This is a genomic window from Chitinophagales bacterium (assembly GCA_019638515.1).
Classification (GTDB): domain Bacteria; phylum Bacteroidota; class Bacteroidia; order Chitinophagales; family LD1; genus UBA7692.
Genome location: JAHBTS010000001.1, coordinates 115,343 through 173,013, shown reverse-complemented (window position 1 = coordinate 173,013; position 57,671 = coordinate 115,343). Strand labels below are relative to the sequence as shown.

56 protein-coding genes (2 of these 56 running past the window's edge) are annotated in these 57,671 nt (G+C 41.2%); 28 read left to right on the top strand and 28 right to left on the bottom strand.

Going from position 1 to position 57,671, the window contains the following annotated elements:
• The 3 genes from ruvB to KF872_00795 form a co-directional block, all read right to left on the bottom strand.
• Positions 1-522 carry the 5' portion of a Holliday junction branch migration DNA helicase RuvB gene (gene ruvB, locus KF872_00805; protein MBX2902062.1) on the bottom strand. 510 nt of this gene lie to the left of the window's left edge, so only the first 522 of its 1,032 coding nucleotides appear in the window; its start codon is at positions 520-522; the stop codon falls past the left edge of the window.
• Positions 523-551: 29 nt separating this feature from the next.
• The gene (clpX, locus tag KF872_00800; protein MBX2902061.1) at positions 552-1,790 is read right to left on the bottom strand and encodes an ATP-dependent Clp protease ATP-binding subunit ClpX; all 1,239 of its coding nucleotides are present in this window, start codon (positions 1,788-1,790) and stop codon (positions 552-554) included.
• 90 nt (positions 1,791-1,880) lie between these two features.
• On the bottom strand, positions 1,881-2,903 hold the full coding sequence (locus tag KF872_00795; GenBank protein MBX2902060.1) for a dehydrogenase: 1,023 nt from the start codon (positions 2,901-2,903) through the stop codon (positions 1,881-1,883).
• A gap of 220 nt (positions 2,904-3,123) precedes the next feature.
• Here KF872_00795 and KF872_00790 point away from each other — a divergent pair, with 220 nt between their 5' ends.
• Complete coding sequence (locus tag KF872_00790) at positions 3,124-4,950, top strand: 6-phosphogluconolactonase (GenBank protein MBX2902059.1); 1,827 nt, start codon at positions 3,124-3,126, stop codon at positions 4,948-4,950.
• A 5-nt stretch (positions 4,951-4,955) separates the two neighbouring features.
• On the opposite strand, the gene KF872_00785 is transcribed toward KF872_00790, so the two are convergent.
• Positions 4,956-6,035 carry an LptF/LptG family permease gene (locus KF872_00785; protein ID MBX2902058.1) on the bottom strand — a complete coding sequence of 360 codons (1,080 nt, stop codon included), beginning with the start codon at positions 6,033-6,035 and terminating at the stop codon, positions 4,956-4,958.
• 4 nt (positions 6,036-6,039) lie between these two features.
• Entirely contained in the window at positions 6,040-7,170 is a 1,131-nt protein-coding gene (gene tgt / locus KF872_00780; protein MBX2902057.1) for a tRNA guanosine(34) transglycosylase Tgt, read from the bottom strand.
• A 55-nt stretch (positions 7,171-7,225) separates the two neighbouring features.
• Here tgt and KF872_00775 point away from each other — a divergent pair, with 55 nt between their 5' ends.
• Together KF872_00775 and KF872_00770 are read left to right on the top strand one after the other, a co-directional pair.
• On the top strand, positions 7,226-8,323 hold the full coding sequence (locus KF872_00775) for a glycosyltransferase (GenBank protein ID MBX2902056.1): 1,098 nt from the start codon (positions 7,226-7,228) through the stop codon (positions 8,321-8,323).
• Positions 8,314-8,922, top strand: a complete 609-nt coding sequence (locus tag KF872_00770) for a sigma-70 family RNA polymerase sigma factor (protein MBX2902055.1) — start codon at positions 8,314-8,316, stop codon at positions 8,920-8,922. Before KF872_00775 ends, KF872_00770 begins: the two co-directional genes overlap by 10 nt.
• Positions 8,923-8,990: 68 nt before the next feature.
• On the opposite strand, the gene ppk1 is transcribed toward KF872_00770, so the two are convergent.
• Complete coding sequence (gene ppk1 / locus KF872_00765) at positions 8,991-11,048, bottom strand: polyphosphate kinase 1 (protein MBX2902054.1); 2,058 nt, start codon at positions 11,046-11,048, stop codon at positions 8,991-8,993.
• A 70-nt stretch (positions 11,049-11,118) separates the two neighbouring features.
• On the opposite strand from ppk1, the gene KF872_00760 reads away from it, so the two are divergent.
• Positions 11,119-12,195: a DUF2279 domain-containing protein gene (locus KF872_00760; protein ID MBX2902053.1), complete on the top strand. Its 1,077-nt coding sequence runs from the start codon at positions 11,119-11,121 to the stop codon at positions 12,193-12,195.
• Between the two features lie 11 nt (positions 12,196-12,206).
• Here KF872_00760 and KF872_00755 read toward each other — a convergent pair whose 3' ends face one another.
• Positions 12,207-14,504: a T9SS type A sorting domain-containing protein gene (locus tag KF872_00755; GenBank protein ID MBX2902052.1), complete on the bottom strand. Its 2,298-nt coding sequence runs from the start codon at positions 14,502-14,504 to the stop codon at positions 12,207-12,209.
• A gap of 87 nt (positions 14,505-14,591) precedes the next feature.
• Between KF872_00755 and hxpB the strand changes: the two genes are divergently transcribed.
• On the top strand, positions 14,592-15,299 hold the full coding sequence (hxpB, locus tag KF872_00750; GenBank protein ID MBX2902051.1) for a hexitol phosphatase HxpB: 708 nt from the start codon (positions 14,592-14,594) through the stop codon (positions 15,297-15,299).
• Positions 15,300-15,302: 3 nt separating this feature from the next.
• Here the strand turns inward: hxpB and KF872_00745 are convergent, their stop codons facing one another.
• Positions 15,303-15,653, bottom strand: coding sequence for an MmcQ/YjbR family DNA-binding protein (locus KF872_00745; protein ID MBX2902050.1), 351 nt, complete (start codon positions 15,651-15,653; stop codon positions 15,303-15,305).
• Positions 15,654-15,807: 154 nt separating this feature from the next.
• Between KF872_00745 and floA the strand changes: the two genes are divergently transcribed.
• Positions 15,808-16,776 (top strand): flotillin-like protein FloA, encoded by a 969-nt coding sequence (gene floA / locus KF872_00740; GenBank protein MBX2902049.1) that lies wholly within the window; start codon positions 15,808-15,810, stop codon positions 16,774-16,776.
• Positions 16,777-16,794: 18 nt separating this feature from the next.
• Here floA and KF872_00735 read toward each other — a convergent pair whose 3' ends face one another.
• The 3 genes from KF872_00735 to KF872_00725 are packed head-to-tail and all read right to left on the bottom strand — an operon-like array spanning position 16,795 to position 25,072.
• On the bottom strand, positions 16,795-17,721 hold the full coding sequence (locus KF872_00735) for a PorP/SprF family type IX secretion system membrane protein (protein MBX2902048.1): 927 nt from the start codon (positions 17,719-17,721) through the stop codon (positions 16,795-16,797).
• Positions 17,722-17,764: 43 nt separating this feature from the next.
• Complete coding sequence (locus KF872_00730) at positions 17,765-19,675, bottom strand: OmpA family protein (GenBank protein ID MBX2902047.1); 1,911 nt, start codon at positions 19,673-19,675, stop codon at positions 17,765-17,767.
• Positions 19,676-19,729: 54 nt separating this feature from the next.
• Entirely contained in the window at positions 19,730-25,072 is a 5,343-nt protein-coding gene (locus KF872_00725) for a PKD domain-containing protein (GenBank protein ID MBX2902046.1), read from the bottom strand.
• Between the two features lie 192 nt (positions 25,073-25,264).
• Between KF872_00725 and KF872_00720 the strand changes: the two genes are divergently transcribed.
• From KF872_00720 to rnpA, 4 genes are all read left to right on the top strand, one after another.
• The gene (locus KF872_00720) at positions 25,265-25,606 is read left to right on the top strand and encodes a DUF3127 domain-containing protein (protein ID MBX2902045.1); all 342 of its coding nucleotides are present in this window, start codon (positions 25,265-25,267) and stop codon (positions 25,604-25,606) included.
• Between the two features lie 10 nt (positions 25,607-25,616).
• A complete protein-coding gene (locus tag KF872_00715; protein MBX2902044.1) occupies positions 25,617-26,195 on the top strand; it encodes a YdcF family protein in 579 nt (192 codons plus the stop codon).
• A 127-nt stretch (positions 26,196-26,322) separates the two neighbouring features.
• A complete protein-coding gene (rpmH, locus tag KF872_00710; GenBank protein MBX2902043.1) occupies positions 26,323-26,478 on the top strand; it encodes a 50S ribosomal protein L34 in 156 nt (51 codons plus the stop codon).
• A 4-nt stretch (positions 26,479-26,482) separates the two neighbouring features.
• On the top strand, positions 26,483-26,881 hold the full coding sequence (gene rnpA / locus KF872_00705) for a ribonuclease P protein component (protein MBX2902042.1): 399 nt from the start codon (positions 26,483-26,485) through the stop codon (positions 26,879-26,881).
• Here rnpA and KF872_00700 read toward each other — a convergent pair whose 3' ends face one another.
• The gene (locus KF872_00700) at positions 26,882-27,580 is read right to left on the bottom strand and encodes a response regulator transcription factor (GenBank protein MBX2902041.1); all 699 of its coding nucleotides are present in this window, start codon (positions 27,578-27,580) and stop codon (positions 26,882-26,884) included.
• 80 nt (positions 27,581-27,660) lie between these two features.
• On the opposite strand from KF872_00700, the gene KF872_00695 reads away from it, so the two are divergent.
• The 7 genes from KF872_00695 (at position 27,661) to KF872_00665 (ending at position 36,216) form a co-directional block, all read left to right on the top strand.
• The gene (locus KF872_00695; protein MBX2902040.1) at positions 27,661-29,256 is read left to right on the top strand and encodes a peptide chain release factor 3; all 1,596 of its coding nucleotides are present in this window, start codon (positions 27,661-27,663) and stop codon (positions 29,254-29,256) included.
• 117 nt (positions 29,257-29,373) lie between these two features.
• The gene (locus tag KF872_00690) at positions 29,374-29,592 is read left to right on the top strand and encodes a hypothetical protein (protein ID MBX2902039.1); all 219 of its coding nucleotides are present in this window, start codon (positions 29,374-29,376) and stop codon (positions 29,590-29,592) included.
• 91 nt (positions 29,593-29,683) lie between these two features.
• Entirely contained in the window at positions 29,684-31,516 is a 1,833-nt protein-coding gene (locus KF872_00685) for a type VI secretion system baseplate subunit TssF (protein ID MBX2902038.1), read from the top strand.
• 31 nt (positions 31,517-31,547) lie between these two features.
• Positions 31,548-32,813, top strand: a complete 1,266-nt coding sequence (locus KF872_00680) for an MFS transporter (protein ID MBX2902037.1) — start codon at positions 31,548-31,550, stop codon at positions 32,811-32,813.
• Between the two features lie 101 nt (positions 32,814-32,914).
• The gene (locus KF872_00675) at positions 32,915-33,655 is read left to right on the top strand and encodes a 5'-nucleotidase C-terminal domain-containing protein (protein ID MBX2902036.1); all 741 of its coding nucleotides are present in this window, start codon (positions 32,915-32,917) and stop codon (positions 33,653-33,655) included.
• Between the two features lie 15 nt (positions 33,656-33,670).
• Complete coding sequence (locus KF872_00670) at positions 33,671-35,197, top strand: aldehyde dehydrogenase family protein (GenBank protein ID MBX2902035.1); 1,527 nt, start codon at positions 33,671-33,673, stop codon at positions 35,195-35,197.
• A 23-nt stretch (positions 35,198-35,220) separates the two neighbouring features.
• Positions 35,221-36,216 carry a S1/P1 Nuclease gene (locus tag KF872_00665; GenBank protein MBX2902034.1) on the top strand — a complete coding sequence of 332 codons (996 nt, stop codon included), beginning with the start codon at positions 35,221-35,223 and terminating at the stop codon, positions 36,214-36,216.
• Between the two features lie 12 nt (positions 36,217-36,228).
• Here KF872_00665 and KF872_00660 read toward each other — a convergent pair whose 3' ends face one another.
• Together KF872_00660 and lpxA are read right to left on the bottom strand one after the other, a co-directional pair.
• Positions 36,229-36,831 (bottom strand): ABC transporter ATP-binding protein, encoded by a 603-nt coding sequence (locus KF872_00660; GenBank protein MBX2902033.1) that lies wholly within the window; start codon positions 36,829-36,831, stop codon positions 36,229-36,231.
• Entirely contained in the window at positions 36,821-37,615 is a 795-nt protein-coding gene (gene lpxA, locus KF872_00655; protein MBX2902032.1) for an acyl-ACP--UDP-N-acetylglucosamine O-acyltransferase, read from the bottom strand. The genes KF872_00660 and lpxA overlap by 11 nt, the downstream gene beginning before the upstream one ends.
• A gap of 317 nt (positions 37,616-37,932) precedes the next feature.
• Here lpxA and KF872_00650 point away from each other — a divergent pair, with 317 nt between their 5' ends.
• Both KF872_00650 and KF872_00645 read left to right on the top strand, forming a co-directional pair.
• The gene (locus tag KF872_00650; GenBank protein MBX2902031.1) at positions 37,933-38,277 is read left to right on the top strand and encodes an STAS domain-containing protein; all 345 of its coding nucleotides are present in this window, start codon (positions 37,933-37,935) and stop codon (positions 38,275-38,277) included.
• 156 nt (positions 38,278-38,433) lie between these two features.
• Entirely contained in the window at positions 38,434-39,702 is a 1,269-nt protein-coding gene (locus KF872_00645; protein MBX2902030.1) for an adenylosuccinate synthase, read from the top strand.
• A 4-nt stretch (positions 39,703-39,706) separates the two neighbouring features.
• Here the strand turns inward: KF872_00645 and KF872_00640 are convergent, their stop codons facing one another.
• The 7 genes from KF872_00640 to KF872_00610 form a co-directional block, all read right to left on the bottom strand.
• Positions 39,707-40,468: a tetratricopeptide repeat protein gene (locus KF872_00640; GenBank protein ID MBX2902029.1), complete on the bottom strand. Its 762-nt coding sequence runs from the start codon at positions 40,466-40,468 to the stop codon at positions 39,707-39,709.
• 5 nt (positions 40,469-40,473) lie between these two features.
• Complete coding sequence (locus tag KF872_00635; GenBank protein MBX2902028.1) at positions 40,474-41,478, bottom strand: VWA domain-containing protein; 1,005 nt, start codon at positions 41,476-41,478, stop codon at positions 40,474-40,476.
• Between the two features lie 57 nt (positions 41,479-41,535).
• Positions 41,536-42,546 (bottom strand): VWA domain-containing protein, encoded by a 1,011-nt coding sequence (locus KF872_00630; GenBank protein ID MBX2902027.1) that lies wholly within the window; start codon positions 42,544-42,546, stop codon positions 41,536-41,538.
• Positions 42,543-43,535: a hypothetical protein gene (locus KF872_00625; GenBank protein ID MBX2902026.1), complete on the bottom strand. Its 993-nt coding sequence runs from the start codon at positions 43,533-43,535 to the stop codon at positions 42,543-42,545. The genes KF872_00630 and KF872_00625 overlap by 4 nt, the downstream gene beginning before the upstream one ends.
• Positions 43,532-44,341 carry a DUF58 domain-containing protein gene (locus KF872_00620; protein ID MBX2902025.1) on the bottom strand — a complete coding sequence of 270 codons (810 nt, stop codon included), beginning with the start codon at positions 44,339-44,341 and terminating at the stop codon, positions 43,532-43,534. Before KF872_00620 ends, KF872_00625 begins: the two co-directional genes overlap by 4 nt.
• Before the next feature lie 297 nt (positions 44,342-44,638).
• Positions 44,639-45,646 carry an AAA family ATPase gene (locus KF872_00615; protein ID MBX2902024.1) on the bottom strand — a complete coding sequence of 336 codons (1,008 nt, stop codon included), beginning with the start codon at positions 45,644-45,646 and terminating at the stop codon, positions 44,639-44,641.
• Between the two features lie 168 nt (positions 45,647-45,814).
• Positions 45,815-47,092: an ABC transporter permease gene (locus KF872_00610; GenBank protein MBX2902023.1), complete on the bottom strand. Its 1,278-nt coding sequence runs from the start codon at positions 47,090-47,092 to the stop codon at positions 45,815-45,817.
• Positions 47,093-47,238: 146 nt separating this feature from the next.
• Here KF872_00610 and lpdA point away from each other — a divergent pair, with 146 nt between their 5' ends.
• The 9 genes from lpdA to KF872_00565 all read left to right on the top strand — a co-directional run bounded on the left by lpdA (position 47,239) and on the right by KF872_00565 (position 52,586).
• Positions 47,239-48,639: a dihydrolipoyl dehydrogenase gene (gene lpdA / locus KF872_00605; protein ID MBX2902022.1), complete on the top strand. Its 1,401-nt coding sequence runs from the start codon at positions 47,239-47,241 to the stop codon at positions 48,637-48,639.
• A 3-nt stretch (positions 48,640-48,642) separates the two neighbouring features.
• Complete coding sequence (locus KF872_00600) at positions 48,643-49,278, top strand: outer membrane lipoprotein carrier protein LolA (protein ID MBX2902021.1); 636 nt, start codon at positions 48,643-48,645, stop codon at positions 49,276-49,278.
• A gap of 43 nt (positions 49,279-49,321) precedes the next feature.
• Positions 49,322-49,699, top strand: coding sequence for a 3-hydroxyacyl-ACP dehydratase (locus KF872_00595; protein MBX2902020.1), 378 nt, complete (start codon positions 49,322-49,324; stop codon positions 49,697-49,699).
• Positions 49,689-50,453 carry a glycosyltransferase family 2 protein gene (locus KF872_00590; GenBank protein MBX2902019.1) on the top strand — a complete coding sequence of 255 codons (765 nt, stop codon included), beginning with the start codon at positions 49,689-49,691 and terminating at the stop codon, positions 50,451-50,453. The genes KF872_00595 and KF872_00590 overlap by 11 nt, the downstream gene beginning before the upstream one ends.
• Positions 50,450-50,872 carry a DUF2062 domain-containing protein gene (locus KF872_00585; GenBank protein ID MBX2902018.1) on the top strand — a complete coding sequence of 141 codons (423 nt, stop codon included), beginning with the start codon at positions 50,450-50,452 and terminating at the stop codon, positions 50,870-50,872. The genes KF872_00590 and KF872_00585 overlap by 4 nt, the downstream gene beginning before the upstream one ends.
• A 38-nt stretch (positions 50,873-50,910) precedes the next feature.
• Positions 50,911-51,156, top strand: a complete 246-nt coding sequence (locus KF872_00580) for a type B 50S ribosomal protein L31 (protein ID MBX2902017.1) — start codon at positions 50,911-50,913, stop codon at positions 51,154-51,156.
• 146 nt (positions 51,157-51,302) lie between these two features.
• The gene (locus KF872_00575; protein ID MBX2902016.1) at positions 51,303-51,587 is read left to right on the top strand and encodes a hypothetical protein; all 285 of its coding nucleotides are present in this window, start codon (positions 51,303-51,305) and stop codon (positions 51,585-51,587) included.
• A 67-nt stretch (positions 51,588-51,654) separates the two neighbouring features.
• Positions 51,655-52,038, top strand: coding sequence for a response regulator (locus KF872_00570; GenBank protein MBX2902015.1), 384 nt, complete (start codon positions 51,655-51,657; stop codon positions 52,036-52,038).
• 23 nt (positions 52,039-52,061) lie between these two features.
• Positions 52,062-52,586 carry a methylated-DNA--[protein]-cysteine S-methyltransferase gene (locus KF872_00565; GenBank protein MBX2902014.1) on the top strand — a complete coding sequence of 175 codons (525 nt, stop codon included), beginning with the start codon at positions 52,062-52,064 and terminating at the stop codon, positions 52,584-52,586.
• 5 nt (positions 52,587-52,591) lie between these two features.
• Here the strand turns inward: KF872_00565 and KF872_00560 are convergent, their stop codons facing one another.
• From KF872_00560 to KF872_00530, 7 genes are all read right to left on the bottom strand, one after another.
• The gene (locus tag KF872_00560; GenBank protein MBX2902013.1) at positions 52,592-53,056 is read right to left on the bottom strand and encodes a transcriptional repressor; all 465 of its coding nucleotides are present in this window, start codon (positions 53,054-53,056) and stop codon (positions 52,592-52,594) included.
• A 4-nt stretch (positions 53,057-53,060) separates the two neighbouring features.
• Entirely contained in the window at positions 53,061-54,323 is a 1,263-nt protein-coding gene (gene lepB, locus KF872_00555) for a signal peptidase I (GenBank protein MBX2902012.1), read from the bottom strand.
• Positions 54,324-54,699: 376 nt separating this feature from the next.
• On the bottom strand, positions 54,700-55,260 hold the full coding sequence (gene atpH, locus KF872_00550) for an ATP synthase F1 subunit delta (GenBank protein ID MBX2902011.1): 561 nt from the start codon (positions 55,258-55,260) through the stop codon (positions 54,700-54,702).
• A gap of 60 nt (positions 55,261-55,320) precedes the next feature.
• Complete coding sequence (gene atpF / locus KF872_00545; GenBank protein MBX2902010.1) at positions 55,321-55,845, bottom strand: F0F1 ATP synthase subunit B; 525 nt, start codon at positions 55,843-55,845, stop codon at positions 55,321-55,323.
• Positions 55,846-55,941: 96 nt separating this feature from the next.
• Positions 55,942-56,172, bottom strand: a complete 231-nt coding sequence (gene atpE / locus KF872_00540) for an ATP synthase F0 subunit C (GenBank protein ID MBX2902009.1) — start codon at positions 56,170-56,172, stop codon at positions 55,942-55,944.
• A gap of 33 nt (positions 56,173-56,205) precedes the next feature.
• Positions 56,206-57,240 carry a F0F1 ATP synthase subunit A gene (gene atpB / locus KF872_00535; GenBank protein ID MBX2902008.1) on the bottom strand — a complete coding sequence of 345 codons (1,035 nt, stop codon included), beginning with the start codon at positions 57,238-57,240 and terminating at the stop codon, positions 56,206-56,208.
• Between the two features lie 210 nt (positions 57,241-57,450).
• Positions 57,451-57,671, bottom strand: partial view of a DUF2795 domain-containing protein gene (locus tag KF872_00530; GenBank protein ID MBX2902007.1) — the 3' portion only. The gene runs 1 nt beyond the window's last position; the window shows 221 of its 222 coding nt (coding positions 2-222); the start codon is cut by the window's right edge — 2 of its three bases fall inside, at positions 57,670-57,671; it ends in the stop codon at positions 57,451-57,453.

Here is a 57,671-nt window from a genome sequence, read left to right as displayed (position 1 = left end):
AAAGCGAGAACGCAAGGGAGCAGTAAGCAAACCGCTGCGGGTGGTAGCTCCTACCAGTGTAAAAGGATTGAGCGAAATTTGAACGGAGCGTGCACTCGGCCCCGAATCTATCATGATGTCTATTTTATAGTCTTCCATGGCGCTGTAGAGATATTCCTCTACTACAGTGCTTAGGCGGTGAATTTCATCTATAAACAATACATCGTTGGGCTCTAAGTTGGTGAGCAAACCTGCCAAGTCGCCCGGCTTTTCGAGTATGGGGCCGGAGGTTACTTTAATGTTTACGCCCATTTCGTTTGCCACAATGTGCGAAAGGGTTGTTTTTCCCAATCCCGGAGGGCCGTGCAACAGTACGTGATCTAAAGCTTCGCCACGCATTTTAGCGGCTCCTATAAATACAAACAGGTTTTCTATAATCTGTGGCTGCCCTGTAAATTCAGCAATTTGGCGCGGACGGAGTGCGCGCTCTATTTCCATATCGGAAGAAATATTGCTTCGGTTGGGATCGAGATTTGAATTCATTGCTGCCGTATTCGATACAAGATAAATAATTAAGCCACTTTAAGTTTGGTTGCGGGCTTGCGGTCGTATTGGTTTTCGGCATACTCGCGGGTAACCGAAAATTCTTTTACGCCTTTCTCCGATGGCAATTCAAACATGGCTTCGTTCATAATAGCTTCGCAAATACTGCGTAAACCGCGCGCTCCCAAATCGAGTTCTATGGCTTTATCTACAATAAAATCGAGTGCTCCTTGCTCAAACTTTAAAACAATACCTTCTGCTTTAAACAACTTTTTATACTGCTTGGTAATTGCATTTTTAGGCTCGGTAAGAATTGCCAATAAGGCTTCGCGGCTTAGAGGATTTAAGTAGGTAATTACCGGAAGGCGACCAATAAGTTCCGGAATTAAGCCAAACGAACGCATATCGGCAGCAGAGATGTGCTGCAAGAAATTATCTGTTTGCACCTTTTCTTTATCGGCATTCTTTTTAAAACCCACTTTAGAGCGGTTTAGGCGTGCCGCAATAAGTTTATCTATACCTTCAAATGCGCCTCCGCAAATAAACAAGATATTGGAGGTGTCTATTTTTACTAATTTTTGTTCCGGATGTTTTCTGCCTCCTTGTGGTGGCACTAATACTTCGGAGCCTTCCAATAGCTTTAACATGCCTTGCTGCACACCTTCGCCACTTACATCGCGCGTAATAGAAGGGTTATCGCCTTTGCGGGCAATTTTATCTATTTCATCAATATAAATAATGCCGCGCTCTGCCTGTGGCACATCGTAGTTGCAGGCTTGCAGCAGGCGCGAAATAATGCTCTCTACATCTTCGCCCACATATCCCGCTTCGGTAAAAACGGTAGCATCGGCTATGGCAAAAGGTACATTTAAAAACTTGGCTATAGTTTTAGCCATGAGTGTTTTACCCGTACCGGTGTGCCCTGCCAGTAAAATATTGGATTTTTCTATTTCAACATCATCGTTGGTTTTAGCTTGGTTGATGCGTTTATAGTGATTATATACAGCTACAGCAATTACTTTTTTTGCTTCTTCCTGCCCAATAATATATTGGTTTAAGTGATGAAAAATATCTTTGGGTTTAAAGGAAGTTAAAGCCGGTTGCTTGGCGGTTTGCTTGGCTTTGGGGAACAACTCTTCTTGCACAATTTGCTGTGCTTGTGCAATGCAACTTTCGCAGATATGGGCTTCTACGCCTGATACTAAAATTTGAACATCTTTCTTTTTGCGGGTGCAAAAGGAACAATATGGTTCGGCTTCTTTTTTCATTTAAAAAATTAATTGCTGCAAATATACTTTAGTTCTGTTGAAGCCCGAAAGCGAATGTTTGCTAAGATTTAATAACGAACGAGGTAGAACTTATATAGTCCAACTTGTTAAACCATGATTGGTGAAAGAATAGCGCATGGTTTTGCCGCCAAACTTTTGCAAGGCTTCAATAACTGCGTATCGGTTGTTGTACGGTGCATAAAAAAACATAAATCCACCACCTCCGGCTCCCGACACCTTGCCTCCGGTAGCTCCGGCTTGCATGGCGGTTTCGTAAATTTCATCTATAAGCGGATTAGAAATGCCGCTTGCCATTGCTTTTTTATGTTGCCAGCCATAGTGCAATATTTCGCCAATTCTATCTACTTCGCCAGTTAGCAATGCTTCTTTCATCATAAGGCTTTGTTCTTTAAGGCTGTGCATGGCCTCGATGCTTTTTTCGTTTTTCTGCTTTACGTTTTCGCGTTGCTTTTCTATGATTTCGCTCGAAAGGCGGCTGGTTTCCGTAAAGAACAGTATTAGATTATTTTCTAACTCATGCAGGTATTTCTCTTTAATGCGCAGTGGATTCACAATTACTTTATCGCTTGCATAAAACTCCATATAGTTTACACCGCCAAAAGTAGCAGCATATTGATCTTGCTTGCCGCCCGCCATTGCTAAATCTTCGCGCTCTATGCTATATGCTAGGTGTGCAATATCGTATTCGCCCAATGGTAATTTTAACCATTCTACAAATGCACCCAGCATAGCTACCACCAAAGTAGAAGACGAACCTAAGCCGCTGCCCGGAGGTGCATCTACATAAGTAGTGAGTTCAAATGAAAGCGGCTGCTTTGTAAAGTTACGCACAATACGATTATACACGCCTTTGGCTAAATCTAGTTTGCCGTTTAGTTCTAATTCGGTGATAGAATTAAGGGTATAAGACTCGTTTCTATCTATAGCATTTAAGCGAATTTTTCTATCGCTGGTAGGCTTAATGGTGGCGTATGCATACATGCCTATGGTGGCATTTAAAATAGCTCCACCATATAAATCAGAATAAGGGCTAACATCGGTTCCGCCTCCGGCTAAACCCAACCTGAGCGGTGCTTTACTTCTGTAAATCATAGTGCAAACGTGCAAAAAATTCGGCTCTTAATTTCTTTTAGTACCTTCTTTAATAAACATGCCGAAAGGCTTAAAAGTGTGTTTTTTCCATAAATTACTAACATTTTCACCCGCAGTGCTGCCGAACTTATTCTTTACAAACGCGTATTATACTTAGTTCACATTCAATAAAATGAACTAAAATTTTATTATCGCACAGCATTAGAGAAACAATTTGTTAATGACGAGTATTGAAATGGCCATTGAGCAGGAAATTGAAAAGCGTGAAGAAGCTCCTTTTGTTGCACCAGATACTAAGTATTTTAAAAGTCGCGAAGAGTTTGACAGAGCTTTAGGGAAAGACTTCATAAAACATGCCAACAAAGTATTAGAGCGGGGCGAAAAATTTATTGTGGGTTTATCGCACGGGCAATCTCCGGCAGGAGGTTATGAATATATTTTTAAAAACTATGCTGCGCTTGTAAAACCCGAAAACATTATTTACACCTTTGTAAATTCACCACTAAGCACCCAGGTCAACTTAACCGGAGTTACAGACGCTACCGCCTTTGTAAGAAAATTATACAAGGCAGGGTATATTAAACGCAACCAAATTCTTGGTTCTTCTATTTCGCGCCAATCGTTAGAAACATATATAGAAGAGTTCAACAAAACCATTACCGGATACCTGCAAAAAGAAAATAAAACAGGTTTAGATTATGTGTTTCTGGCATGCAGCCCCGAAGGCAGGGTCGCAGCTATTGAGCGCAATTCTAAGTCTTTCGATTCTTCAGAAATATCGGTATTGGTAAATTACAGAAAGGAGAAAGCCATGACTGCCACTCCTTACTTCTTGAAACTTTCGGCACGCATTGCCTTTTTAGCAACCAAAGCCGATAAACGCAGACCCTTAGCATGGCTCTATTCTGTTCATGGAAAACCCAACGAAAGCCCCAGTTTTTTACGATTTATTGATAAGGTTGAAAAGCGCATGAGTGTTTTTATTGACGATGAAGCACTTACTTGGCCACAAATTGAGGTGGTGCGCGAAACACCTTACGGCAACAGTATTATCCGCATAGATACCGCCACTCCATACAAGCCCAATGCCAAAGAAAAATTGCCTGTAATGGTAATGGTTCATGGATTTTTGGGACTTAACTCGTTTGACGGTTTACTGGCAAGCATTTCTACACAAAAATGTATTGCAGCCGCCATGCATTACGGCACTATTCCTCACGATTTGCCTCCGGCAGAATACTCGCACCATATTGCTAAAAACATAGATGCCGTAGTAGATTTTTTTGGCAGCAAAGGGCATCCGGTATATCTCTTTGACCATTCTATGGGCAACATTTACTTTTTAATGATAGACCGTGAACTTAAAGAGTATCCTGCCATAAAAAAATACCTGCGTGGCAGAATTGGCGCCAACCCATTTTTTGGTATAGAAGCCAAACACGCGCTGCTCGGATTTTTAGATACGGTAATTATGCCATCTATGTCGCCCAAGCAAAGCCTAACTGTGCGAACCATGCTACTGGCATTGCGCAGTGTTATTCCTTTCGATTCTAAAAAAGGCGTACGAAAAAGAGGCATTAACCTTACCGACTGGCTTATTAGCAAAGATTCCGAAATGCGCGAAAAAATCTGGGCCGCTTCTAAAGTGCGCATCATAGAATTGATGAGCGAAATGGATTCGCTGCCGCACTTAAACAGAATACCAATTGAACAAGCGCTGAATAGGCTTCCGGCAAAGGTGTTTGCTATCCAAACCCATTCTGCATTGGAGCAATCTATTGCTTTCGATAATCAAAAAGGCTTAATCAATTTCCCCAAATACAATATTCCGGTATTGATACTAAAAAGCGAACACGATGGCGTAGCAAAATTTGTTCCCGAAATTTACCAAGGAAGAAATATTCAAGTAGTGGATGTAACCAATGCACAAGAGCACGATTTATTTCGCGAGCATTTATTCTTTATGGTATATCCCGAACAAGCCACTCAAATTATCGAGAATTTCATTGCCAAAACCGAGGCCGAAAAAAGAGCAGAAGAAAACTAAAGACTCTATTTGGGCGCTTTCCTAAGCAAGTAAGCCGCTATTACAGCAAAAATGATATTAGGAATCCACACGCCAATAATTGGCGGCAAGGTTGAATTGGTTGAAAACGTAATGGAGAATTTCATAATAACTTCATAGAGTGCACTCAATCCAATTCCCAACACCAAATGCCAACCCATACCGCCACGCATTTTCCGCGATGCCACGCTTACACCAATTAGCGTTAATATATAAATACTAAAAGCCGAAGACGTTCTGCGATAGCGCTCTACTTCAAAAAATTCATCTCCGGTTAATCCCTGTTGGCGCAAATAGTGAATATAATCTACCAACTGCGAAGTGGTCATTTCTTCCTTTAAATTATCGGTAAATTTAAAGTCCTTAGGCTCAAACGAAAACACCGAATCGGCAGATGCTGCTTGGGTAATGGTTTCGGTACCATCTTTGTTTCTGGTGCGTGTGTAAAGATTGCTCAAACGCCACTTCTTCTTATCCTTTTGCCATTCAATTTTTGAACTCCTCAACTTAAAAACCAGCGAATCGTGCACAAACTTATCTATGGAAAATTTGTAGCCATTTGCCTCATCGGGATTATAGTTTTCAATATAAATAAAAGTGCCCGGAGCAATACACCTATGAAAATTGAAATGAATGGCAAAATTGCGTTTGTAGATATAAGTGCGCTCAAACTCTAAGCGTTTTTTATTGGCAATAGGCACCAACTCGTTGTTGCAATACCACAACCCAACAGCAAGAATGGTAGCGCCAACGAAGTAAGGAACCAACATGCGGTAGAAACTGGTTCCGCTATTTAAAATGGCAATAATTTCGGAGCGACTCGCCAACTGCGAGGTAAAAAATATTACTGCCACCAATGCAAAGAAAGGTGCCAGCAATGCCGTAATGTAAGGTATAAAACTGAAATAATATCCGGTAATAATCATCCAAAGTGTAGCATCGCTTTCTACCAAATTATCTACCTTTTCGCTAATATCTATTACTACAGTTATGCCAATAAGCAAACTGATAATAAAGAAGAAAGTTCCTAAGTATTTAAAGAGAATATAGCGATCTAAAATTTTCATGATACTACAATCGTTGCATGAATTTTACAGTCATTTCGTTTTTCCAAGCAGCAAAAGTGCCTTCTAAAATTTTACTGCGAGCCTCCTTCACCATTTTTAAATAGAAACTCAAATTATTTACCGAAGCTATCATGCCGCCAAGTATTTCGCCACTCTGAAATAAATGCCGCAAAAATGCTTTAGAAGTATTGCGCACTAATGGGCTGGTACTGTTTTCGTCTATACTCGAAAAATCGCTCTTCCATTTTTCGTTTTTAATATTGATGACTCCCTGCGAAGTAAACAACATGCCGTTTCGCGCATTTCTGGTAGGCATTACACAATCAAACATATCTACACCCAACGCTATACACTCCAATATATTGGCAGGTGTGCCAACCCCCATAAGATAGCGCGGTTTATCCGAAGGCAATATAGCACATACCTCTTCGGTCATGGCATACATTTCTTCTGCCGGCTCGCCCACGCTTAAACCGCCAATGGCGTTTCCCTTCATATTTTGCGAAGCAATAAACTCGGCAGAAATTTTCCGCAAATCGCTGTAAGTACTGCCTTGTACTATAGGAAAAAGCATTTGCTCATAACCGTAAAGCGGGCTTGTTTCCGAAAATCTTTTTACACAACGCTCCAACCATCGGTGCGTAAGTTCCATAGACTTTTTGGCATACCTATAATCGCACGGGTAAGGTGTGCATTCATCGAATGCCATTATAATATCGGCTCCTATTTTACGCTGAATATCCATTACACCTTCGGGCGTAAAAAGATGCTTTGAACCATCAATATGCGAGCGAAAAGTGGCACCTTCTTCTTTAATTTTTCGCATATCGGCAAGGGAATATACTTGATAACCTCCACTATCGGTAAGTATAGGTTTGGCCCAACCGTTAAAACGGTGTAAGCCGCCTGCCTGCTGCAACACATCGGTACCCGGGCGCAAATAGAGGTGATAGGTATTGCCTAAAATTATTTGTGCCTGCACTTCGCTTTCCAACTCTTTAAAGTGCACCGCCTTAACTCCGCCCAACGTACCCACAGGCATAAAAATGGGTGTTTCTATGGCTCCATGTGCCGTCTCTAAAACCCCGGCTCTGGCTTTGCTACCGGCATCTTTTGCATTTATGGTAAAACTCATTCGCAGGCGAAAATAGTTTTTACATTGTGTTGCTTTTTAAAAAGCAGCTAAAAAAATGAACGAAGCCGTTCTACATTATTGCTTACCGATACAAATAGTGTGCATAGCATTTCTTCTTTTCCATTATGTAAGAAGAAAATTACCTGCTACACCAACCATGCTACCACAGCAGAATCATGAACCCATTTCAATTATTATTTGCGCTCATAACGAAGCTAAAAACCTCGAAGAAAATCTGCCACGTATATTAGCCCAACAACATTTGGAGGCTACCGTAATTGTGGTAAACGATCGCAGTACCGACCATACCGCAGATGTACTTGCAACATTAGCAAGCACACATCCTCAGCTACATATTATTGAAGTAAGCGAAGCAGAAAAAAACATACCGGGCAAAAAATTACTATTGCTAAAAGCATTGCAAGCAGCCACTACCGAAAAAATAATAGTAACCGATGCCGACTGCTTTCCGGCAAGTACCCTGTGGGCTGCACACATGAGCACCTACCTCAATGGCAATACAAGGTTGGTGTTGGGTTTTTCGCCTTTTTACCAACAAAGAAGTTTACTCAATAAATTTATTCGCTTCGAAGCCACCCAAACCGCTTGGCTTTACTTTTCTGAAGCCGCACAAGGAAATGCGTATATGGGCGTTGGCAGAAATATGGCTTTCTACAAAAGCGATTTTTTGCAATGGTTCCAAAACACTACGCATGCCATTGCTGGTGGCGATGACGATTTGTTTGTAAATGCCACTGCTACTCAAAACAATGTGGCATTGTGCCTGCAACCCGATAGCTTTGTATTTACACATGCAGCTACATCGTGGCAAATATTTTTTAGGCAAAAAGCAAGGCATGTACAAGCTGCCTATTACTATAAAAAACAGGATCAACTACTGCTGTTTTTATTTGCGCTTGCACAATTTCTAACAATAGCCATTCCTATTTGCAGCATTTTGCACTTACCTTTGCTTATGCTAAGTATTCCTCTTTGGCTAACATTGCAAACTGCTTTGTCTTTCAAAGCCTACAAAAAGTTTGCTCAAACAGACTTAGTGAAGTGGATACCGCTCTTGCAACTAATTTTCATTTTCTATCTATTGATTGTTTTTTTATTATCGCTTCTTAAAGGGAAGAAAACTTGGAACTGAATTCAAAATTTTCACCGCGTGCCAAAGAAGACATGGAATTGGTAACGCTCGCACAGCAAGGCAACCAACAGGCATTTGGCAAGCTGATGGAGCGCTATCGCGAAAGCATATATTTCATGGTGTTAAAAATGGTACACAACCGCGATGATGCCGAAGATTTAGCGCAAGAAGCATTCAGCAAGGCCTTCAATAACTTAAAAAATTACAGTGCCGAATACGCATTCAGCACATGGTTATTTAAAATTGCTACCAATAACTGTATAGATTTTATTCGCAAAAAACGATTACAAACAACATCGCTCGATTCTACTGCAGTTACAAACGAAGATGGCGATTCGCCTACTATTGCCGTGCCGGATCACAATCCCAATCCGGAACAAAGTATTATTAAAGAGCAAAGAGCCGAGCGCATTAGAATGGTAATAGAAAAATTATCGCCCAAATACCGCCAGCTTATTGAACTTCGCTATTTTGAAGAGTTAAGCTACGAAGAAATTGCAGAGCAGTTAGATATTCCTTTGGGCACAGTAAAAGCCCAGCTTTTTAGGGCAAAAGATATGCTCTATTCTCTACTAAAAGTTACTCAAGAAAAATATTGAGTTTAGAGCAGCAGCCCGCTTCAAATAAAGCAATTCACTTTCACTTATAGATGCTGTAACAGGCATATTTACGATGCTTCCATTTTAGCTAAGTATGCATAAATTTTATCTTGTGCTTGTACGCTTCCTTTTGCAGGAGTAGGGCGATGCTGATTGCGCTGAGCTGCATCTATTATTCTGGCTTTTACATTATCGCTCCATTGAATTTCGAGCATTTGGCGCAAGTCTGCCTGTATTTTTTCATCATAAATGGGGCAGCTTACTTCTACGCGATTATCTAAGTTGCGCGTCATCCAATCGCTGCTACTTATGTAATAGAGCGGCTTGCCGCCATTCTCGAAAATAAACACCCTTGAATGCTCTAAAAATTTATCTACAATGCTAATGGCTTCTATATGTTCGCTTTGCCCTTCTATACCCGGAACCAACACGCTCAACCCTCGAATAATACAACGTATTTTTACGCCTGCTCTACTAGCTTCGTAAAGTTTGCGAGCCATATCTTCGCTGGAAAGGCTATTGAGTTTTATAAAAATAGATGCCGATTTTCCTTTCTTGGCATTTTCTATTTCATGATCTATCAACTTACAAAAATGCCTGCGTGTTTGATGAGGAGAAACCACCAATTGCTTAGTGTTTAGCTGCTTGTAATTCTTCAAAAAGAACTCAAATATATCGGCAATTTCTTGCCCAATTTTTTGGTTAAAAGTAAGCAGCGAATCATCGGCATAAATAGTAGAAGTAAGTTCGTTGTAATTGCCCGTGGTGATATTGGAATAGCGCTTAATTTTTCCTTTTTCGAGACGCTCAATAAGGCATAATTTGCTGTGTACCTTTAAGCCAGAAACACCATATACTACATGCACACCTTCGTCTTGCAATTCTTTTGCCCAACGTATGTTTGCTTCTTCATCGAAGCGCGCCTGCAATTCAACGATTGCCGTAACCTTTTTCCCGTTCTTAGCCGCATTTACCAAAGCATTTGCCACCATACTGTTTTTAGCAAGGCGGTACAAGGTCATACTAATACTCTTTACATTAGGATCTATGGCTGCTTCGCGCAATAAGTCTATAAAATGGCTAAACTTTTGATATGGATAATGCAGCATCACATCTTGTTTCCGCAACACTTCAAACATGCTTTTGTTGCTGGCGAAAGCCGGATGCGTGAGTGGCTTATGCGGAGTGTAAACCATGTTCTTGCCACCCACATTCGGAAAGCGTATAAAGTCTTTAAAATTATGATACCGCCCACCGGGAATTAAATTGCTAAGTTGCTTTAAATTCATTTTAGAAGTAATGAACTGAAGCAACTGTTTATCAATAGTATTATCAAACACAAAACGTACAGGCAAGCCCTTTTGGCGTGCTTTTACACTCTTAGATATTTTATCTATAAAACTCTGCGATATATCGTTATCAATATCCAACTCGGCATCGCGCGTCAGTTTTATTGTCCATGCCTCAAACACCGTAAAATCAAACTGGGCAAAAATATCGGGCAGGCAATAGCGGATAATATCGTCTAAGAGTATAATATGCTTTTGCTGCGAAGCAGAGGGAAGCACCAAAAACCTATCTACCACTTCGGTAGGCACTTCAATAAGTGCGTACTGTACCAGTTTAGTATTGTCTGCTTTCGATAGTTTTATGGCAAGGTAAATGGCTTTTCCTTTTAAGTAGGGAAACTTGGCAACTTGGTTCAGCATAATTGGCACCAAGGCGGGGCGCACATATTCATTAAAATAATTCTTTACAAAATCGCCTTGTGTTTTGGTAAGTTGTGTTTCGCTTATTAAAAACACTTTATGCTGCTTTAGTTCTTGCACTATTTCGGCATACACGGCTTCAAAACGAACCGTTTGCCGAATAACTATTTCCTGAATTTCTTCCAATAGCTTTTTGGGCTTTGGTATAGGAATGTCTTTTGTTTTCTTCCCCAACTCAACAAAGCGCTTTACGGTAGCTACCCGCACTCTAAAAAACTCATCTTGGTTATTAGAAAAAATTCCCAAGAAGCGCAATCTTTCAATAATGGGCACTTTAGGGTCTGCGGCTTCTTGCAGCACTCGTTCGTTAAAACTCAGCCAACTAATTTCACGATTAATGAATTTCTCGTGCTTCATACTTTTTGTTGTTTATTCGCAAGCGATGTATTGCAAACAAATAGCAAAAAGTCGAACATTCTGCCTACGGTTGCAAAATTTAATATTGGCAACGCTGCTTGGTTTGCTGCCTGTGAGTATGGCAGCACAAAACGAAACCGCTCTGCTACTGCCACAAGCAGCTTTTGAAAACAATACGACAACTCCCATTTCGCCAGTTTTTAAACAATTGATTCCCGACTCTGCTATTACTATTAAAAAGAAGCACTGGTTAGAAAATGCATCTACGCTAAACAAAAAGCGTGTTGGCGGTGTAGTAGGCACTTCTACCGGAGTTTTTGCACTTGCTATGGTGGGTTTAGATCGCGTGTGGTACGAACAATACGCTCGCAGCAAATTTCATTTTTTCGATGACTCTAAAGAGTGGAACCAAATTGATAAATGCGGCCATGCCTCTGCTGCCTATTTTATTTCGGTATATGGCTACCACGCCTTGCGCTGGAGTGGAATGAAGCGAGTTCCTGCTGCACTTACTTCGGGTGCAATGGGCTTTACCTTTATTTCTTTTATTGAAGTACTAGATGGCTTTTCGTCTAAATGGGGCGCGAGCGGCAGCGATTTTGCAGCCAACTTTTTGGGCGCAGCCTTGGCCACAACGCAGTATGCTGTTTGGGGTGAGCAACGCATTCAATTAAAGTACTCCATACACTTAAATCCATATCCACGCGGTGAACTAAAGCAGCGTGCCGATGACTTATTTGGCACTTCGTTTGGCGAAAAACTAATTAAAGATTACAACAACATCAATACTTGGTTGTGCTTTAATACGGCTTCGTTTTTTAAATCGCAAAAGCACGCTAAGTGGTTGAATATTGCCATAGGCTACGGTGCGGGAAATATGTATGGCGGTTTTGAAAATACTTGGCGCGATAAAAATGGAAATCTAGTAGACAGAACTGATGTAAAACGCTATCGAAAATTTTTTATTTCTATTGATGCCGATTTAACTAAAGTAAAAACCAACAACAAGTTTGCAAAGGTAGTATTACAGGCGCTCAACATTATTAAACTTCCGTTTCCTGCCATAGAATTCAACACCTTAGGGCAAGTTGTTTTTCACCCTATTCATTTTTTGAATTTATCTATGCCTGTATATTTCAAAAAGTAGCAGTGGTTTACCTACTGTGTTTTCAATACTTTTTTAATGGCAGTGCGGCCACTTACAGTATCTTTTATGTAAAGTAAATACATGCCATTTTCTAATGGCTGCATATCTACCATATTGCTCGAAAGCAGCTTACTCATACGCACACTGCCAAGTATATCCAGCAATTTTATTTCGCAATTGCCGGGAGCAATATCGCTTTGAATATACAATAGGCCGTTGGTAGGATTGGGATACACGCTTACATCCAATGTTTCCTTCCTAATATCTTTAATGTGCGTAGGCATAATTTTTGAAGTATCGCCAAACAATAAATGAATCATTACCGATCCGGGAAGGGTTTGGCAAATACTCGATTGCTTCCATGTAGCATTGGTGTAAATAAAGTAATGGCCGCAACCTTTGCTGCTATTTCTATCGTAACCAATTTGCAAATTGCGAAAATCGTCTTGGGTCCAACCGAAATAAATTTTCTTGTTTACAATCAAGGCTGTATCTAAACGATATACTGCAAAGCCATTTATTGAATCTATGTATTGCGGAGTTCTGTTATTAGACTCCCAAATTGGAGCGGGAGGGTTAAACTGCTGCAACACCAGCGAATCCCAAATATTAAATTGAAAAACTAAGTTGCTTACATTCTCATCTATATTGGTAAAAAATATTTTAAATCCGGTGAGTGTATCGGTTTTGTTCAAGTTAAACTCGTAAGCAAACTTTTTAATTTTGTTGGGATCGCCAAACAAGCCATAAGCCTTTTCGGCAGTGCCATCATCGTATGCTAATTCGTTGGCAAAAACCTGCGTAGCGGCAACCGTATCATTGGTGCGCAAGATGTCGAGCGGGCTTATCCATTCTTTCATAAAAACAGCTACAGAATCGGTATTACCCAATGCTGCGGGAACACTAAAATCTGCCTTAGGATTTCGGCTGATAGTGCTTGAATATCCTGCGTTAAATGTTTGAATAGGCGCTACATACACAGAACTTGATGCCGGAAATTTTTCAAGTCCAAAACCTTCAAAGTTAGTAGCCGGAGCATTGTTATTATAGTAATTTAAGTTGCGCACATACAGGTTCATGGTGTCGGTTAAATCATCGGCTCCGGTATATTGGTCGGCCGGCATGGTGTAATAGTTCTTGAGCATAGAACCAAGCGGACTAATAATGGCTATATCGTCTATAAGCGTATCGTTTATGCTTCTGTTTTTATCTAAGCGCACATAGTCCACATGCCAATGGTCGTTGTTTCCGGTAAGCGATGCCTTATTGCGAAAACGGAACTGAAATCCATCGTAGAAATAATTCTTAATTGGTATTTGCTTTGCAGGGAAGCCCAACAGCACTTGCTTAAATTCCAAATCGCTTCCTGAAGGAATGCTATTGTATCCCGGGCGGCTCCATATCACATCCCATTTATCGGTGTACTCGTTCTTAAACTCCACTATCAGCGAATCCAATTTATCGGGATAATCGCCCAAGCCCATTGGCTGGTAAAAGAAACTGAAATACAAAGAATCGGCCTCAACAAAACTGCCCAAGTCTAATGGTACCGAAGTAAGGTAATCTGCCGTACCGTAAGAACTTTGCTGAATAAATGGATCGTGTGGTCTTCCATATTCATTTAAGCCATCTAAGGTAGCCACACCAATTGTTGGCGGAAATATAGAAAGTGTATTATTGATAAACGCAGCATTATCCATCCAAAGCCAGTTAGTATCTAACAAAGCGCGATACAGCACCGGAGCATAATCAAACAAAGTATCGGGGTTTATAGAGTCGTTTACCATTAGCACAGAATCTATTTTTGCTCCGGTAGTAGTATTAAACGTATAAGTGTAATACTCCGGATAAAATTGATATGTATATGAAACCACATCTAAACACTTAGTGCCTGTAGAAGAAAAATAATTAAAAGTAAGCGGGCTTTTTGGCGTAGAATCTACTTGCTGGGTATTGATATTATACGAATAATTCCATGAAGGTTGCAGATGAAAACGCCCGGTAATAGAGGTAATAAGATTAGCATCTAAACAAGGACCCGAAGCATTCACAATAGAATCGTACACATAGTTTTCAGGAAAGGCAAATGTGCGCTGCCGCACCACCGAAAAATCATCTACAAAAGGAATTTTTTTAGAAGCTGCCTCAATTATGTAATTACCTTGGGCATTGTGGCGTGCAGCACCAATATTGGCTGCGCCTTTATACTTTACTCCCAAGGCAGGATTGCCCGATAGCGGAATGAGTGCATCTTGTGCTGTGGCACCAATAAAAACAGATAATAGAAGTAAGTAAACAAATAGTTTCATGCTGTAAATAGAACTCCCAAAACGAGTTAAAGTGTTGGATATTGTTTGCAAGCAAAGATGTGAAATATGTCGGCTTAGTGAAATTTTATGATACAACTGCTTGAAAACTTTTACTACGATTGTGTAAATTTTAGAATGAAAAACATACATGCCTTTGAAGCCGTAATCTTTGATATGGACGGAGTACTTATAGACTCCGAGCCATTTTGGCGAAAAGCAGAAATAGAAGTGTTTGCCACCGTTGGCTTGCAACTTACCGAAAACGACTGTATGAAAACTACCGGCTTCCGTTTCGATGAAACAATAAAATACTGGTACAACCTACATCCTTGGCAAGGCAAAAGCATACACCAAATAGAACAAGAGGTTTTAGACAAAATGGAATACTACATGCTGCACGAAGCACCACTAATGCCTGCAGTAGAAAGTGCCATACACGCTATCCGCAGCAGCCATGTAAAAGTAGCTGTGGCATCCTCATCTGCCTTGCGGCTCATAAAGGCAACAGCCCACCGCTTGGGAGGCGCACACTTGTTTCACGCATTGGTTTCGGCACAGTTTGAAGACTATGGAAAGCCGCACCCTGCCGTATTTCTTACAGCAGCTAAGCAACTAGGTGTAGTACCCGAAAAATGCTTGGTAATAGAAGACTCCTTAAACGGAGTAATTGCCGCAAAAGCTGCTAAAATGACCTGTGCCGCCATTCCTACCGAACTTGATTTTACCAACCCTAAATTTGCCATTGCCGATTACAAATTTCACCACATGGCTGCAATGCAATCGTGGCTGCAATAACGCTTATTTTATACCTAAGCGCAGCCGCTCCGCCCCCGATAGTTTAGAAGCAATAATACGGTGTGCTTGTTCTAAATAGTGCCGCCACTCCTTGTCTGTAAAATTGCGAATATCAGCCACTTTTATCCACTTATTGCGGGCAAGGTATGGAGCCGGAATACAATCTTCGCGTGCGGTAAGTTTTTCAAAATCTTCATCAGAAACTTTAAATGAAGCATCTACCGGAAAGTTATCGGGCGAAGTAATTAGAAACAACTTTTTTCCTACAGAAAAACACAGATGGCCTCCCCACTTCAAATCTTCGGTAACTGCGGGCAGCGAGTGGCAAACACGTTGAATATCGTCTAACTCCATATACTCAGAATTGTACCCCAAAATAATAAAAAACAAACTGACCCACGCCCGCCTTCCAAAGTTTTAGACCACAAAAAAACGAGCCCACTCCACTTGTGAAAGAAAAAATTCTATATTCATCACCCATTCAACTAACCATTTAAAAATCTGACTAATGGGCATTCCATTTATTTTCCTTGCAATAATTGCTGTTGTTTTCTTTCTGCTTTTCATGTGGTTTTTTCCCGTAGGGCTTTGGATTACGGCAAAACTATCCGATGTGCATATTCCGCTACTCGATTTGGTAGTAATGCGCTTTAGGCGTGTAAACCCCAATTCAATTGTAGATTCTATGGTAGTAGCTACTAAAGCGGGCATTCCATTGGAACATAAATTATTAGAAGCACACTACATGGCGGGCGGTAACATTATGAAAGTAGTTCGCGCATTGGTAAGTGCCGATAAAGCCAATATAGAACTTGACTTTAAGGCAGCTACTGCTATTGATTTAGCAGGTCGCGATGTGTTTGAAGCCGTTCAACTTTCTGTAAATCCAAAAGTGATAGAATCGCCTCCGGTAACTGCTGTTGCCAAAGATGGCATACAATTGATTACCAAAGCGCGCGTTACCGTGCGAGCCAACATTAAGCAGTTGGTGGGCGGAGCAGGCGAAGAAACCGTATTGGCAAGAATTGGCGAAGGTATTGTAACCTCTATCGGCTCTTCGGAATCGCATAAGTTGGTAATGGAAAATCCCGATTCTATTTCAAAAGTAGTGCTGGCAAAAGGTTTAGATTCCGGCACGGCATTTGAAATTCTTTCTATTGATATTGCCGATATTGATATTGGAAAAAATATTGGTGCAGGTTTGCAAATAGACCAAGCCAATGCCGATAAAAATATTGCACAAGCAAAAGCTGAAGAACGCAGAGCCATGGCTATTGCATTGGAACAAGAAATGAAAGCTAAAGGCCAAGAAGCGCGCGTAAAAGTAATTGAAGCCGAAGCTCAAATTCCTATGGCAATGGCCGAAGCATTCCGCAACGGGCAACTCGGTGTAATGGATTACTACAAAATGCAAAACGTACAGGCAGACACTTCTATGCGCGAAAGCATAGCCAAGCAGCCAACCGAAAAAAAATAAGCTAACGGTTGTTTACCATTAGTTCATGTAGCGTTGCGATTTATAGAACGGACGCTTTGCCTTTTTGGGCTTAATGGTATAGCTCACATTTATTTCGTGTGAACCTGTTTGGTGACTCATAAGTTTTCCAAAATTGAAATCGTAAGAATAGCTGGCAAATAGGCCTTTCCAAATGTGTACACCCAGCAAAGCTCCTCCGGCATCGTTGCTGCGGTATATTAAACCGGCAACTATACGTTTACGGAAAGTTGCGTTTATATTTATTTCTGCTTGTGTAATAAACACACTGCTGCGCACAAAAATGCCGGGAGTAAGGCTTACTTTTTCATTTATCTCCCAATTGTATTTTGCATAAGCCATATAGTGGCGCGGCACTTTAAATACCGTAGCATCTTTTTGCGATTGATCTAAATGCGTAATCGAAAAACCAACTGTTGTATTCCAACCCGTAAACTCCAATCCCAATGCAAAATATGGCTTAAAGCGGCTGGTGTTATTGTAAATTCCGCTCTGGTCTGCATCTTGCTGATACACCAAGTCTGTGCCTCGAGTAGAGCGGTTAAGCAATCCCAAACTGGCTCCGGCAGAAAGATACGCCTTACCACCTGCCAAACGCTGCGAATAGGCATACGAAACCCTAGCAGAAATACTGCGCTCTTTCCCTAGCATATCGTGCATTACCACTAAGCCTATTCCGCCTTTTATTTGCGGTATGTAACCATAGGCATCTATTAGCTGCGTAGAAGGTGCATCTTTAAAGCCAACCCACTGCTGGCGTGCCAATGCACTAATGTAAATATCGCGCGTATTGCCTGCCACTGCCGGATTAAACACATGGCTGTGATACATAAAATGCGCAATTACCGTTTCGTTTTGTGCCTGTGTAGAAAATGTAAAAAACAATATGGCAACTGCGGCTAACAATTTGTTCGAAAACTGTTTCATCTATTCAAATTTTAAGATGTGGTTATTCCTGTACTCTTTTCTTTTAATTATTTTTTAAAACCTGAAACGTAGTTCTCCGGTTCTTCTGGTGATCTTCCTCCGTTTTGGCATTCTTAACTACCGGTTGTGTGCTGGCAAAGCCTTTAGATGAGAGCCTTCCTGCGCTTATGCCTTTTTCAATTAAATAATCTACTACACTTTTAGCACGATTTTCAGAAAGTTTCATGTTGTAATCGAGTTTGCCGCGTTCATCGGTATGCGAATTAATTTGCACCAGTGCTTCCGGTGTATCTTCCAGCAACTTCACCAGTTTGTCTAAACTCGGTTTAGACTCTTCGCGTAGCGTGTAGCTGTCGTAATCGTAAAAAATATCTTCAATCTTTATTTCTTCTTTAGGTATGCGTTTGATGCTAAAATCGTAGTTGTGTCCGGTAGCTTTTGAAAACTCCTTGCTAAATTTTTCGCCCTGTGTGGTTAGCTTTCTCGAGTCGCCAAAATAGCCTGGAGCAATGGCGTTTATCTTGTAGTCTTTATCTTTATCTAGATTGAAAACATACTCTCCGTTTGCATTGGTGAAAGCAGTATCGGTGGAGCCATCGGCTGCGGTTAAAACTACTTGTGCATTGGCAATTGGTTGGTTGTTATCTACATCTACAATTCTTCCCTTTACGGTAAGCAATACCGGGGTTAGGTAAAAACTGTAAACATCATCGCCACCTATGCCGCCTATGCGGTTGGAGGTAAAAAAGCCTTTATCTTTTTCGGCTCCGGTGTATGTAAGAAAAAAATCATCGCTGCTGCTATTAAATGGCGGCTTTAAATGGGTAGGTTTTGAAAAATTTCCATCGCTATTAAGAATAGAAAAATACAAATCTAATCCTCCTAAACCGAGTAAACCATCGCTGGAAAAATACAAAGCGGAATCGCGCATTACCGGAAACATCTCATCGCGCTCGGTATTGATTACCGAGCCTACATTTACGGGCTCACCCCACTCATCGCCATTCTTCTTGGTTACCCAAATATCGCTGCCGCCTTTGCCGCCTTCCATTTTAGAAGCAAAGTATAACTTGCTGCCGCTGGGCGAAATAGCAGGATGCTCCATATCTGCCACTTGCCTAAATGCAAGTTTTATAGGCATGGGAGCGCTCCAATCGCCATCTGCACCTAAAGTGGTTTCAACAATCACGCAGTGTTCTTCTTTGCTTTTATTGTCGTTACACTTTGTAAAATAAGCTGTTTTGGTTGCCTCGCAATAGGTTAATACACCTTCGTTGAATGGCGTATTCAGCACATCTACTTTTTTAGGCTTGGCATAACTTTTATCTTCTTTGCTGTACGCTGTAACATAAATATCTGAAAAACCTTCACCATCAAACGAGTACGTTTTGTCGGTCTTTTCATCTGTTATTTTAGAAGAAGTAAAGTAGAGTTTATCTTTTATTTGAATGGGCGCATAATCATTGTACTTTGTATTCACCGAGTTTTCATTTTTAAATGTAAACAGCGATGAATCTTTAGGTAAACCTAATGCGTAATTGCAGTTGCTTAAAATGAGTACGCCATCTTTGTCGTCCGGCACTTCGGCAAGAAATTCCGTTATTTTTGTTTTAGCATTGGCATAGTCGCCCAAGCGTAAATAGATATTGGCTTGATGGTATAAATAGTTTGGATTTTTATAGCCGCCAGCCTTTGCTTTATCGTACCACTTTACTGCTTCTAAACCCTTGCCCGTATAGCGAAGGCTTTCTGCAATTTTAAACTTCAAATCTCCTGTGTTTTTAGTACTCTTCGATTTTTCAAACAGTTTTTGATACATGCTTAATGCGGTAGCATATTCCTTATTTTCAAAGGCAGCATCTGCAATTTCCATATCGGTTTGAGCATGAGTATGGAGTGCTCCCGCAAATAACATGGCAGCAAACAATATGGCTAAACGGCATTTGTTTTTCATAGAAACAAAATGTTCGGTATAATAATTCATGTTACAAATGGTGTGTCTTTTTCGTTAATCCTGAATGAGCAATACAGTTCCTTTTACTACCGATTTTCTATCCGTAATATTTTCTAATTCCACAATGTAGAAATAGGTTCCCGGAGAAACTTTAGCACCTTTGTAAGTGCCGTCCCAACCTTCTGTTCCTTTGTAAAGTTCTTGCCCCCAACGGTTTAAAATCACTAAATCGTAATCCTTTAAAAACACATCGTTTCTTCCATCTTTATTAGGCGTAAAAGCATTGGGAAAATCTACTACACGCACAATGGCAGTATCGGCTACACTCCGGCAACCATTGTCTTGTGCAACTACTACTACCGTATCTTTATTATTGAATTTAGAAGAAGCATAGGTGTTTTCGGTACCCGATTGAACCGATTTCCCATTCACAAAAAATTCGTAGTTGGCATAACCGGAAGGATTTGCTGTAAACACAATTTTTTCTTGCGGGAAAATACGATTCTCTTCTTTGTCGCTGGTAAGTTCTACCACCGGAAGTTGTTTTACATTTACTGTTATATCTTTTCGTGCTTCTAAGGTTTTACAGCCACTGGAAGTAGTTGCAGAAACATAATAGGTTGTAGCCTGCGAAAGCGATCCGGTATTTAAAGTAGCACCTGTTCCAATTACATTTCCATTGATTGGAGCATCCCACCACGTAATGGTAGCACCTTGCGAAGCTGTGGCTGTAAGCACTGCAGAATCGCCATAACATACCGAGGCATCGCTTGCTGTAACACTAAGCACAGTTGGTGCTTTAATTACCGTAACGGTAACCGGAACCCTAGTGCCATTGTGGCGGCAACCATACTCGTTTACAGACTCAAGATAATAGGTTGTGGTAATAGTTGGTGCCACCGTAAGCGGGCTTGTGCCTACTAAATTGCCCCCTGTTTCGGCATCGTAAAAATTATAGCTCACATTACCTCCCAGCGAATTACTTCCGGTAAGCACAGTGCTGCTGCCCTCACAGATAGTAGCATCTTGCGAAGTAGCCGTAGGCACTGTGGGCGAAGGATGCACCGTAACCTGTTTAGTAGCTGCAACAGAAATACCACAAGTATTTTCTGCGGTTACACTCAATGTGTGTGTGCCGGCAGTTGTCCAATTTACGGTAACGCTCGTAGTACCTTGCCCTACCACAATAGTACCACCCGAAGAGAGTGTCCAATTATATGAAGTAGCATCTGCAATGGCAGGAATACCATATACAGCTTGCGTTGGGCACAGGGCACTATCGCCAGCAATTACGGCATTCATAACAGGAGCAGCCGGTTGTACTTGAACTTGAATGGTTTGTGCAGCACTTTGCCCGCAATCGTTTTCTGCATACACAGAAACAGTAAATGTACCGCTGGTACTACCCCAATCTACATTGATGCTTGTAGTACCTTGCCCCGAAACTATAGTTCCTCCTCCGGAAAGCCCCCACACATAATTCGTAGCATTAGCTACACTTTGAATAGAATAACTTTCGCTTACACCACCACAAATAGTTTGCAAGCCCGTTATATTTCCTGGCTTAGCAGGCGCATCCGGTTTTACTGTAATGTTGATAGTTTTAGGTAAACTGTTGCTGCAAGAGCCATTGGCAATTACACTCACGGTTCCACTCCCCGATTGAGTCCAACTTACATCTACCGATGTGGTACCTTGCCCCGAAGTAATAGTACCGCCTGTTACATTCCACACATAGCCGGTAGCATCCTGCACCGCAGCAATGTTGTATGTTTTGTTGGAAGGACAGAACAACGTATCGCCAGTAATATCGCCCAATACAGGTGCACTACCATTCAATACGTTAACAGTAAGACTTGTTTGCACACTCGAACCACACACATTTTGAGCCGTAACCGATAATGTGTAAGGACCACCAACTGTTGTCCAATCAATAGTTACAGCAGTAGTATTTTGACCCGAAATAATTGTACCGCCACCTGAAAGAGTCCAATTGTAAGCAGTTGCCTGCCCTATTGCACTAATGGTATAAACCGATGTGCCCGGACATGGAGAAGTATTGCCTGTAATTGCAGCAGGCGCAGGCGGTGTGGTATCAGAAACCGTTACATTTAAAGAAGCCGTAGTAGAACTGCCGCAAACATTACTTGCCACTACAGTAACTGGGAAAGTACCCGATACTCCCGGCCAATTTACTGTAATAGATGGTGTACCCTGTCCCGAAACTATACTGCCGGGATTGCCAACCGTCCAAGTATAACTGGTGGCGCCCAATACATTTGAAACACTATATACTTGCGAGCCTTTACACACAACATCTCCGCCATTTATATTACCAATATTGGCAGGCGCGCCATCTGTAACCCGCACCGTTAATACGCTTGCAGTACTGCTGCCACAACTGTTGGTAGCTGTAACACTTACTGTATAAGTTCCGGCTGTAGTCCAGTTTATGGTTGGATTCAATGCTCCTTGTCCTTGCGTAATAGTACCGCCACCCGAAACTGCCCATGTGTATGAAGTAGCATTGGCAACCGGGCCAATGCTATAAGTTTTACTTCCCACGCACACGCTGGTATCGCCAACAATAGCTCCAGGCTGAGCAGGTGGTGGATTTTGCACCATTACACTTAATGTATTAGATGCATTACCACAATCATTGCTTGCCTGCACACTTACGGTATAAATGCCGCCCGGTGTTGTCCAATTTACATTTATGGAAGTAGTGCCTTGTCCTTGCGTAATAGTGCCTCCGTTAGAAACGCTCCATTGGTAACTAGAAGCTCCGGCTACAGGTGTAATAGAATATGTTTCGGTACCCGGGCATGGATTATTACTACCGGAAATTACACTCACTGAAGTAGGAGGCGCTGTTTTTACAGTTACTGAAAGTATTGCTGTAGCATTGCCACAAGTATTACTAGCTGTAACACTTACTGTATAAGTTCCGGCTGTAAGCCAATTTATAGTAGCGCTATTCTGCGATGAAGTAACATTACCACCACCCGAAACTGCCCATGTATATGAAGTAGCATTAGGCACCGCATTTATACTATAAGTTTGGTTGCCCGGGCATGGATTGGCATTTCCTGTTATGGTACCTAAGTTTGAAGGTGCAGCATTTTGCACTGTAACTTGTGCGGTTTGCCCCACCGAGCCACAGCCATTACTTGCCGTTACACTTACTGTATATGGACCACCCGCAGTAGTCCAATTGATGGTATTGGAAGTAGAACCCTGCGCGCCCGTAACCGAGCCTCCTCCAGATACATTCCATACATAATTAGTGGCATTTGCTACTGCCGGCACTGTATAAGTTTGGCTACCGGGGCATGGGTTCAAGTTTCCGGTAATAGCACCAATACTTGTAGGAGGGCCGCTCTGTACATTTACAGTTAGCGTTCCTTGTTTAGAACCACAATTATTAGAAGCAGTAACCGTAACTACATAAGAGCCTGCATTCGTCCAAGTAATGGTGGCATTGGTAGAATTTCCACCACCAGTAACACTACCGCCTGCAGGTGGCACAGACCAACTATAACCTGTGGCATTGTTTACCGCAGTTATAGCATAAGATTGAGCTCCCGGGCAAGGACTCACAGAGCCAGAAATAGCGCCCACATTATCCGGAAGTTGGTTTACCGTAACTGTAACCGGCACACGCGATGCACTCACGCAACCCGGATTATTATTATCATCTGCCTCAACATAATATGTAGTAGTAACCGAAGGTGTAACTGTCATAGGAGCCGTTCCAATAGAAGTTCCCCCATTGGCTTGCGTATATATTCTATATGTAACATTACTACCTCCCGAAGCTGTAATTTGCGAAGACTGACCAACACAAATAGTGGCTGGGCTTGCCGCTGCCGTTGGAGTTGCAGGTTTAGGATTACAAGCAATTGTGCGGCACAAAACATTGGGCGCCACCGAAAGATTAGTAACTATGGGAGATACGGAATTATTAGAAACAGCATTTGCATTCCAACTATTGTAGTAAGGACTGGCATAAGAATATGAAGGCGTTTCGTTGGTAGGCGACAAATCTGTTTGTGGACAATCTGCCGGAGCATTTCCTGCCGAGTCTGCTTTTATTAACTGCAAATCGAAATTAGTAAGCCCGCCCGCAAGCGATAAACTGATATAGCCTTTATCTGAAACCTGCTGTCCGGTTGGTAGTAGAGCAAATGTGCTCACACTGTATTGCTTACCAAAAATAGCACTTCCGTTAGCCGGATTCACTTTTAACAACGCAGAAGAAACAGTTATTGAAGGTAGAGCAATCATTTGCGCCCAAGTAGCATAATTACCATCATCCGTTTCAAAAAAAGTATTGGGCATAAATGGATATTGCCCAAATATGAAGTTGCTGCCCACAGAGTATTTTCTTATCCATGTTGGCGCAGACCAACCTCCCGAACCCGGCAAACGCATCAATAAACCCGGTCTGCCATCGCCATCATTTCCTGCAATAAGCGGAAGCCCTGCAATTGTTTTATTGGCAGATGCCAAATTTTTACTTTTTTGGGTAGTAGAGGTGCTTGGTGCATCTATCTGCTGGTGGTAAGTAATAGTTCCGCTGGCAGTTGTTTTCAAAAACAAGGCATCTGTTGGGGTGGCATCATCGCCATCGCTATTGGTAGCTGATCGGAAATCGTTTACATCGTAACTACCTACGGCAATGTAACCATCGCTCACTTCTACCACATCTGTAAAAGAAGCATCGTTGTAAATTCTATCGGCAGGTAACTTGGCAGAAGTTTTGTAGTATCTAAAAACATGGTGCCACAAGTGATTACCATTGGCATCGAATTTTACAATTATAGGCGAACCAATTTGCTCTGTTTGCGAATCGCCATTATTATCGGTGTAAGTAATGGACGAAAACTTGATTTCAGGACCTGCGCCATCGGGATCGTAACCCGTTACATACCCAACCACCACATAGCCGCCATCGCTTGCTTTAGTTAACCTATTAAAATACACACCCGTAGCCGCACTCATAGAAAAATTAGTAGAAATAACCGGAGTGCCCGCACTATTCAACACCAATAAAACGCCTGCATTAGACTCAGTACCACCACAAGCATAGTACTGGCTGGCGGCTGCATCTTTCCTAAGATCATTCAACTGGTACGCCAAACTATTGGTAGCATAACGTTTTGACCATACTACGTTTCCATTTCCATTCACCTCGGTAATGGAAGAAACTATTGGAATTATATTGGTATTCCAACCACACAATACATAATTTCCTGTAGTAACCGACTCTACCGTTTTTGAAGCAAAATCGAAATTGTTGATATCGTAATTGATTCTAAAGGTAGTTTGCTGCGCAGTTACACTTAAAACTGCCAACAAAAAAAGAACTGAAATTTTTGCTCTGATAGCACCCATAATCAGATAATGTTTAAGCGGGTAAAATTATCTTTTTATTCAATTCATGCTAACAAATGCTAAAAAGAATATCGGTTTTGCACCTAATCTTCAAGAAAACCTTTACAGCCCGCACAACACTCGCAGAATTACGCTCGATAATTTTCAATTCATTGTAACTTTACGGCACATTACTTACTCAAATAAATAAATATGGAAATTACAGGAACTCTTGTGGCACTTTTAGAAACCAATACCGGAGTTGGAGCCAACGGACCTTGGAAAAAGAAACCATTTATACTCGAAACCAAAGAAAAGTTTCCAAAGAAAGTAGCCATCACCGCATGGAACGAGCAAGCCGACTTAGCCGACAAACTTTCTGCCGGAACAGAACTTAAAATAAGTTTCAACCTAGAAAGCCGAGAATTTAACGGCAAATGGTACACCGATGTAAAAGCATGGAAAATTGAAACACTAGGCAATACCGCTGTGCAGCAGCCTCCAATACAAGAACCGGATTTTGTGCCGGACGATTTTGATCCGCTTCCATTTTAAACTATATAATATGCGTTACCTAACACTTTTAACCGCAATAATTCTTTTGCTTTCGGCAACATCTTGCTCGCTCGAAAAATTAGTAAACAAGAAAAATTCAAAAAGTTTTGCCAAAGCACCCTACGATGTAGTTATTATTCCCGGCTACCCTTTCGAAGCAAGCAGCCACCAAGAATTATTCAGTATAAGAGTTCACTGGGCCAAAGCGCTTTACGACCGCGGCATTGCACGCAATTTTATTTTTTCGGGCAATGCCGTACACACACCTTACGTAGAAGGAACTTTAATGAAAATTTTTGCCGATAGCCTCGGCATACCTTCCGGCAATACCTTTATTGAACCCAAAGCACTGCACAGCAACGAAAACCTTATATACGGAAAAAAATTAGCCAAGAAACTCGGTTTCAAAAAAATAGCAGTGGCTTCCGATCCCTACCAAGTTGCCTACCTAACTATTTTGGTAGATTTATATACACCCGGCATGCCTATACTTACCTTTTCGCCCGATTCTATGCCCTTTTTCAATAAAGATTTACCTGCTATAAATAAAAATCCCGCCTATGTTCAAAACTGGGTAAGCGACCTCTAAACCACCACCCGGCAGCATAAAAACGGCAATTAAACCACAAGATTAAACATAGGCTATGTTTTTTCGGAAATAGTGATATATTTGCCTCCCTTTTTAAAGAAAGCAGACAAGAAAATAGCAAAATATTATGAAACGTACTTTCCAGCCCAGCAGAAGAAAACGTGTAAACAAACATGGCTTCCGCGAAAGAATGAGCACTAAAAATGGAAGAAAATTACTTGCCCGCAGAAGAGCAAGAGGCAGAAAAAAACTTACAGTTTCAGACGAAAAACGTCTCAAGTAGTTCTTTGGAGTTGCTAAAGGGCTTTAGGTTTTCTAAACCCGAAAAACTCAAAAAGAAAACAGTAATAGACGAAATTTTTCTGAAAGGCAAAGCGATTCAAAAAAATGGCTTTGCCTTTTTGTATTTAGAAAAACCCAACTCTGTTCAGGTACCGGCACAAACAATGTTTGCCGTAAGCAAACGCAACTTTAGGCTTGCCACCAACCGAAACAAAGTAAAGCGCCTATTGCGCGAAGCCTGGCGCCACCAAAAACATACGGTGTACCAAACGGCTGCCAACCAACAACGGCAGTTTGCCATTTGCATTATGTTTAAAGGAAAAGAAATCCCCGATTTTAAGATGGCGCAAACTGCTATTCAGCAACTGTGCGAAAGATTCTGCAAAGCAATTTCTACACAATAATCACTCATCGGTAAACTTATAGCCCACACCTCTAATAGAGTGAAAATAAACAGGATTGCGGGCATCTTTTTCAAAATACTTTCTAAAAACAAGTATAAAATTATCTATCGTTCTGGTAGAAGGGTACACATCGTAGCCCCATACATAATTCAATATTTGCTGGCGCGAAACCACTGTTCCTTTGCGGTCTATCAACAACTTAAGCAATGTGGTTTCCTTTTTGGTAAGCTCTACTTCGCCTCCATTAGCAAGCTTAGCTTTGTAGGTAACAAAGTTTATTTCGTTGCCCCCAAAAACATAACTCTTTGCTTCTACCGCCTCTTTTGTGCCTTTTAAACTATGCTTCACCAACACGCGCACCCGCAAAATCAACTCCTCCAGGTTAAATGGCTTGGTAAGATAATCATCGGCACCTAACTTTAAACCATTTATTTTATCGAGGTAATTATCCTTTGCTGTAAGAAACAAAACAGGCGTATCTAAATTGCTGAGTCTAATTTTTTCGCACACCTCAAAACCACTCATTTCCGGCATCATTACATCCAAAATAACAAGGTTAAAATACTGCTCCGAGAACTTCTTCAAGGCTTCAACTCCATTTGTAGCAATAACCACTTCAAACCCTTCCATTTCGAGGTTCATGCCAATTACATCCGCCAAATTTTCTTCATCTTCGGCCAGTAGAATTCTTACACTCATACAATTGCCAATATTACTTTATTCCAATCAAACTTGATGCAAACTTATTCATGGGCGAAATATTTATCTTCGCGCACTTTATGAATTTACAGGAACAAATCAATAAACGCAAAACCTTCGGTATTATTAGCCACCCCGATGCAGGTAAAACAACCCTCACCGAAAAACTGTTGCTATTTGGCGGTGCCATACAAACAGCCGGAGCCGTTAAAAGCAACAAGATAAAAAAAGCTGCCACCAGCGACTTTATGGAAATAGAAAAACAACGCGGTATTTCGGTAGCCACATCGGTAATGAGTTTTGAATATCGCGATAAACTCATCAATATCTTAGACACACCCGGTCACAAAGATTTTGCCGAAGATACCTACCGCACACTTACTGCCGTAGATAGCGTAATTATGGTAGTAGATAGCGTAAAAGGAGTAGAAGAGCAAACACGTAAACTCATGGAAGTTTGTTCCATGCGCAAAACACCTGTAATTGTATTCATAAACAAACTCGACCGCGAAGGCAAAGAGCCGTTTGAACTCTTAGAAGAAATTGAAAAAGAACTTAAAATAAGTGTACAACCTTTAAGCTGGCCCATCAACCGCGGCAGCCGTTTTAAAGGCGTTTACAACATTCATAAAAAAAACCTGAACCTCTTTAGACCCAGCACCACTAAAGTAGCCGATGAAATTGTAAGCATCAGCGACTTAAACAACCCCGAACTGGATAAACTTATTGACGCTAGCGATGCCGCCCGCCTACGCGAGGATGTGGAACTAATAGAAGGCGTTTACGACACTTTTAATACCGAACAATACTTGGCAGGCGATTTGGCGCCCGTGTTTTTTGGAAGTGCCGTTAATAACTTTGGCGTGCAAGAATTGCTCGATACTTTCTTAGACATAGCACCCACTCCAAAAGGACGCGAAACTGATAAGCGTTTTGTGCAACCCAGCGAAAATAAACTTACAGGCTTTGTGTTTAAAATACACGCCAACTTAGACCCCAAACACCGCGACAGAATTGCGTTTTTTAGAATAGTAAGCGGAGTATTCGAACGAAACAAATACTATAAACACCAACGCTTAGGAAAAGAATTGCGCTTTAATACACCCGTTACCTTTTTGGCGCAGGATAAAAATATTGTGGACGAAGCCTTTCCGGGCGATGTAGTAGGTTTATACGATACCGGAAATTTTAAAATTGGCGACACCCTCACCGAAGGCGAAGCCATGAATTATCGCGGTATTCCGAGTTTTTCGCCCGAGATTTTTAAAGAGTTGGTGAATACCGACCCTATGAAAAGCAAGCAGCTAGAGAAAGGCATTACGCAACTCACAGACGAAGGTGTGGCACAGTTATTTACCCAGCAACCCGGCAACAGAAAATTTGTGGGCACCGTTGGAGATCTCCAATTTGAAGTTATTCAATACCGATTGCTGCACGAGTATGGCGCCTCATGTAAGTTCCAACCTATTAACATGACACGTGCCTGCTGGCTCACTTCTAACAACAAAGAAAAATTAGACGATTTTATTCGCTTTAAAAGCACCAGTATTGTACACGACAAAGATGGTAATTTGGTGTATTTAGCGCCCAGCGAATGGTTTCTAAGAATGGAGCAAGACAATAATCCGGAAATACAATTTCACCTTAACTCCGAGTTTAAAACAGAAAACAATTAAACTACAAGGCAACCAACTGCCGGCATTGTTCGTTTGGTATTAGGCACCTGCTTTCTGCCCAATAACTAAACTGCACAGCAAGCATGGTGCTTTATTGTTTTACATAACTTTTTACCGATGAAAAGAGTAATTCTGGGCATATCGTTGGTGGCTTCCACCCTTTGTTTTACAGCATTTAGTTGCAAAAAAAATTGCAATGAAAATCCCAAAACAGATTGCATTTGCACAAAAGAATACATGCCTGTTTGCGGTTGCAATGGAAAAACATATTCCAACCAATGCGAAGCAGACTGTGCAGGCGTTCGTGTTGTAAAGCAAGGTGAATGCAATAAGTAAATACAGCGCTATACCGGAGCCATATAAATCTAGCGCTACCCATTTCGTTCCGAAATTTTTTTCCCCATCCTAATTACCTTACTTTCGGCACATGGAAGAACAGGAAATCCGCTCTAGAATGCTATCATATGCAGCAAAAACGTGGGGCTTTGCAGATACGGCAATAGAAAATTCATTCGACCCCTTGGTGAATTTGCTATTGGGAGCTTCGGCTCACGAGTTAGAAAAAGTATATAACGAAATTCACTCTACCGAAAGCCGCCTGCTACTCAAGCTCACGCAATTGCTTACGCCCGATGTGCTAACCGGAGCCACACCTGCCCACGCCATTTGCCACGCCACACCTACCGATTTGGAAGCAAAAACCACCACTTATCAGCATTTTTACTTTCAGAAAAAACGTGAGAATGGCATGCGCGAAACTTACAGCGAAGTATTCTTTACACCCAGCGGAGAATTTTTGCTTACACCTGCCGAAGTGCGCCTATTAGCATGTGGCAACAAGCTGTTTAATTACAAAACATCTGTAACCAAAGAAACTATAGCCACTGCCATTGGTAAAACACTTGCACCCAATACGATTTTCATTGGCATAGAGCCGTTGGCAAATATATCCGACATTAAAACCTTTACACTCTTTTTTGAAAATCGAAATCCTGCAGAAGCAGCCGCATTCTATAAAGATTTGGCCTCGGCAAAATTTTACTTTGGAACGCAAGAACTTACCCTGCAACCTGGCATAGAAGATATGCGAAAACACTCCGTTTCGCTCTACAAAAAACTAATTGAATCGCACTATAACATTACCACCCAAAACGAAACCCACGCTACCTCCTTTTACAATCGCCACTTTGTAACCTTAGAGCTTAGCACCCAAAATATACAACAAACAACCGAAACAGAAGCCCAAGCTCAATTAGAGAATGCTTTTGGTGCAAGTGCATTGCAAAAAGTAAAATCGCCTATGCTTTGGATTACCATGGAGCTTCCTCCACGCGATCAACCATTTAACCTAAGCGATATTTTTTGCGCCACCAACTGCTTTCCGGTAATTAACCGAAAAAAGGAAGATATTACTTATAGAATTGAAGACAAACACACCATTATAGCACTACAATCGCCTTCAAAATTTTTAGACATTATAGAAGTGCGCGCACAAGACGACACTCCGTTTTTTGAAACAGCCATAAGCAATCCGGCACAAACACCTGCCGGCAGTTATTTGCTGCGCCACAGTGGAGTTGGCAGATTCGATAAAAGAAGTGCCGTAGAATACACTCAATATATGCTCCAATTACTGCGCGATGAAAGCGCTTCGTTTTCTGCACTCGGGCGCGACTTTATAGAAACTCAAGTAAAGCAAGTAAACCAAGTAATTGCATCCATAGAACAGCGTATGAACGAAGCACTTCTGCAAGGCAGCGAATCTATCAGCTACCTACTGCTAAATACCGCCACTTTTCCAGACAATGTGTTTATACAATATTGGAACACCGATGCTGCCGATGGCAACAATGTGCGCCCCGGAACTAAGTTAAACACCTACCAAGGCAATGCTTTTATGCGCGACAGTGTGATACTTATGACGAATTCAACCGGAGGAAAAAATTCGCTTTCTCCATCCGAAAGTGTAAACGTTTACAAAAACAATGTACTCACCCGCCAACGTATAGTTACGCCTAAAGACATTGAAGTTGCATGTGCGGCTATTGCCGGCAATTATGTAGATCATGCAAGTGTAAAAAAGGGTGTAATAATGGAAAGTGGAAACAATGGCAATTACACACGCTGCATAGAAGTAAACCTACATTTTAAACAACACAGTTTAGACGAAAGCATTAAACAGGATGTATGTCGCGAAGTATTGGTATATCTCGAAAACAACTCAAGTGGCATGTTTCCTTTTAAAGTAACGGCAGCATAAAAACATATTATCTGCTCACACTTCTACTACGGTGAAAAATTCTAAAGCAGTTCTACTGTTGCTTATCGCAAATGCCATTTCAGGCATTAGCCAAGGTATTACCATGCTATCGGTGCCGTGGTATTTTACAGGCATAATTAACCGAGAAGGGCTTTTTGGCAACATCTATTTTGCCGTAACCTTTATATCGCTTTTTTGGGGCGTATATTCCGGCACTTTAATAGATCGCTATAACCGAAAGAATATTTTCCTCGCCATGAATATTGCCGGACTACTCATACTCGGCAGCATAGCGGCATACGGCTTTTTAAATGGCGAAACAGCATGGTGGTTAGTAGCTATTCCCTTTGCTGCTACTGCATTTATTTACAACCTTCACTTTCCAAACCTATATGCTTTTGCCCAAGAAATTACACCCAAAGAAGATTATGCACGTGTTATTTCGCTATTAGAAATACAGGGGCAAATTTCTTTTACTACTGCCGGAGGTTTGGCGGCTGTTTTGCTGCAAGGAATAGATGGCTCCGGCTTTAGTGTATGGGGCCATTCTTTTCTGCAAGGGTTTCAGTTTCCTCCCGTAGCAATATGGAAAATATTTGCACTGAATGCCGCCACATACCTTATTGCCTATGCCATTATTTTTAATATAAAATCGCTACCGCTGGTAGCTAAAGAAACTGATACTGCACCGCTGCAAGAACGGTTAAAAACAGGCTTTACTTACTTGTGGCAGCATCCGCTCATGTTAAAATTCGGAGTGGTAACCCTACTTCTCTTTTTAACTATCATAATTTTTGGCACACAACTCTCGCCCATGTTTGTAAAGTTGCATTTACGGCAAGGTGGCAATGTGTTTGCTATTTCAGATATGACCTTCTCCATTGGCGCGCTGCTTGCCGGAATTTTCACCGCACGCATGTTTAAAGAAGAGCACAGCATTAGCAGTATGATTGCTATGAATATTTTGGCAGGTACTATGTACATATTTATGTGTGCCACCGCCAGCAGCGTACTTTTTTATACCGCAAATTTTGTAATCGGATTCTGCAATGCAGGAGTGCGCATTCAGCGTATTACCTATATTTTTCACCATATTCCAAACAATGTAATTGGCAGAGCCGGCAGTGTATTCTTTGTATTGAATGTACTGTTTCGCTTATGGCTCATAGGCATATTTGCACTGCCTTTCTTTCATACACCTGCAACTATATTGCTACCCATTTTTGCATTGGCAGCCATTTGCTTTTTAGCAGCTTCTATGCTATTGATAGATTACAAAAAGCTAACTGCAAAATAATACCCGGCATGTTAAAAATACCTGCCAAAACTTATCATATTCACAACAAATAATTTTCACTTCACCCCAAATTATTTCATTCGCAGATAGAATTGCTTTCTATGTTACATTTTACAAGAAATATTGCACTACTGTTTTTACTGTTCACTGTATCGTGTGCGCAGCAACTCACTCCGGTTCAATACAGTTACCAACGCAAAAATATTGATAGCAACAGTGTTGCCGATGCAAAAATAGAATCTATGATTAAGCCCTATAAAGATTCGTTGCAAGCCACCATGAATGCTGTAATAGTTACCAATAACAATATGCTCACCAAAAAGCAGCCAGAAAGCACTTTGGGCAATGTATTGGCAGATGCACTTCTGCAACAAGCAAGTAAATGCTGCGGTAAAAAAGCAGATGTGGCGATTTTAAACCAAGGCGGCATACGCTTATCGCAATTAGCTCCCGGACCGGTTACACTTGGTAAAATATATGAACTTATGCCATTCGAAAACAGGCTGGTGCTAATGGAATTAAGCGGTAAAGACCTTCAACTTCTTTTCAACTCCATTGCCCATGCCGGAGGTTGGCCCATTAGCGGAGCGAGGTTTACTATTAGTAATAATAGTGCAGAGAATGTAACCATCAACGGCAAAGCATTAGATGCCGATAAAATGTATTGGTTGGCAGTTTCTGATTATCTTGCCGATGGTGGCGATAAGCTCGAAATGATAAAAGGGAAACCATATATAGATTCCGGCAAAACCATTCGCCAAGCATTTATTGATGAGTTCACAGAAATGAATGCACAAGGCAAACAACTAAAAGCCTATCTCGACAAACGAATTGAAAACTAATTTAAACAACATACTATGCAACCATTTTTAAACGAACTTTCTATTACCGAAAATAATGCTGGCGCTTCTACCGGAGCCAATTGGCTAAAACCAAAAGGAACTTCCATTGCTTCTTACTCTCCGGCAAACGGCAGCCTTATTGCACATGTTGCCACTGCAACTTCCAGCGATTACGAAACGGTTGTAAAAGCTGCCGTGCAAGCACAAAAAATATGGCAACAAACACCCGCCCCTAAACGCGGAGAAATTATTCGCCAAATTGGAGAAGCACTCCGCCAAAAAAAGCAAGCCCTTGGCAGTTTAGTAAGTTACGAAATGGGTAAAAGCCTACAGGAAGGCTTAGGCGAAGTACAAGAAATGATTGACATCTGCGATTTTGCTGTTGGACTTTCGCGCCAGTTGCACGGACTTACCATGCACAGCGAGCGCCCCAACCACCGTATGTATGAACAATGGCATCCATTGGGAGTTGTAGGCATCATCAGCGCATTCAATTTTCCCGTAGCCGTTTGGAGCTGGAATACCATGCTGGCATGGGCTTGCGGCAATGCCTGCGTATGGAAACCAAGTGAAAAAACACCACTCTGCGCAGTTGCATGTCAAAAAATTGTAGCCGATGTTTTTAAGCAAAATAACCTACCCGAAGGATTAAGCGGACTCATTATTGGAGGTGCAGATATTGGCGCTAAACTCAGTGCAGATAAACGCATTGCACTGGTAAGCGCTACCGGATCCACCCGCATGGGAAAAGCAGTAGCACAAGCAGTAGCCGAAAGGCTGGGCAAATCGCTATTAGAGTTAGGAGGCAACAACGCCATTATTATATCGCAACATGCAGATCTCAACATTGCCATTCCATCCATTGTGTTTGGCGCAGTTGGCACTGCAGGGCAGCGCTGCACCACCACTCGCAGGCTTATTATTCACAAAAGCCAATACGAAGAGCTAAAAAAACGCTTGAAAAAAGCATACACCCAACTCAAAATAGGAAACCCACTAGATGAAAAGAATCACGTAGGACCGCTCATAGATAAAGATGCCGTAAAACAATACGAAAAAGCCATTACCCAAGCCAAAAAAGAAGGCGGCAAAATACTGGTAGAAGGCGGCACCCTAAAAGGAAAAGGCTTTGAAAGCGGCTGCTACGTTCAGCCTTGCATTATTGAAGCCAACCGCAAAATGAAGATAGTGCAACACGAAACCTTTGCACCAATTCTATACATCATGAGCTACGATACCATAGAAGAAGCTATTGAAATAAACAATGAAGTAGTGCAAGGACTTTCTTCTTCTATTATGACCTTAAACCTGCGCGAAGCCGAGCAATTTCTTTCTGCAGCAGGAAGCGATTGTGGTATTGCCAATGTAAACATAGGCACCAGTGGAGCAGAAATTGGAGGAGCATTTGGAGGTGAAAAAGAAACAGGTGGTGGTCGCGAAAGTGGCAGCGATGCTTGGAAAAACTACATGCGCAGGCAAACCAACACCATCAATTACGGCACACAGCTGCCGCTGGCACAAGGAATTAAATTCGACTTATAAAATTCACCTATTACTTTTATGTAATGAGCATACGGCCAATTAAATTTTTATGCTGCGCCCTACTATTTTTTGCTTACCTCCATTCGCATGCATGGGGCTTTTGGGGGCATCAGCGCATCAATAGAATTGCCGTATTTCTACTACCTCCGGGCATGATAGATTTTTACAAAACCAATATCGAATACATTACCGTGCATGCCGTTGATCCCGATAAAAGAAGATATGCCATACCCGGTGAAGCCCCGCGCCACTACATAGATTTAGACCACTATTGCCAATACCCATGCGATAGTTTTCCACGCAGATGGAAAGATGCCGTGGCACGATATTCTGAAGACACCTTGCAAGCTTACGGCATTGTTCCCTGGCATATACAAGTAATGATGTATCGCCTTACCGATGCATTTAAAGCCAAAGACAAAAACCGTATTTTAAAACTAAGCACCGAATTGGGGCACTATGTTGCCGATGCCAGCGTGCCACTCCACACCACCGAGAATTACAACGGCCAACTCACCAATCAAGTTGGCATTCATGGCTTTTGGGAAAGTAGAATTCCGGAACTATTTGGCGAAGACTACGATTACTTTATTGGCAAAGCCGATTATGTAGATAAACCTCTTGACTACACATGGAAAATTATTCTACAGAGCCACGCTGCATTAGATACTGTTTTTGGAATAGAAAAAGAACTTAGCACTTCCTTTCCCGATGATGTAAAGTACACCTACGAAAGCCGCGGCATGAGCATGATGCGCGTGTACTCCAAAGAATTTAGCAAAGCATACAGCGACCGCATGATGGGCATGGTAGAACGCAGAATGCGCGATGCCATAAAATCTGTAGCCGATATTTGGTACACCTGCTGGATAGAAGCCGGTCAGCCAATTTTAAACCAAGCAGTTGAGCTACCGCTATCTGAAGAAGAAAAACTCGAAATGGAAGAAGAAGAAAAACTTTGGCGCACCAAACCCAAACCCATGTTTGGGCATTTTCATCCCGAAACGGGAACAGAATAAACTACTGTTTTTCTAAGCATTCATACTAAGCACTTGCTGTGCTAAACTCTCGTATTCCATTGGATGGTTCGAAGCAATTACCACTAAGCGGTTTTTATGATTTGCAGCAAGGGTTTCTACATACCACCGTTCCCACTCAGCATCAAAATTAGCCGTAGGTTCATCTAAAAAAAGCGCGGCACTATCGGTAAAAATAGCCAGTGCTAATTTTAAGCGCTGCCGCATGCCGGACGATAAGTTTCGTATTGCTGCCGAGTCTGTAATTCTTATTGCCTCTATAAGCGCAGCGGGCTCTAGCACTAACTTGCGCACCGATGCATGAAAATACACCATTTCACGCACGGTTAATTCATCTATCAAATCCATATAAGGCGCAGTAAAACTCAGGTGGGCAACGGCATTTTCCGGTGCCACTTCTGCTTGTTCAAGCATATATTTTATAGAGCCTTCGTTTGGGGTTAAAAAACCTGCAATGGTTTTAAGCAAGGTAGATTTTCCGCTGCCGTTTTTACCCGTAACGGCATATATACCGCCATGTTTAAATTCAAACGATATGTTTCTGAAAATCCATTGCTCTTCAAACCGCTTACCTATGTTTTCACCTTTAATCGTCATTGGTAGTGCTGTTAAACCCTTTCATTATGCCGCGTACACTATCGCGCACAAAAGCCACTATTTCATCCTTTTCAGGACTGGCTGGAATTTCAGCTTCAATAATTTTTAGTGCATTGGTAGTGTTGTACCCACGCACAAACAATATTCTGTAAATATCAAGAATGTGGTTGATGGTATCGGATGAAAAACCTCTTCTTCGCAAGCCAATGGAGTTTACACCTGCATAGCAAGTGGGATGGCGGGCAGCACGTACAAATGGTGGCACATCTTTATTCATTAGCGTGCCTCCGGAAAGAATACTATGCCTACCTATTTTTAAAAATTGCTGAATACTTACGTTTCCTCCCAAAATTGCATAGTCGTGAATTTCTACGTGCCCTGCCAGGTTCACATTGTTTGCCAACACACAGTTGTTGCCTATTTTACAATCGTGAGCCACATGCACATAAGCCATGAGCAAAGAATTGTCGCCAATTTGCGTAACGCGAGTAGCTTCGGTACCTCTATTGATGGTTACAAACTCGCGAATCATTACATTGTTGCCAATGTGCACTTCACTTTTTTCACCCTTAAATTTTAAATCTTGCGGCACCGCAGAAATAACAGCGCCCGGAAAAATTTTACAGTTTTTGCCAATACGTGCCCCCTCCATAATGGTTACATGCGAACCTATCCAGGTTCCTTCGCCAATTACCACATCTTTTGAGATGGTTACAAAAGGTTCTACTACCACATTATCAGCCAACTCTGCCTGCGGATGAATAAAAGAAAGAGGTTGATTCATTGAAATAAAATGATGGGCGAATGTATATTTTTCTTTGGTGTTTTGCTTATTAGCCTTCATTCTTTACGCACAAACCTTTTAAACAGTTGCCAATACTTTAGCGCATACCTGCGTTTACAATATATAAAAACCATACCTTGTACACTTTCTGTTTTAGCCTAATAAATTCGTTGGATATTGGTGTTTTTGTACTTGCATAACTCCAATTGTTGGCGGCTCAAATTTTACTTCAACTATGTTAATTTCTTCTACTTGCACATAAGTTGTATTTCACTACTTTCATTGCGCTAAAATTTAATACTTACTGCAAACAGATTATGGAAATAAAAACAGAACAAAAAGAAGGAGTGTTGGTATTTTACCTCAACGGAAATTTATTGGGTGAGCACGCCAATGCGCCAGTAATGGAGAAGCTAAAAGGCAGTTTAGAAGCCGGAAACAACAAGGTGCTGTTTAACCTAGCCGAGTTAAAATTCATAAACTCTACCGGATTGGGAATGCTACTTACTGCACTTACCAAAACGCGCAATGCCGGAGGTGAACTAACCATTACCAATGTGCCGGAGCAAATGAACAAACTATTAGTAATGACCAAGCTAAAAGATATTTTCAACATCCACTCTAGCGAAGAGGCGGGTATGGATTTTCTTAAAAGCGCTTAAAAATTATATTCGCAACTTTTTCAGCGCAGTGGTGGATAATTGCTGCGCTGTTTTTATTTAAATTATGAGTTACCGCTTATTGGTTTTAGTGCAAAATTACTTCACAATTATTTCGTGCACTACTTGTAATCGGCAACTTAAAACATACAGTAAACAATGTACGCAGACATTCTCTTAGGGCTTCAATGGGGCGATGAAGGAAAAGGAAAAATTGTAGATTATTTAGCCGATAAATACGAAATTATTGCACGTTTCCAAGGCGGACCAAACGCAGGACACACCTTGGTTATAGATGGTGTAAAAACCGTATTGCACACCATTCCGAGCGGCATACTAAAGCCGGGGGTAACCAATGTAATTGGCAATGGTGTTGTAATTGACCCAACTACCTTACTAAAAGAGATTAATCAGTTAGAAGCAAAAGGAATAGATGTGCTGCCACGCTTATTGGTATCTAAAAAAGCACACCTTATTTTGCCTACCCATAAAATTTTAGATGCGGCTTCGGAGTCTTCGAAAGGTGCCGATAAAATAGGCTCTACCTTGCGCGGTATTGGACCAACTTATATGGACAAAACCGGAAGAAATGGCTTACGCATTGGCGATATGTTGGCTAAAGATTTTCGCCAGCGCTACGAAAAAATTCGCGATAAGCACTTGCACTTACTTACACTTTACAATTTCGATTTTTCATTAAAAGAAATTGAAGCACAGTGGTTTGAAAGCATTGAACAATTAAGACGTTTACAGTTTATTGATGCCGAGTATTTCTTAAATAATGCATTGGCTACAGGCAAGCGCATTCTTGCAGAAGGTGCACAAGGCACTATGCTTGACATTGATTTTGGCACCTATCCTTATGTAACATCTTCTAACACCGTTACGGCTGCCGCTTGCAATGGCATGGGCGTGGCTCCAACCAGAGTGCGCGAAGTAATTGGTATTGCAAAGGCTTATTGCACTAGAGTGGGCAGCGGCCCTTTCCCTACAGAGTTGTTAGATGCCACAGGCGATGACCTTCGCAAAAAAGGAAATGAATTTGGCGCTACCACAGGTCGCCCTCGCAGATGTGGCTGGTTCGATTTACCTGCCATGCACTATGCTTGTATGATAAATGGTGTTACACAAATTGCCATTACAAAAGCTGATGTACTAAACGATTTTGAAACTATCAATGTTTGTACTTCGTACGAAATAGAAGGGCAAAATTTAAACGATATTCCATTTGATATGTGTGGCTTAAACATTAAAGCCAACTATACCAATATTGCAGGTTGGAATCAATCGTTGGAAAGCTATAAAGATTTCAATAGTCTTCCGACTCCTCTCACCAACTATTTAGATTTTCTATCTAAAGAGTTAAACGTGCCTATTACAATGCTTTCTACCGGTCCGGGAAGAGAAGAGTTGCTGGTTCGCGGATAGTGCGCTACCAGTCTTTTTCAACCTTTACTTTTGCCGGAGTGGCATTGGCTTTCTGCATTTTTTGATTGGCCTTTTGCTCTTCGTGTTGCAGTGCTTGCAATAACTTTTCGGCCTCCTCTTTACTTAATTTGGGTTGAGTATTTTGCTTCTGCTCTTGCTGATTATTATCTGCTTGTTGCTGCTTATCTTGATCCTTATTCTGCTGCTGGTCGTTCTTGTTATCTTGCTTATTCTGTTGGTTTTGCTGATTATCTTTTTGGTCTTTATTCTGCTGTTTGTCTTTATCGTTATCCTGGTTTTGTTGCTGCTGTTGTTGCTGCTGCAACTTTGCATTTGCATAAGCCAAATTGTAGCGCGTATCGTTATCTTTTGGATTTAATTTTAGCGAAGATTTGAAAGCATCGGCAGCTTCTTTATACTTCTGCTGCGAAAGGTAAGTGTTGCCAAGGTTGTGATACGCCTTTGCCTTCACGCTTTTATCTGCATTGGTTTGAATACTTTGCTCGAACTGCTTGGCGGCCTCATCGAAACGCTTTTGCTGATATACGGCATCGCCTAAATTGAAAGTAGCTTCGGGCATATTCTTCTTTTGCTCCAATGCTTTTCGGTAGCTTATTTCTGCTTCATCGTATTTTTCTTTCTTAAAAAGATTATTGCCTTCGCGTGTAAGCGTTTTTTCTTCTTGCGCCCGCACAGCATTGGTTGCCATGCTCGCAAGCACTATAAACAACGCCCAATTGCAACTACTAAAAACATGTTTCGTCATCTGCCTCACTGTTTTAATTTCCATGAAAATTTTTGTTCGCTAAGCAGCATTTCAAACAACAGTAGCAATGCTGCAATGCCTAAGCACCATTGGAACTGGTGATTGAAATCTGTAAACACATACTCTTCAAATTTTTTGGTGCTAATTTGCCCCAGCTCATCTAATATTTCGCGAATAGCCTCGTTGCTATTGCCTATTAAATATGCTTTCCCTTTGCCCTCGGAGGCTAATTCTTTCATCATCGAAAAGTTTGCTTTCGATAATACAATTGAGCCATTTTCATCGCGTTTAAAATCGCTGTTTCCTGCCGGAATAGGCGCACCCTTTTCGGTTCCAATACCGAGTATGTATGTTTTTATTCCTTCTTCGGTAGCCTGCTTAATGGCATCTTCGGCACCGCCTTCGTTGTCTTCGCCATCGGTAATAATGAGCAGTGCTTTGTGTTTGGTTTCACCTTTTACAAAACTTTGCTGCGCTAAATTTATGGCCTCTGCAATATCGGTTCCTTGCGTGGGCACTATACCGGTTGAAATAGTGTTTAAATACAATTTTGCTGCCGAATAATCTACCGTAAGCGGCATTTGCAAATATGCTTTTCCGGCAAATACAATTAAGCCTAAGCGGTCGTTATTAAGCTCTTCTATAAATTTTGAAATAAAGTTTTTGGCACGCAACAGGCGGTTGGGTTTTATATCTTCTGCCAACATACTGTTGGATACATCCAATGCCACCATTACATCTATTCCTTGGCGCTGTACTTTTTCCATACGGCTGCCTATTTGCGGGTTTGCCAAACCCAATACCACAAACACCCAAGCCAAACTCCAAACTATAAATTTAAAGTGCAACTTTTTAGGCGATGTCAATGGCATCAATTGGCGCACCAAATGCCATTCGCCCAATACAGCTATTTTCTTTTTTTGCCACAGTACAAACCATATATAAGCAGCGACAAACGGTAGCAGCAGCAGCAATAAATACAATAATTCCGGCCGTTCAAAACGAAACATATTTTTCTTTTAATGCAGTAATACACAGCAGCACAATAGTGCATGCCATGCTACTACTTATGGTATTGATTTTGTTACAAAAAATCTAACTATAAACTCTACAACCAGTATTAAAGCAGCAATTACGGCAAACGGAAAAAACACTTCGTTTTTCCGCTGATAAGCACTTACTTCTATTTTAGTTTTTTCGAGTTTATCTATTTGCTCATAAATTTCTTTCAGCTTTTGATTGTTGTTTGCCCTAAAGTATTTACCTCCGGTTTTGCTGGCAATTTCGCGCATTAGTTTTTCGTCTATTTGCACATCGGCATAATCGAAAATAAGTTTACCGCTGGCATCCATTGCTACCGGTGTGTATGCTTTGCCATTGGTACCTACGCCAATGGTATAAACGCGCACACCAAATTGCATGGCAATATCGGTAGCAGTTATCGGGTCTATTAAACCGCGATTGTTTACACCGTCTGTCATTAAAATTACCACCTTACTTTTTGCCTTGCTTTCGCGCAAACGCTGCACGGCAGTAGCTAAACCCATACCTATGGCTGTTCCATCTTCGAGTATGCCATCTTTTACCGCCTTCAACTGATTCTTTACAATAGCATGATCTATAGTAACCGGACACTGCGTAAAACTTTCTCCGGCAAAAATTACTAATCCTATTCTATCCGCTTTTCTGGCATCAACAAATTGTAGGGCCTCGGCTTTAGCTGCCTCTAAACGGTTAGGCTTAAAATCCTGTGCCAACATAGAAGTAGAAATATCCATAGAAAGCACAATGTCTATTCCCTCTGTGTTTACTTTCTCTTCATTAAAAGTAGTTTGTGGGCGAGCCAATGCCACCAATAAAAAACTCAATGCTGCCACACGCAAAAAGGGTAATCCTTTCTTAAACTGAGCCTTGAATGGCTGCGGTTGTTTTTCTACAGCCGACAACGAAGAAAATGAAACCGAGGCAAACTGCTTTTTTCTTCTAAACCAAAACCACAAACCACTACACACCCACAACAGTGGAATTAGCAGCAGCACCCATTTATCGGCAAAAGTTATATGTTGAAGCCAGCTCACTTTTTAGTTTGGTTGGTTGATTGTTTACGAATATCTTCTTCTTTCCATGCGGTGGTTTTCACAAACTCACGTGTGGTATAAAGTGCATTTTTGCTTTGCTCCGGCAGTGGCAACTGCTTGGCAAACTTTACCAAATCGGCCTGCTTCAGTACTTCTACAATTTCAATGCGTGCTTCGGTACTTATATCATCGGTTCGCAGCATTAGTTCAATTTCATCGGTTGTACTTTCTAATGCCTGTAAGTTGAAGCGGTACTCTAAATACTTCCTAAAAATATCTGTAAGGCGCGAATAGTAAGCCTTTGCATCGGCACTTTGCCAAAGTTTTTCTTGCTCCAGTTTTTGCAATTCTTTCAATGCCCAAACGTGCGCTACTTTCGGGCGGTTTATTTCTTCTTCAGTTTTTCCTTTTGGCTTATAGTATTTTTTAAAAAGCCACCAGCCTAGTAATCCAAGTGCAATAATTGCCAGCCCAACTAAAATATATGGTAAAAATTCTTTCCAGTTGCGCTTAACTTCTAATGGCCCTTTTATTGGTTTGAAATTTTGCGCAGTATCTACGGGTACTGTAGCCACAGCAATTTCAAATGCCTCGGTAAATGCAGAATCTGCAATGCCATTTTGAGTGAATAAAACAGCTATTGGCGCAACGGTGTAAACGCCTGAGTCGTAGGCAGAAAGCGTTAACTGCTGCGAAACAATTATTTCGCTTCCAATAGCAGCAGTATCTTTTTTTCCGATTGAAATAATATCGAGCGAGCCTAAAGAATCTTTAAACATCGGAAATTGCACCTGTGCCGATGTGGGATACTTTGCAGCAAACTTTACACCCAAAAAATCGCCTATTACAATATGGTTAGAATCGGGCACAAGGCTAACAGTAACTTGCGCCTTGCACACAGCACTGCTCATGGCAATCCATGCAACAAGCAGTGTTGAAATGTGTATTGCTTTCAACCGTTTTGTAACTGTTTGAAACAACTGTATCATCGTTTCATCTCCCTTCTTTTAAACATATTCATGAGTGCCACTGTGTAGTTTTCATCGGTGCGGATGCTTGCCAATTCTGCTCCGCATTTCCCAAAAAGTTCTTTGGTTTCTTTTAAGCGCAGAGCAAAAGTTTTGGCATACTCGGCACGCACGTTTTTATTGCCTGAGTTTAGCCACATTTCTTTACCACTTTCTGCATCGGCCACATGCAGCAAGCCCACATCGGGTAGTTGCGCCTCGTGCCTATCGTACAAATGAATACCTATTAAATCGTGCCTACGTGCCGCAACATTAAGTGCCTCTTTATATGGCTTTTCTGAAATAAAATCGCTGATTAAAAAAGTAATACACTTTTTCTTCATGGCATTATTAAACAACTTTAATGCCGCAGCAATATCGGTTCCCTTTCCTACCGATTGAAAATCGTATATATCGTTTATAATTCGGAGTATGTGGCTTTTACCTTTCTTGGGGGGAATAAACTTTTCTATTCTATCACTAAAGAAAATTACTCCTACTTTATCGTTGTTGGTAATGGCAGAAAAAGCAAGCACACCGCCAATTTCAGCCATAATGTGGTTTTTGAATTCGTTTTGAGTTCCAAAAAAACCGGAGCGGCTTACATCTATCAGAAGCATTACGGTAAGCTCGCGTTCTTCTTCAAAAACTTTTATGTATGGTGTACGCAAACGTGCCGTTACGTTCCAATCAATCTGCCGAATATCGTCTCCATATTGGTATTCGCGCACTTCGCTAAAACTCATGCCTCGACCTTTAAATGCAGAGTGGTAACTGCCCGAGAAAATTTGATTCGAGAGCTTGCGCGTTTTTATTTCTATTCTGCGAAGAGCCGAACGCTTCGTGGCTTCAGCCTTGGTGGCAGGTGCCGAATGCTCCGCTGCTTTTGCAAAAAGGTTTGAAAAAAAATTCGCCACTATTATCGGTTGCTTTTAGGTAAAATAGAATACATAGCCCATACTTCGCCATAACATAAAATGGTAAGAAACGTGCGTGCCTGTAGCAGGCCTGCTAAACTTCCTAAAGATGGTACAGTATTCATCTCACAAAAGGTTACTTAAATAAACGGTGCTGCTTGTATTGGTTTAAGGAACTTCTACGGCATTCAAAATTTCATTTACTACTTCTTCGGTAGAAATATTTTGAGCTTCGGCTTCGTAAGTTAAACCTATGCGGTGGCGCATTACATCATGGCAAACAGCACGTACATCTTCCGGAATTACATATCCTCTGCGTTTAATAAAAGCATACGCCTTGGCTGCCAATGCAAGATTTATGCTGGCACGAGGCGAACCACCATAGCTAATCAACCCTTCGAGCTTAGTTAGTTTATACTCTTTGGGGCTGCGCGATGCAAAAACAATATCGAGAATATAGCGCTCGATTTTTTCATCCATATATACTTCGCGTACTGTTTTACGAGCAGCCAGTATTTGGTCTTTATTTATTACTTGATGTATGTTGCGTGTTTCGTTTTCTAAACTTTGGCGAATAATCAATCGCTCCTCTTCTTTCTTTGGGTAGGTAATTACCACCTTTAGCATAAAGCGATCTACCTGCGCTTCGGGCAGCGGGTAAGTTCCTTCTTGCTCTATTGGGTTTTGTGTGGCAAGTACTAAAAACGGCTCTTCTAATTTATAGGTATTTTCGCCAATGGTTACTTGTTTTTCTTGCATGGCTTCGAGCAAGGCACTTTGTACTTTTGCGGGAGCACGGTTTATTTCATCAGCAAGCACAAAGTTGGCAAATACCGGACCTTGCTTTACGGTAAAGGCATTCTCTTTTTGATTGTAAATCATGGTTCCCACCAAATCGGCAGGCAGCAAATCTGGAGTAAACTGAATACGGCTGAATTTAGCATTTATAGCTTGTGCCAAAGATTTTATAGAAAGCGTTTTTGCTAGTCCCGGTACACCTTCCAGCAATATATGTCCGTTGGCAAGCAATGCCAGCATAAGGCGCTCGGTCATATACTTTTGCCCCACAATTACTTTCCCAATTTCCATACTAAGCACATCTACAAATGCACTCTCGCGATTGATGCGCTCATTAAGCTCGCTAATGTTTACCGATGAAGAAGAAACTATTTCCATGTTTTATTTTTGAAAGGCAACAAATATAACCAGCTGTTACGCTTTTAACATTTCGGGTGTAGTCAATTTTTGTTAAGCCCACTATGGATTGGGGCTAAAAAATTTCTGTGCTGTATAAAAAAATCGATAACTGATGATAATTTGCTTTACAAGAAACGCATGCTGCGCTCAGCTCCTAATAGCATCTACGGGCTTCATGCGCGATGCATTCCATGCCGGAATAAAACCCGAAATAATTCCGGTGGCTACAGAAATACCTATACCTATGGCTATATTTTCTGCGGTAATAAAGAATGTGAAATCAGTTTCTGCCCAATGTTTTAAGCCATATTCCAACACTTGAAAAAGTGCCACCACCGCCAGCAATCCTGCAATTCCCCCAATTACACAAAGCAAAATAGCTTCTAATAAAAATTCTAATAGAATGTATAGCTGCTTAGCACCAATAGCTTTCTTAATTCCAATAATGTAGGTGCGCTCTTTTACACTCACAAACATGATATTGGCAATGCCAAAACCACCCACAATTACCGAGAAAAATCCAATAATAAAACCTGCCAAATTGATAACCGCAAAAATGGATTTTATGCCTTCGCTAAACACACTTACCTGATTCACCGAAAAATTATCGTCTATATTGGGAGGCAAGCGCCTAATGCTGCGCATGGTTCCTTTTATTTCGTATTTAAGATCTGCCACTTTTATTCCCGGTTTGGGCAATACGGCTATAAGCGGATCGTTTTCGCTGTTATTCAAACTAATAAAGTTGCTGAGAATTCCATAAGGCACTATGGCATTGTTATCGGCACTAAAACCGAGTATATCGTTCCCTTCTTTCTTCAACACACCAATTATGGTAACTTTTATGCCTTCTAATCTTACTTCTCTCCCTACAACTTGTGCAAAGCCCGGAAAGAGCGTTTCTGCCACTTCATTTCCAACAATGGCAACCGGAGCACCACTCAAAATTTCACCTGCCGTAAAATAGCGCCCTTGCACAAACTCCAGCGATTTCACTTTATCGTAATCGTAAGAAACACCTTCAAAAGAAACCCCGCTTGCCGTACGCTCGCCTGCCATAATACTTTTGCCACCCACCGTGTATTGAATAGAAACTGCCGAAGCATTCTTTAGGCGCTCTTTTAAAAACTGCATCTCGCGCGGGTTCACACTCGGGCGGTTCACATAGCGCCACCAAGGATAATTATCGCTCCATATCCACGGCCATTTTTGAATATACAGCACATTGTTGCCAATAGATTCTATACTGTTGCGGATATTCATTTCCATAGAATTTACTGCCGTGCGTATGCTTACTATACACAATATGCCAATGGTAATTCCCATTAGCGAAAGAAAAGAACGCAACTTTGCAGCCCGCAACTCTTCGAACGACAGGCGCAAACTCTGTGTAAAAACTTTCCAAAGAATTAGCAGGCTTTTCATACTTCTAAGGCAGCGAAGAAAACATTTTTCCCTCTTCTAAAATGAACTTGTAAACGCATTAGTTTCAATAATAAACCTTAATTGCTACAAATGGTTTTTATTTCTCGTTGCAACTTTACAACTTGCAGCCAGAAAAATAGTAACACATGTATAATATAACAGTTATTGGTTCGGGTCCCGGAGGCTATATTGCCGCCATTCGCAGTGCTCAATTAGGTTTTAAAGTTGCCCTAGTAGAAAAATACCCCAACGCATTGGGCGGCACTTGCACCAATGTGGGCTGTATTCCATCAAAAGCACTTCTCGATTCTTCGGAACATTACCATGCTGCAACACATAAATTCAAAGACCACGGTATTGATGTAAAAGGATTGGAAGTAGATTTTAAAAAAGTGGTTGCCCGCAAAGCCGATATTGTAAAACAAAACAACGATGGCATTGCCTTCTTAATGAAAAAAAATAAGATTGATGTTTATGCCGGCACCGGAAGTTTTGTAACCAAAAACAAAATTGCCGTTACCGCAGCCGATGGCAGCAAACAAGAAATTGAAACCGAAAAAACCATTATTGCCACAGGCAGCAAACCAACTTCGTTGCCATTTATTACCATAGATAAAAAACGCATTATTACTTCCACCGAAGCACTAAGCCTAAGCGAAATTCCTCAACACCTCATCATAATTGGCGGTGGAATTATTGGTGTGGAATTAGGCTCTGTTTACCGCAGGCTCGGATCTAAAGTTACCGTAATTGAATACTTAGATAAAATAGTTCCTTCTATGGACGAAGATATTAGCCGCGAACTATTGCGTATCCTTAAAAAAGACGGCATGGAGTTTCACCTTGGCACCAAAGTAACCGGAGCCACCGCTAAAGGAAAAAATGTAACCGTAACTGCCGAAACAAAGGCCGGAGAAAAACTAGAACTAAAAGGCGATTACTGTTTAGTAGCCGTTGGCAGAAGTCCATACACCTCAGGTTTAGGACTCGAAAACGTTGGCATAAAAACCGATGAAAGAGGACGCATTCCCGTAAACGGAAACTTAGAAACTTCCGTTGCCGGTATTTACGCAATTGGCGATGTAATTGTGGGCGCCATGCTGGCACACAAAGCAGAAGAAGAAGGCGTATTTGTTGCCGAAACCATTGCAGGTCAAAAACCGCATATCAACTATCACCTCATTCCCGGAGTGGCATACACTTGGCCCGAAGCTGCCGCAGTTGGCGCTACCGAGCAAGAATTAAAAGCTGCCGGAAAAACAGTAAAAACCGGGAAATTTCCATTTAGAGCATTAGGCCGCTCCAGAGCTTCAGGAGATTTAGACGGCTTTGTAAAAGTTATTGCCGATAAAGAAACCGATGAAATTTTGGGCGTACACATTATTGGCGCACGTGCAGCCGATTTAATTATTGAAGGCGTAGTAGCTATGGAATACCGCGCCAGTGCAGAAGATATTTCGCGCATGAGCCATCCGCACCCTACTTATACCGAGGCGTTTAAAGAAGCCTGCCTTATGGCTACCGAAAACCGCCCGCTGAATATGTAAAACATGTACACCGGCTTAGTTACCTTATTCTTGTTTTTTATTGCAAGCCTGCAAACCATGCAGGCACAGCAGTTTGCCATGCCTAAAAACGAGCAGGAACTGAAACAAAAAATCGCTGCCGCATCTTCTAAAATACAAAGCGTGCAATGCGATTTTGTGCAAGAAAAAAAACTAAGTATGATGAAAGATAAAAGCGCCTCTAAAGGCGTGTTTTATTTTTCTAAGCCGGGCAAAGTGCGTTTAGAATACCGCCAGCCCAATTTTCAGGCAATGATTGTAAACGGCTCTAATGCTTATATGCAAGATAAAACAAAAACCACTAAAGTAAGCATCTCAAAAAGTAAAGCCTTTCAACAGCTCAATAAAATAATTGTAAGCAGCATTACTGGAAGCATGTTAGAAAGCAAAGACTTTACTTCAAAAATTTTGGAAAACGATAAGCAGGTAAAACTTGAACTTACGCCACTTTCAAAATCAATAAAAGGTTTCTTATCGTCTATTGTGCTGGTGCTGGATAAACGCGACTATACTGCCACACGCTTAGAATTGCACGAAGACGGTGGCGACTACACGCTTCTTTCTTTTTCAAACAAAGTGGTAAACAGCACCTTACCCGAAACTCTTTTTAACGCTCAATAGCTGTTTTTCTTCGCCAATACAATTACACCTCTATCTTTGCACCATGCTGCAACCTAAACTATTTGATGTTATACACTTGCAAACCGGAACTCAGTCGCTGCTGGCAACAGTTATGCTGAATGGTGCCCACCCTATTTTTAGCGGGCATTTTCCGGGTTCGCCCGTGCTGCCCGGTGTGTGCCAAATTGAGATGCTGAAAGAAATTTTAGAAAACGGTTTAAACACCAAACTATCAATACCCGACATTGGCAGCGTAAAATTTTTGAATGTTATTGAACCGCAACACACTCCCGAACTTAAAGTTCAAATAGATTTTAACACCCCTGTAAACGGCATATACAATACTTCTGCATCGATTGCTGCGGGAGAGCGCTTTTTCTTAAAATTCAAAGGCAACTTTAAAACTACCAATGAACACTAAAGAAAAATTTACCGCGCTTAAATGCTGTGTGCTTTTACCTACTTACAACAACAGCAAAACTTTAGAGCAAGTAATAAAAGATGTGCTGGAATACAGCAACGATGTATGTGTGGTAAACGATGGCTCTACCGATAATACTACCGAAATTTTAAGCCGCTATCCTACTTTAAAAGTGCTAAGCTACACTCCCAACCAAGGCAAAGGATGGGCACTGCGCAAAGGTTTTGAGTTTGCACTTTCGCACGGTTACCACTACGTTATTTCTATGGATACCGATGGCCAGCATTTTGCATCGGATTTGCCGGCCATGCTGCAAGCACTCGAAGAAAACGGCAATGCCATTATTATTGGAGCACGCAATATGAACCAAGACAGCGTGCCGGGCAAAAGTAGCTTTGGCAATAAATTTTCAAACTTTTGGTTCACCTTAGAAACCGGCATTAAACTCCCCGATACCCAAAGCGGATTTAGAGTGTATCCGGTAAAAGCCATGCAAAACATTCGCTTTTTCACCAGAAAATTTGAGTTTGAAATTGAAGTAATTGTACGCGGAGCATGGAGCGGATTGCAAGTAATTGCCATTCCGGTAAAAGTATATTACCCACCTGCCGGGGAACGCATTTCGCACTTTCGTCCGTTCAAAGATTTTTCGCGCATTAGCGTACTCAATACGGTTTTGGTGTTTTTTACCTTTGCATGGATAAAGCCGCGCAACTTCTTTAGAAGTCTTAAAAAAAAAACTTTAGACAAATAGTTCGCGATGTTATACTGCGCTCGCACGAACCGCCAATTACCAAAGCTGCATCGGTAGCTACCGGATTGTTTTGGGGCTTATCGCCATTTTGGGGATTCCACACCGGAGGAGCTATAGTTTCTGCCATTCTTTTTAAGCTCAACAAACCCATCACCATTTTGGCATCCAATGTTAGCTTGCCGCCCTTTATTCCGTTTCTTATTTTTGCTTCCTACAAAGTTGGTGGCTGGTGGCTAGGCAAAAACGCCATGCACATAGAGTTTAACCAACTACTCTCGCCCGCTGCCATTCAAAAAAACTTATTGCAATATGTAATTGGCAGCCTTACACTGGCAGTGGTAATTCCCGCACTTACAGGCGCTTTGGTGTATTGGATGGCGAAAAAACATACTGCCCCAACTAATATTTTGGAAAATTAAGCAGGTTTACTATCTTCGCACTCCCAAATTTTAATTGTATGAAAGAAGGAATCCATCCTACCAGTTATAGAACCGTTGTTTTTAAAGACATCTCTTTAGATAAAGCATGGTTAGGTAAAAGTTGTGCAAACACAAAAGAAACTACTTCTTGGGAAGACGGCAACGAATATCCATTGATTAAATTAGAGATTTCTAGCGAAAGCCATCCGTTTTATACCGGCAAAATGAAATTTGTTGATACAGCTGGTAGAATTGACCGCTTCAAGAAAAAATACGCTAAATAATTATATCAATCATATTTTGGTGAAAGCAGAATTGCGCAAGCGGTTCTGCTTTTTTATTTTGTATTTCAGCCACTACTTTCTACGTTTTATTGACATTAAGTTAAACAGCATCTTCTCTTACAAGATATTTGTTGCCACATCGTACTATGCAAGCGCTCAACATCTACATTAAAATACTTTCCATCTTTATTTTTGGAGCAGTATTACGCACCTTATTTCAAGTAGCATATCTAGGCGCAAGCAAAGAACACCACGGTTTTGGCCCCGATAGCGAAACCTCATTTTACCTTTGGGTGGCACTCTATTTTGTGTTGCTAATGGTTTGGAGCATTGTAATTATTAGAACTCCTGCACTAAAAGCCCGCAGTTGGCAAATTCTTCTTATTTCGCTTTGTGCTGTTCCTGCTATGGCATATATGTTTTTAAAATAATTGCGTGCGTACTTGTAAAATGAATTTGTTTCTTTAACCTTGTTTAAGGAAATACAGCAAGTAATACATGGATACAAAAAATATATTTATTGCCGATGACGATGAAATGCTCGGCACCATGCTCAGCGATTTTTTGGTAGAGCAAGGGTGTGGCAAAGTGGAACTTTTCCCTACGGGAGAGCACTGTCTCAAACGCATGAAAGATGTGCAACCCGATGTGGTTGTTTTAGATTATTATTTAAACTCTTCTAACCTGAATGCCCAAACAGGCATGCAGATTTTAGACCAAGTACACAAGCAATATCCCGGAGTATATGTTATTATTCTAAGTAGCCAAACCAGCTATTTTGTTGCCACTCGCACCATATCAAAAGGAGCTACACATTATGTAATTAAAGGCAAAGATTCTTTTCAAGAAGTAGCCGATGTAATTAAAGCATTGGATTTATAGCGCATGGTACTTTTGCTGCTATTATGAATATCTGTATCCAGTATTTCAGTACTTCGTTGGGTGAATTGATACTTGGCTCGTTTAATGAGCAACTTTGCTTATGCGACTGGCGCTACCGACATAAAAGAAATGAAATAGACAAACGCATTCAGCAAACCCTAAGTGCTGCTTATCAAGAAAAGCCCTCTGCAACTATTGAAACCACCCAGTGCCAACTCAAAGAATACTTTTCGGGAGAGCGCACAACTTTTGAACTGCCCCTATTGCTTGCAGGTACGCCATTTCAGCAACAGGTTTGGAATGCATTGTGCAACATTCCTTACGGAGCAACTGCCACTTATATGAGTTTATCGGAAAAACTAGGCAACACCAAAGCTATTCGTGCAGTAGCTGCTGCCAATGGAGCCAATGCTATTTCAATTATTATTCCATGTCATAGAATTATTGGCAGCAATGGAGCACTCATTGGCTATGCCGGAGGTTTAAAAACCAAACAAGCATTGCTTGAATTGGAACAAGGTAATATTAGCCAAATGAAACTGTTTTAGTGTGCTTACTTGCTTTCTCTTTTAATACGGCAGCTACCGCAAATGCCATATAAATTTAAAGAGTGGTGTGTAATAGTAAAATTGAGCAAATCGCCCATCATGGTTTTAATTTGCTGAATGCGTGGATCGCAAAACTCTACTACCTTTTTGCAGTCCACACAAATAATATGATCGTGCTGCTTGTAGCCATAGCTTTTTTCGTACTGTGCCTGGTTTTTTCCAAATTGGTGTTTCTTCACCAAATCGCAACTTACCAGCAAATCCAATGTATTGTAAACTGTAGCGCGGCTTACATTCAGTTTCTTTTTTTGCTTTAAGTCTATGTACAATACCTCAGCATCAAAGTGGTCTGTTCGGGAATAAATTTCTTCGAGAATTACAAAGCGCTCAATGGTTTTCCGCTGCCCTTTTTTTTCAAGATAGGCAGAAAAAATACCTTTTACCTCGTTAATTACCTCTTCCCTTTCCATGTGCTTAGTCTGTATATTTTTTCTCGGTAGGCGCATACCTTCCGTGCACGGAGGTAAAGAGTCTTTCCCAACGAATTTTTTTCAACAGCGATGCATTGTAATCTAAACTTAACCAAATAAACCATGCTTTTCCTACAATATGATCTTCGGGCACAAATCCCCAAAAGCGGCTATCTTGCGAATTATGGCGATTATCGCCCATCATCCAATAATAATCGTAATTAAAGGTGAATGTGGAAGTTTCCTTTCCGTTTACAAAAAACTTACCGTCTTTTTGCTCTACAGTGTTGCCTTCGTAATTGCGGATGCAGCGGTTATAGAAAGCATAAGTGCTATCGTTTAGCGTAATGGTGGCGCCTTTTTTAGGTATGTAGATAGGGCCGTAATTGTCTATATTCCAATGCGAATAGCGCTCGCTGTTTGGAAATAAATTCCAACCCATGTCTATACTTTTGTCGTAGCTCCACGGCTGTAACTTCTTCACAAAAGGATGTTTGCTGAAGCGGTCGGCATTTTCTTTTGTCATCAACACCACATAATGCCCCGGCATGTCTAATTGCCCACGAATTTCAATTCCAAAGTTATTCATTTCCTCGGGCGAAATACTCTGCGATTCGTTGGCAATAAGTAAATACGGAGTATTTAAACCTGCCGGATGGTATGCTGGCTGGTCGTTGATATACAATACGCCTTCGCGCACTTCTAATTTATCGCCCGGCAAGCCAACACAGCGTTTTATATAGTTTTCGCGCTTATCTACCGGACGGGTAATAATTTTATATTGCTGCCACACTTTATCTCTTCCGTCTTTCCGTACCAAATCGTAATAAGGCTGGGCGCTTTCAAACTCTTTGGTTACAGTATCGCCCGCAGGGAAATTAAACACCACCATATCGTTTCTTTTTATTTTTTGAAACGAAGGCAACTTCATGTATGGCAACTTAATAATTTCGGAATAAGCATTGGTATTTAATACCGGAATGGTATGGTGAAAAAACGGAATGGCAAGTGGTGTCATTGGTACGCGGGCGCCATAGTGCATTTTGCTTACAAACAGAAAATCGCCAATAAGCAAAGTTTTTTCCATAGAGCCGGTAGGAATGGTGTATGCCTCCGCCACAAAAGTTCTTATGAGCCAAGCAGCCACCACTGCAAACACAATGGCATCGGCCCACTCGCGAAGCACTCCACGCTTATAGGTAACTGCAGGACCTCCCCATTTTTGCTCTGTAACTCCCAACCAAATCAAGTAAAATGGGGCAAACATTACTGCTGCAAAATGTTCCAAGAAACTATGGCGGTTGTAGGCAGTGCTTAAATCGGTTAATTGCGAAGCAATATAAAAGAGGTTTACGCCCGGAATAAACATCATAAATGTCCACCACTGCGGCTTATCTATCAGGCGCTGCCATTCGTTGCTGCAAACTACAGGCACGAATGCCTTCCAACCTTCTATACCATGTTTTTTGAAAATAAAATACGTGCCGATACGAATGCCCAGCATGTAGAATAATACGATAAAAAGAAATATCATGTAATGAAATTGAACCGTGTGTAATGCAATATTACACTAAGCCTTGATATAGTGAAGAGTCTTAGATTTTTTAAACAAGAAAAACTACTACGCGATACGAACCTGCCGCTTAGAATTTCTTTACAAAGCTGTCGTCTATTACAGCGCTGCTCAATTGCTGCAAGCTGCGTTGCACACTGGCATCTATTTGTTTATCGCCATATTGCAGTACAAAACCGCCAATTAAACTTTCGTCTATTTTTTGTTTTAGATCAATTTCTGAAAGATTGGCTTGCTTCTTTAATGTAGCTACAATTGTTTCTACCGTAGCGGCATCTAATTTAGTTGCCGATGTAAGGGTCACGGTAGTTATCTTTTTAAGTGTTTTATATTGCTCAATAAAAGCAGCAGTAATATCTGGAATAAAGGACTCTCTGCCTTTCTTTACCAAAAGTTCTAAGAACTTATAGGTAAGCTCGCTCACTTTACCATCGAATAGCTTTTTTAAAACAGCCAATTTTTTATCGGGAGTAATAATGGGGCTTTTCAATAATAATCTTAACTCTTTGCTGCCTGCCGTAAGTGCATGAATGCCTACTACTTCAGTATAAACCGTTTCTAAAGCATTGCGCTCTTGCGCCAATTGCAACAAAGATTTTGAATATCTGGAAGCTAAGCGAAATGAACTCATAATTTAATTTTATTGATTAGAAGGCTTTAGGCTCTAACCTAAAACATTGCATTTCCGGAATTAGTTAAGGTTGGTTTGTTTTACCAAATCTGCCACAAAGGCTTGCTGCTCTGCATTGCCTTTCAACTCTTTGCGAATTACTTTTTCGGCAATTTCTAAAGCAACTACACCAACTTGGTTTTTAAGATCTGCCAATGCTGCACGTTTTTGGTTATCAATTTCGCGCAATGCTTGCTGTACTTTAGCATCTGCTTCGGCTTGTGCTTTAGCAACAATATCGCTTTTTACTTGCTCGGCTGCTTTTTTAGCATCGGCAATAATTTTGTTGCGCTCTTCTTTGGCTTCGTTTAATAGTGCTTCGTTTTTAGAAGTTAAATTTGCCATTTCTGCTTTAGCAGCTTCTGCGCTCTTTAAGGCGCTTTCTATGCTTTGCTCGCGTTCTTTTAAGGCATTTGCAATTGGCTTAAATGCAAACTTTCCTAAGATTACCCATAACAATACAAAGATAATTACGGTCCAAATTGCTAAACCCGGATCCGGAGTTATTAGGCTAAATGCGCTTCCTTCTGATAATAATGTAAACATGTGTACTCTTTATATTTTAATTCAATACTTTCTTTTTAAAAAAGCTGCCTGCGTGGCAACCCCAATCGCAGGACAGCTTAAAATTCGGTTGGAGCATTATTTCAACAATGCCACAATCACCGCAAACAGGGCAACACCCTCGATAAACGCTGCAGTCAAAATCATGGCTGCGCGGATGTCGTTAGTTGCTTCCGGTTGGCGAGCGATGCTTTCTGCTGCGCTGCTACCAATTTTTCCGATACCGATTCCAGCACCTACGGCTGCAATTCCGGCTCCAATAGCTGCGATTCCGGGAACCGCTGCTTCTAACAATACTGTGTTCAACATTTCTGAACTATTTATTGGTTATTAAATACAAACTTAAAATGCTTCGTGCCCTTCGTGGTCTTCAACTGCCATTCCTATAAACACTGCCGAAAGCATAGCAAATATGAATGCCTGAATAAACGCCACTAAAACTTCGATAACACTGATAAACAATGTAAATGGTATGGCCACTGCAATACCGGCTCCAGAACCCACAGTTCCCCAAATGCTGCCAAATACAAATATTAAACTTACCAAACTCAATACAATAATGTGTCCTGCCGCAGTATTGGCAAACAAACGAATCATTAGCGTAATGGGCTTTGTAAATACGCCCAACAACTCGACCGGCACTAATAATGGTGCCAACCAAATTGGATCGGGCAAAAAGATGTGTTTCCAATAGTGCTTATTGGCTTTTACATTGATTACTATACCTGTAATAAGCGCTAAAGCCATAGTAACTGCTATATTTCCGGTAACGTTTGCGCTGCCCGGGAAAATAGGGATTAAGCCCAATAGGTTATTGAATAATATAAAAAAGAAAATAGCCATTACATACGGGAAATAAGTATCGGCTTTATGCCCCAACGCTTGTTTTGCCACATCGTCTCTAATAAACAGAATTACAGGCTCCATAAGCGATTGCAAGCCTTTAGGAGCTTGGCCTTTACGTTTTTCGTAAGCGCCTTTTACGCTAAAAAATACTACACACAACAATATAGCAGCCATCCACATTCCAAAAACATTTTTGGTAATGGAAAGGTCTAAAATTTGTTCCGATTCGTTTATTGGCTTTACTCTGCCGTGGTGCATGTGGTATCCGGCAGCTGCCATTGCTTCTTCATTATTACTCATAAAGAAAGAAGTAGTGCCTGTGGTTCTGTTGTAGATAATACAAGGAAGTGGCACTGCTACACCATGCACGATTTCAAATTCATTGGCATCGGCAATGTGATGCAAAATCATAGGAGTTGGATTAAAAATCTCCTGTTTTGCTGCTGTTTCTTGCCCTGCTGCGGCTTCTTCGGTGGCAAAAGTGCCCAACGTTAAAACGGCAGTAAAGAGGAATAAAATATACTTTTTCATTTATAGTTACTTTTCAAAAAGCCGCGCGAAAGTAAGGCTTTGGGCATGAAATACAAATGATTTTTTTACGAAATGTTGATTTGCGCTTTTTTATTGTTGAAAACACAGCAAAAGTTTCCGGTTTGCGGCTGCACTTCTAAAAAAACAAAAGCCACCCATAAAAGGCGGCTCTGCTTTTCGTGCTTACACTATACCGGTTTGGAATATGCTTTAATGTTCTTCTTCGTTAAAAAAGAAATCGTCTTTGGTGGGATAATCCGGCCAAATATCTTCAATACCTTCATACATTTCACTATCGTCATCCAGCTCTTGGAGGTTTTCAACAACCTCTACCGGAGCACCGGAGCGAATGGCATAGTCAATAAGCTCGTCTTTGGTGGATGGCCAAGGAGCGTCTTCTAAGTATGATGCTAATTCTAATGTCCAAAACA

Excerpts from the sequence above, each read along its gene's own strand:
- clpX (MBX2902061.1), bottom strand. The coding sequence starts at position 1,790 with ATGAAAAAAGAAGCCGAACCATATTGTTCCTTTTGCACCCGCAAAAAG.
- KF872_00795 (MBX2902060.1), bottom strand. The coding sequence starts at position 2,903 with ATGATTTACAGAAGTAAAGCACCGCTCAGGTTGGGTTTAGCCGGAGGC.
- KF872_00790 (MBX2902059.1), top strand. The coding sequence starts at position 3,124 with ATGACGAGTATTGAAATGGCCATTGAGCAGGAAATTGAAAAGCGTGAA.
- KF872_00785 (MBX2902058.1), bottom strand. The coding sequence starts at position 6,035 with ATGAAAATTTTAGATCGCTATATTCTCTTTAAATACTTAGGAACTTTC.
- tgt (MBX2902057.1), bottom strand. The coding sequence starts at position 7,170 with ATGAGTTTTACCATAAATGCAAAAGATGCCGGTAGCAAAGCCAGAGCC.
- KF872_00775 (MBX2902056.1), top strand. The coding sequence starts at position 7,226 with ATGAACGAAGCCGTTCTACATTATTGCTTACCGATACAAATAGTGTGC.
- ppk1 (MBX2902054.1), bottom strand. The coding sequence starts at position 11,048 with ATGAAGCACGAGAAATTCATTAATCGTGAAATTAGTTGGCTGAGTTTT.
- KF872_00755 (MBX2902052.1), bottom strand. The coding sequence starts at position 14,504 with ATGAAACTATTTGTTTACTTACTTCTATTATCTGTTTTTATTGGTGCC.
- hxpB (MBX2902051.1), top strand. The coding sequence starts at position 14,592 with ATGATACAACTGCTTGAAAACTTTTACTACGATTGTGTAAATTTTAGA.
- KF872_00745 (MBX2902050.1), bottom strand. The coding sequence starts at position 15,653 with ATGGAGTTAGACGATATTCAACGTGTTTGCCACTCGCTGCCCGCAGTT.
- floA (MBX2902049.1), top strand. The coding sequence starts at position 15,808 with ATGGGCATTCCATTTATTTTCCTTGCAATAATTGCTGTTGTTTTCTTT.
- KF872_00735 (MBX2902048.1), bottom strand. The coding sequence starts at position 17,721 with ATGAAACAGTTTTCGAACAAATTGTTAGCCGCAGTTGCCATATTGTTT.
- KF872_00730 (MBX2902047.1), bottom strand. The coding sequence starts at position 19,675 with ATGAAAAACAAATGCCGTTTAGCCATATTGTTTGCTGCCATGTTATTT.
- KF872_00725 (MBX2902046.1), bottom strand. The coding sequence starts at position 25,072 with ATGGGTGCTATCAGAGCAAAAATTTCAGTTCTTTTTTTGTTGGCAGTT.
- KF872_00720 (MBX2902045.1), top strand. The coding sequence starts at position 25,265 with ATGGAAATTACAGGAACTCTTGTGGCACTTTTAGAAACCAATACCGGA.
- KF872_00715 (MBX2902044.1), top strand. The coding sequence starts at position 25,617 with ATGCGTTACCTAACACTTTTAACCGCAATAATTCTTTTGCTTTCGGCA.
- rpmH (MBX2902043.1), top strand. The coding sequence starts at position 26,323 with ATGAAACGTACTTTCCAGCCCAGCAGAAGAAAACGTGTAAACAAACAT.
- KF872_00700 (MBX2902041.1), bottom strand. The coding sequence starts at position 27,580 with ATGAGTGTAAGAATTCTACTGGCCGAAGATGAAGAAAATTTGGCGGAT.
- KF872_00695 (MBX2902040.1), top strand. The coding sequence starts at position 27,661 with ATGAATTTACAGGAACAAATCAATAAACGCAAAACCTTCGGTATTATT.
- KF872_00690 (MBX2902039.1), top strand. The coding sequence starts at position 29,374 with ATGAAAAGAGTAATTCTGGGCATATCGTTGGTGGCTTCCACCCTTTGT.
- KF872_00685 (MBX2902038.1), top strand. The coding sequence starts at position 29,684 with ATGGAAGAACAGGAAATCCGCTCTAGAATGCTATCATATGCAGCAAAA.
- KF872_00675 (MBX2902036.1), top strand. The coding sequence starts at position 32,915 with ATGTTACATTTTACAAGAAATATTGCACTACTGTTTTTACTGTTCACT.
- KF872_00670 (MBX2902035.1), top strand. The coding sequence starts at position 33,671 with ATGCAACCATTTTTAAACGAACTTTCTATTACCGAAAATAATGCTGGC.
- KF872_00665 (MBX2902034.1), top strand. The coding sequence starts at position 35,221 with ATGAGCATACGGCCAATTAAATTTTTATGCTGCGCCCTACTATTTTTT.
- KF872_00660 (MBX2902033.1), bottom strand. The coding sequence starts at position 36,831 with ATGACGATTAAAGGTGAAAACATAGGTAAGCGGTTTGAAGAGCAATGG.
- lpxA (MBX2902032.1), bottom strand. The coding sequence starts at position 37,615 with ATGAATCAACCTCTTTCTTTTATTCATCCGCAGGCAGAGTTGGCTGAT.
- KF872_00650 (MBX2902031.1), top strand. The coding sequence starts at position 37,933 with ATGGAAATAAAAACAGAACAAAAAGAAGGAGTGTTGGTATTTTACCTC.
- KF872_00645 (MBX2902030.1), top strand. The coding sequence starts at position 38,434 with ATGTACGCAGACATTCTCTTAGGGCTTCAATGGGGCGATGAAGGAAAA.
- KF872_00640 (MBX2902029.1), bottom strand. The coding sequence starts at position 40,468 with ATGACGAAACATGTTTTTAGTAGTTGCAATTGGGCGTTGTTTATAGTG.
- KF872_00635 (MBX2902028.1), bottom strand. The coding sequence starts at position 41,478 with ATGTTTCGTTTTGAACGGCCGGAATTATTGTATTTATTGCTGCTGCTG.
- KF872_00625 (MBX2902026.1), bottom strand. The coding sequence starts at position 43,535 with ATGATACAGTTGTTTCAAACAGTTACAAAACGGTTGAAAGCAATACAC.
- KF872_00615 (MBX2902024.1), bottom strand. The coding sequence starts at position 45,646 with ATGGAAATAGTTTCTTCTTCATCGGTAAACATTAGCGAGCTTAATGAG.
- KF872_00610 (MBX2902023.1), bottom strand. The coding sequence starts at position 47,092 with ATGAAAAGCCTGCTAATTCTTTGGAAAGTTTTTACACAGAGTTTGCGC.
- lpdA (MBX2902022.1), top strand. The coding sequence starts at position 47,239 with ATGTATAATATAACAGTTATTGGTTCGGGTCCCGGAGGCTATATTGCC.
- KF872_00600 (MBX2902021.1), top strand. The coding sequence starts at position 48,643 with ATGTACACCGGCTTAGTTACCTTATTCTTGTTTTTTATTGCAAGCCTG.
- KF872_00595 (MBX2902020.1), top strand. The coding sequence starts at position 49,322 with ATGCTGCAACCTAAACTATTTGATGTTATACACTTGCAAACCGGAACT.
- KF872_00590 (MBX2902019.1), top strand. The coding sequence starts at position 49,689 with ATGAACACTAAAGAAAAATTTACCGCGCTTAAATGCTGTGTGCTTTTA.
- KF872_00580 (MBX2902017.1), top strand. The coding sequence starts at position 50,911 with ATGAAAGAAGGAATCCATCCTACCAGTTATAGAACCGTTGTTTTTAAA.
- KF872_00575 (MBX2902016.1), top strand. The coding sequence starts at position 51,303 with ATGCAAGCGCTCAACATCTACATTAAAATACTTTCCATCTTTATTTTT.
- KF872_00570 (MBX2902015.1), top strand. The coding sequence starts at position 51,655 with ATGGATACAAAAAATATATTTATTGCCGATGACGATGAAATGCTCGGC.
- KF872_00565 (MBX2902014.1), top strand. The coding sequence starts at position 52,062 with ATGAATATCTGTATCCAGTATTTCAGTACTTCGTTGGGTGAATTGATA.
- KF872_00560 (MBX2902013.1), bottom strand. The coding sequence starts at position 53,056 with ATGGAAAGGGAAGAGGTAATTAACGAGGTAAAAGGTATTTTTTCTGCC.
- lepB (MBX2902012.1), bottom strand. The coding sequence starts at position 54,323 with ATGTTTGCCCCATTTTACTTGATTTGGTTGGGAGTTACAGAGCAAAAA.
- atpH (MBX2902011.1), bottom strand. The coding sequence starts at position 55,260 with ATGAGTTCATTTCGCTTAGCTTCCAGATATTCAAAATCTTTGTTGCAA.
- atpF (MBX2902010.1), bottom strand. The coding sequence starts at position 55,845 with ATGTTTACATTATTATCAGAAGGAAGCGCATTTAGCCTAATAACTCCG.
- atpE (MBX2902009.1), bottom strand. The coding sequence starts at position 56,172 with ATGTTGAACACAGTATTGTTAGAAGCAGCGGTTCCCGGAATCGCAGCT.
- atpB (MBX2902008.1), bottom strand. The coding sequence starts at position 57,240 with ATGAAAAAGTATATTTTATTCCTCTTTACTGCCGTTTTAACGTTGGGC.